Below are 57,671 nucleotides of genomic sequence, written 5' to 3'. Positions count from 1 at the left end.
GACCACGAATCCTGGGTTACCGTTTCCGAAGCGAATATCGACCGACCCGAAGCGGTCCAACGTGGCGCCACCGGCACCTTGTACGTGGTCAAAGTCAAAGCCGAAACGCCGTAGAAAACGTGACCGTTGGGCTAAACGAGGCCAATTGCTGGGCCATCGGCTCGGCACACATCGGCACACACATCGAAAAACGCAATTGCAAAGCGAATGCGTCGGCTGATGCAAGCCCCCGAACGCGAGCGTCGGTAACTTACGGTTCTTGGAAAGGTGTGTCGTGTCCGCTTCCTCTCTCCTCGAGGCAGCGCCGTGCGGTGCCGTGGGAGAGAGGAGAGATGGACATCGACGTTGAACGTCTTGAGAATCAATCTTTGCCGACGGGCAGCAATTGGACGGCGTCGGCGATGACATGGCCGTCGGTATCGAGGTTGCTAATTTCGATCTCGGCGGTGCCAACGGTGAAGTCAAACTTACCGATCGAACCGAACGCGCCATCACTCGGCCGCTTGCGTTGGTTCAAACTCACCGTGCTCTCGCCGCCGGCGTGCTTCACCTTCACAGGCACGTTGGTCGCCCGGTTAGGATTCGCGGTGTAGGCGATGCGGACTTCGTAGCGACCGGCCTTCTCGATCGTTACTTCAAAACGAGCCGATTGATGCCCTTTGTCGGAGTTGCCGTCATGGGCATAGCCCGCGGCGATATGCGGCCCGACCATATGGCTAGTCCCAACAAAGCCCGTCTTCTTGGCCTCCGAGTCATCAACCACGATGCCCTTTAGCGTGCTCGGGTCGACGGACACCGCTGAACTGCGAACCGGGCCGGTCCACTCCAGCACTTGTTGATCCTTGAGCAAACGTTCTCGCAGCTTTGCGTAGTCGATCTGCTGCACGGCAACGTTCGACTCGATCGCTTGCATCGCCGCGGTAGCGGAGGATTGACCGAGCACCATAAAGACGGGCTCCATCCGGATCGAACCGAATGCCATATGGCTGGCGCTGAGACAAACCGGAACGAGCAAGTTATTACATTGGTCCTGTTTGGGCGTCAGCGAACCGTAATCGATCGGGTAAGGCGAAAAGCCGCCGACTTGGACATCCCCTTCGTTGAGCACGTAGCCATCGTCCGTGAGGTAGCGTTGGACGTGATGAGAATCCATTGTGTAAGCGGCCAACGCGATGGGTTGTTCGGCAACCTCGCGACCTTGGCAATGGTGCTGAGTCATCACCGACTCGCCGATCATCCGCCGAGCTTCACGAATATAGAGTTGTTGTTGCCAACCGTCTTCGCGTTCAAATTCATCACGACACGTTCCCCACCGAGCGACCTCGTTGCGGATGTGATCGGGGACGCGTGAATGATTGGCCAACGTCCACATCAGACCTTGTTGATAGAGTCGGTGTGCGGCAACGATTTGGTCACGTTCCTCGTAACTCGCTTCGGGATAGTCGTAGTTCTGACCGATGAAGTCGGTCGAAAATCCAGTACGGTTGTTGGTGTCGGTTTTACGGTTGGGCATGCCGGAATTGATCCACGGCATCCCCCGCTCTCCCGCCTCGAAATTCCGCAGCATTAATTCGTACTGTGCCGCGTCGTAATGGTCGGGCTTAAAAAACGGGATGCGGTTTTCCGGATCGTCGGTCAAGCACATACGAAAACAATAAGCTTGAACACGGGCATCGCCGCTGCCTTCGGTCCCGGGTCCATCGCGGTCAATGCCGGGCAGTAAACCACTTTTCGCATCCCCCGCGATCACGTAGGGATCGACCCCAGGAAGCAATTGGTGATACTTGGCATAACGAGTCTGGACGCCGCTGAGCGTTTCTTTATAGCGGTCGTTGCTCTCTCGGCCGATGGTGTAGTCGACCCCAGCAGCCGCGAGCAAGTCGCCTTCGTAGGTGGCGTCAAGAAACATTCGGCCGCGATAGACATCGCCGCTTTCCATCGTGATCGCCACGATCCGCGGGCCGTCGAGCTGCACGCCGCGGGACGGTTGGCCCGGTTGGGATTGGCCGCCGCGATCGAGTCGCTGGTGGTAGACCACAGGGATTTCATGCTCACGTACCCAAGCTTGCATGATCGCCAGCGCGACGTGCGGTTCAAAGTTCCACATCGCCGTTTCTTGGGCGGAGCTGCGAGAGTGACCACTGGCAAAAAATTGCTCGCGCTCTTGCTGCCGCCAACTTGCTGGATTGTCATAGTGCTGGCGGATGCGGCGGTAGAATTCGTGAGCGATCCCACCGATCGCGGCTTTGTTTCCAATGTCGGTCGCTCCCAACCCACCGGTGGTTAGTCCGCCGATCCGACGCGACGGTTCAATCACCACCACCGTTCCGCCCATCCGCCGAACCTGGACCGCTGCGGCAATCCCGGCCGAGGTGCCGCCATAAACCACGACATCGTATGTGGAGGCTGCGGCCTTCGCTTGCGGCAACGCCACGGCGATCACCGTGCAACTCAGCAACATCAACGCTCGCATCACAGCACGGGGTAACACCGCGAGTGAAGGGGGAAGCAGGATCGGACGCATCAATCTTTCCTTTTTCATTCAGTTGAAAACTCATTAGGGGTGAATCCAAGCGGGGTAGTGTACCCCATCTTGATTCGGATCGCTCACCATTCTCGGTCTTTGGTAATCCGCCGCCCCCCCCCAACCAGGGATGGCATTTCCCAAAAAACGCTTGGTTGCGAGCGGCACTCCGCAGCGCGAATTCCGTTGTTTGATGGCGGGTGAATCGAGTCAGAAAACCATCCGAGCGGCCCGAGGCATCTTAGAACCGGCAAACTAATGCATGGCGAAAGGCTCGATTCCAACTATACTGGGCGGTTCGAACCGATTGGTCGCTCGCGCACCCCTCTTTGTGCCCGGTCACCACTCCCCGCCTCCTTCCCCATCTTTATTCGAGTCCTGTCGATGTTGACTGGCCGTTTGACCGCGATGCGTTACGCGTGGTTATTGACTTCCATTTTTGCGATTCACGCTGCAGAAAACGTTGCGGCCCAGGACGCTGATCTATCGCGGTTGGCCCATCCCGAGGTGGCTGAACGTCTAAGCTTGGATGATGCCCAGCGCGCTCAGATTCAGAACTTGCTCTTGAAGCGAGCCGAAGGACTTGCGGCCACCCAAGTGGACGCGGAAAAGAAAGCGGTCGAAACTGACTTTCGGCAACAAATCTTGGCGTTGCTTACCGACCAACAACGGGCACAATTCACAGCTTCGGCACCGACCGAAAGGCTGATGTTTCAGTTTCGCGAGATGAAATGGGACGATGTGCTGAATTGGTTCGCCGCGCAGCAGGATCTCACCCTGGTGATGGACCGCACGCCTGCGGGAACATTTACCTACAGCGATTCACGCTCCTATTCGGCGCGCGAAGGAATCGATCTGCTCAACAGCGTACTGATGACGCGTGGGTTCACGTTGGTGCGCCGTGAAAAGATGTTGGTCGTGATGGAGTTGAACGATTCGATCCCGTTGGAATTGCTGCCGCGAGTTTCCCAAGAGCAATTGGACGAACGCGGACGATTTGAAATTGTGAGCGTGCAATTTCCGTTAGCCGGACGTCCGATTGAAGCCGTTTTGCAAGAGGTAAAACCCTACTTGAGCGGTTACGGACGGGCGATTCCCTTGGCCCGGGGCAGCCAATTGTTGGTCGTTGAAACGGCGGGCAAAATGAAGACGATCAACGAATTGATTGCCGCAGTGCCGCTTCCCAAGCCGACACCCAAACCCGAGAAACCGGCTCCGCCCCCGAAGCCCGTCTTTGCCGCTTACCCCTTGGGCGACATGGACAGTGCGGCAGCGTTGGAGACGATCCTGAAGTTAATTCCTAGCGAGCAAATCACCGTCGACGCGAAGACCGGCGTGCTGAGTGCTTACGTGATCCCGGAGCAACAAACGGCGATCAAAACCGCAATCGATCAGATGCACGCCAGCCGATCGGGATTATCGGGCGCCGAGTCGGTCGCCTATCCCCTTTCCGGTATGCAGGGCGAACAAATTCAATCGCAACTGGCCCGCTTGGTGCCACGAGCGACGATCACGGTCACGTCCGACCGCATCCTCGTGACCGGCGCTAGCGAGGACCAGGCATTGATTCGTTCGGCAATGCAGGCGCTCGACATCAAACCGGTCACGGAAGAAAAATCGTTGCGGATCTATGAGGTGGCGCCGGCGGCGGTGGAACAAGTGGCGACCGCCCTACGCTCGTTTTTGCCCAACAGTATCGTAGCTACCAACCCGACGCTCGGACGTGTATTGGTCCGTGGCTCCGAAGGTGATCTGAAACTCGCTACCGAAGTCATCGAAATTTGGCAACAATCCGAGGCGACCGCGGGGTTGAAGCTACGCGCCTTTGCATTGGATCGTTCCGCCGACGCCGCTTGGCTCACAACTGTGCAACAAATTGTCCCCAACGCCAAGTCTTGGCTGGGCCCCGGGGGACGGCAATTGATGCTGTTGGGTGGAAACGAGGAAATCGCGGCAATCGAAAGCATTTTGCCTCAGTTGCTCACCGTGTTGCCGCCCCCCACAGTACGACAGATGCAAATCTATCGACTCAGCAAGAACCAGCGATCACGGCGAAGCAGTTTGACACAGCTTCCCACGGCGCTCGCCGATGTAACGTTGGTCGATGGCGAAAACAGCGACGAGTTACTGGTTTGGGCTAGCCCCGACCAACACGCCTCGTTTGCAAAGCTGCTCGAACAAATCGACCAACCTACTTCGACTCCCGAAATGACGGTGCCCCGATCCTATGCACTTGAGGTTCAAGATGTCGCCACCGTGACCCAGATTCTGACCGCGGAGTTCCCCGGCGCTCAATTGGCTATCAATCCCGACGGGGATGAGTTGACGGTACTGGCGACTGCGGAATTACAACCACAAATCGAAAAGCGAATTGAAGAGTTCAACGTCCAATTGCCAGGAAAACCCCAGCAAGTGTTGGAAAACTATGGAGTCAAAGGCATGCCGGTCGCAGCGTTACAGCTGGCGCTAACTCCGTTATTAGCGAATGCTCGAACAACGCTCGATAGCGACGGCAATCGTTTGTTGGTGTGGGCCGACAAACAAACTCACCAAGAATTGCGTCAGTTGGTCGAAGCCATCGGCACCGCGCCCGACGTGGCTCAACAGAAAGTGGTGATGGCATATGCCTTGAAGCACTCCACCGCGACAAACGTCAAATTGATTCTCGACGCGATTGTGCGAGACGCGTCGGTGGTGGCTGACGACAAATTGCGTCAATTGGTGGTCACGGGAACCCTCGAGACGCAGGCGACCGTGAAGGCGACGTTGGAACAGATCGATCGCGCGGGTGCCGATCGCCAACCCACCGAGATCCGTAGCTATGAAACCGAACAACTCAACGCCACAACCTTGCTACCTACGTTGCAAGCGATGTGGCCTGGGATGCAATTGACCGCGGACGCGACCGCCAACCGCGTCGTCGCCTCCGGCACCGAACAAGAGCAACAACAATTGCAAGCCGCCTTGAAGCAATTGCTGGCGGTCCCCGGTGACCAAGCCGAACTCGTCAAAACGTATCCGGTTCCGTTTGGTGAGATGACGACGCTGCCGGCGATTTTGATGCAATTGGCTCCGCAAGCCTTGATCAGCAGCGATCCGGTTTCACGGACGGTGACGGTCTGGGCGTCTGCGGATCAACAAACACGGGTCCAACAAGCCTTGGATGAGTTAGGGAAAAACGCCCAAAACGCGATGCAACCGGCGACTTACATCGTCAAACCGACCCAATTGGTCGCCGTCCAAAGTTCGCTACAAACGTTATTCCCCGCCATCGGCATCGCCGCCGACACGACGACCGGACAATTGATCGTCGTGGCCCAGGAAGAGACGCAAAAGCGAGTCGCGGCGGTGATCGAATTGTTGTCCAACGGGCCCAATGCGGAAGAGAACACGACCAAGGTGCTGCGGTTTGATCCCAAGCAAATTGATTTGGCCAATGTGTTGTCGGCGTTGCAATCGACGATTCCGCCCCAGGTTCGATTGGAATCCAATCCCGCCAACCATACGATCTTGGCGATCGGATCGCCCAGCGACTTGGCGCGGGTCGATGCGATGGTCGAGAAATTGGTCGAACAATTGCCGCCCGCCGAGACCTTGTCTTCCGTTGTCTATCCGTTGCAGCACGCCGATCCGACTTCGGCGTTAACGGTCTTAACTCGATTGATTCCGCAAGCCACGTTCGCTCAAGATGCCGTATCGAAAACCATTTCGGCCACGGCCACAAGCGAACATCATGTCGCGATCGCGGAATTCATTAAATCGTTTGACGTCCAGCGAACAAACTCGATGGAAACACAGGTGTATCGCTTCGAACGAGCCAATCCCGCTGGTTTAGCAGTGACGCTTCGCAGACTGATGCCGGACGCGACGTTCATGGGGGATGCCGCCCAGAAGGCGTTGGTGGCAACGGCACTACCGGAACAACACCAGCGGATTGCGACCATCGTCAAGGAGTACGACCTTCAGCGTGAAAATACGCAAACACGCGTGTTCACCGTCGGCAATGCGCGGGTGGTCACATTACGAAACGCGGTCCAAGAAATGGCCACGGAGGCGGTCGTCACCGCCGACCCTGGATCGAACAGTTTGATCGTGACCGCGACGGCCGAAGAGTTAGAGCAGATCGCGGAAATCATTGAACAGATTGAACATGGTGGCAGCGAACCTCGAACCACCGAATTCTATGCCGTCGTCGGTAGCCAGCCGTTGCCGTTGTCACGAGCATTGCAAGACAGTTTTCCCAAAGTCACCTTCGCCGCAGATGCCGTCAGCGGCGGGCTGTTTGCGACTGCGACCAAGCAGGATCACGCCGGCATCGCTCAAGTCATTGAAACCCTAAACACACAACCGACGCGACTGCCGACGCTCAAATCCTTTGTGCTCAAACATGCTCATCCCGAGGTCGTGGCCGACGCAATCAAAGAAGCACTAGGGCGGCGAACAAAAGCGGGGGTCAGCTTCAATCGTGAAACCAACAGCATCTTTGTGGTGGGGAGTCGCGATGATTTGCAAGTTGCCGAAATGCTTGTCGAACAGATCGATGTTGCCAAAACGACGGTCGATTCTCGCAAATTGAGAGTCTTTCCGCTGGGCGGCGCGGACGGAATCTCGGTCACCGACGCGATTGAAAACCTGTTCGACGAGGCGGCCGGGGCGGACGTCGACGTGCGTTACGATTCGTTAAACGAACAATTGTTTGTCGTGGGCGACGCTCAGCAAATTGCGATGGTCGAAGAGACGCTCAAGCAACTCGCCCCGCCCGAACGCCAACTCAAAATCATTGAGCTCGAGGCCACGGACCCACAATCGTTCAAGATGGCCGCCGACGCCTTGTTCGAGGACGAACCTTACAATTTGATGCCGACGATCACTGTCAGCAACGATCAGCAAACGGTGCTGGTTCGCGCCACCGCCCCGCAACTCAAAGCGATGGAAGAATTGCTGCAGCAAATGGGTGAATCCTTCACGTCGGTAACCGCCACCGGGGACAATGAAAATCTCAACGGCGGTGGCGGACGCCTGCGATTTGTTCCCGTCCATCGCAATTCCGAAACATTGCTCGAAGATTTGCGACGATTGTGGCCCGGGATCGGCGGCAATCCGATCGAAGTCATCCGGCCTGAAGGCAGCGTTTTGCCGCAGAAACCGAAATCCAATGCCCCACCGATCCAAGCCACACCGGCCGCCGAGGATCCCCGCGATCGGCGAGACGATTCCGCAGGGCCGAATTCAACGCCCAGCGACAACGGGACGCGATTGACGAGCACGCCGCAATCGGATGCAGAGGAACATGCCGCCGAAACCAAGCCTGAAACCAAACCGACCGCCCCCCAAAAAACGGCTGCCGCGGCCCCATCGACCACTTCGCCACCGGCAAACCCTTCGGTGGCTCCTATCGTCGTGGTGGTCGGGGATCAGCAATGGACCTTGGCTTCCGCGGATCGCCAGGCGTTGGACAAATTCCAGCGACTGCTCGGGACGCTGTTGAGTCCCCGGTTAGAGCCGTTTACGACGACCGGCAACTACTCGGTTTACCTACTGCGTCACGCTGGCGCCGACCAGGTGCAGGATTTGTTGACCGATCTATTTTCACCGCCTACCCAGGGGCGGCGATCACGGGCGGCGTCGTTCTCCGACGTGCTTCAACGCGTCAAGATCGTCGCGGACGCCCGCATTAACGCACTGATCGTCAGCGGTAACCGCAACGATCGTCGTACCGTCGAAGAGTTATTGGGGGTCCTCGATTCCGAGGAATTGCTCAATTCGCTACAGCAGATCACTCCCACCATGATCACGCTGCAAAATGCGAGTGCAGAGAACGTCGAACGAGTTTTGCGTGACGTGTACCGATCCCAACTGTCCGCCGGCGCCGGTCGACGTCCCGTCGCCATTCCTGAAGGCGTTTCGTTGGAAGTGGCCACGATGCTTCAGCAAATCAATGCGCAGGCCTCGGGGCCGTTGTTGACCGTCTCAGTGGATGAGGCTAGCAACTCACTCGTATTGCGTGCCCCCCCCGAGTTGACTGGCGAAATCCGCACTTTCATTGAGTCGCTCGACCAGCAGGCCAAAGATGCCCCCTCCCGAAGGGTAGATCTGATTCGTCTCCGCTCCACCAATACCGCAAGTATTGAGAAAGCTCTCCGGATTTTGATGGCTAAGTAATCGTGTTCCTCAAAGCCGGGATCGGCAACGCAGGTTGCCAAAATCGCCAAAGTTGACTTATCCGAGTATCGTTTATACGGTTCAGAGGAGCAGTTTTCGTTTCCCCGTAGATGCTAACAAGTTGACCTGTAACGATAATTCAAGTAGTTTCTGGGCTGTTCAAACTACGTAACCCATCCATTTCGACCCTACGTGCTCCGCACGTCCTCCCCACCTCAGCTGCTCACTCAGATTCTCCCAGCACTTCAATCCCACCCTTTGCCAGAGCGATCCACGGACGACTGAGTCCGGTTTCATCGCGGTCACCCCATCCAAGAGATGAAGACGCGGTTCGATCGATTCGGTTCTCCACCGCTGTTTCGGTTAGGCATTTGCTAACCCAATCCCCCAGCTCGCGGAGCGAGTTCCCACCTGTTTGCTAAGGAATGAACGATGATTGCTAATACTGTTGCGCTACATCCTCAGCTGGATTCGACCCAATTACGACAACTCGCCGACACATTGCGTGATGGCGATCCGTTGGAAACGCTAGTCGATCGATGGTCGTTCAATAACCGCCAAGAGTTATTGGCGGTCAGTGCAAGTTCCTTGGGTCTTGAGTGGCTCGATACGGACGAGGGCGATTTGCCTGCCGACGCCATGGAAGGGTTCCCGATGAAGTTGATTCATCGGCACGAGGTATTTCCGCTCGAGCGCGGCCCGGGCTGGATCAAATTAGCCATTAGCAATCCCTTTGACTTTGCCGCGGTCGATTCGGTCGCTTCGGCTCTGGAGGTCGAAGTGCGTCCCGTGGTGGCAACCGCCGAGACGGTCCAACGGCTGATCAAACGTAATCTGGGTGTCGGTTCAGAGACAATCGATGGCTTGATCGCGCTCCAACGTCAGGCGGGTGACGTCGAGATGCTCGAGGAGCTCGATGCGGATAGTTTGGAGGATGCCGAGGAAGCCCAGCAAGCATCCGTGGTGCGGTTGGTCAACGAAATTCTCAGCGAAGCGATTGAGGTGCGGGCCAGCGATATTCACGTGGAGTCCCAAGAGGCGGGATTAAAGCTTCGCTATCGCATCGACGGCGTGTTGCAAAAACAACCGACTCCACCGGAAATGAACCAGTTCCGCGCCGCCATCATCAGCCGCCTCAAAATCATGGCGAAGATGAACATTGCGGAGAAACGGATTCCTCAGGACGGTCGCATCAAGTTGCGGGTCGCCGGTCGCGAAGTCGATGTCCGTGTTTCGATCATCCCGATGCTACATGGCGAAGGGGTGGTGATGCGTGTGTTGGACAAATCGAATTTGAGTTTCTCGCTCAAGGGCGTCGGGATGCCCGACTCGGTGTACGAGAAGTTCCAGAAACTGATTCGGCTACCTCACGGCATCGTCTTGGTCACCGGGCCGACCGGTTCGGGAAAAACGACGACGCTCTACAGCGCGCTGAGCGAAATCAAATCCGAGGACAACAAAATTGTCACCACCGAAGATCCGATCGAGTACCAACTTGACGGGATCAACCAAATTCAAGTGCACACCAAGGTGGGATTGACCTTCGCCGCGTGTCTGCGGGCGATTTTGCGGCATGACCCCGACGTGGTTTTGATCGGTGAAATTCGCGATTTGGAAACCGCCGAAAACGCGACCCAAGCTTCGTTGACTGGACACATGGTGTTTAGCACCTTGCATACGAACGATTCAGCCGGCGCGTTCATGCGGCTGAACGACATGGGCGTCGAACCATTCCTGGTAGCCAATACGGTCGAAGGTGTTTTGGCTCAGCGGTTGGTCCGCGTGCTATGCGATGATTGCAAAGAACCGTATCGTCCCGACGTCGACGAATTGCCCGACGACTTTCCCGCCGAGGCGAGACTCGATCCGCGGCTACTAATGTACCGACCGGGCGGTTGCGAGAATTGCCGACGGACCGGCTATCGTGGTCGGATGGGCATCTATGAATTGTTGGTCACGAACGAAGAGGTGCGGCAACTGGCCTCGCAGGGCGCGAGCTCGGACTTGATCAAAAAAGCAGCCATGCAAAGCGGCATGGAAACATTGCGCATGGATGGTTGGAACAAGGCCCTTGCCGGCGTGACCACCATCGACGAAGTCCTCCGCGTTACGAAAGCGGATTAATTCGTTTGGGCGACTGAATCATGACTGACTTTACCTACACGGCCAAATCGGCGACTGGCGAGAAATGCTCCGGCAAAATTGCGGCGGCCAATCGCGCCGAAGCGATGCGACGCTTACGCGCTCAATCGCTGTTTCCGATGAGTCTGGTGGATCCCGAAGCGGTCAAGCCAAGTTGGACCACGATTTCGTTACCCGTTCGCGTGACCAAGGAGCAAACGGCCGACTTTTGTACGCAGCTCGCCGACCTGTTAACCAACGGCGTGCCGATGCTCGATTCGCTCAAGATCTTGGCCGAGGCGATGGAAAACCCACGTCTACAAGAAACCACACTGCGCATGCACGACGCGGTTTCCCAAGGCGATAGTTTGGATGAAGCGATGGCCCGCGAATCGACCATCTTCTCGGAGCTGACGCTGAGCATGGTCCGTGCGGGCCAGGAAGGGGCCTTTTTGGAAGAGGCGCTCCAGCGAACCGCCTTGTTCTTACGCAAACAAGACGAGATGCGTGGCAAGATCGTCGGCGCACTCACCTACCCCATCATCCTTGGCATCGTCGGCACCATTATCACCTCGCTGATGATTGTCTTTCTGGTGCCTAAGTTCCAACCTTTCTTTGATCGTTTGGAACAGAACGGTTCGGGGTTGCCGTTGATCACGGTGCTGTTGCTCGGCGCCAGTCACGTGATGATGCACTATGGCATTTTCTTGATCTTGGGGATGCTGGGGGTGGGACTTGGTATCCAACGTTTTTTGAACACCGAGACCGGTCGTCGGGGGCTCGATACCGTCAAACTAAAAACACCGATGCTAGGCTCGATCTTTCACGATGCGGCCGTCTCAAGAGCTTGTCGCGTGCTCGGCACGTTGCTTCGCAACGGGGTGCCGCTACTTAAATCATTGAAGATCAGCAGTGGTTCGACCGGCAATCGTTTGTTGGAAGAAGTCATGCTGAAATCCGCTGAAAATGTGACCGCCGGCGATTCGTTGTCGAAACCGTTGGCGGCCAGTGGACTGATTCCACCACAAATTATGGCCATGATTCGTGTGGCCGAGGAATCGAACACTTTGGACGAGGTGCTCGTCAAAATTGCCGATCGTATCGACAACCGTATCGAGAGACGGTTGGAGGTGTTGGTGAAAATGATCGAGCCCATGATGCTGATTTTGATTGGCAGCATGGTGATGTTCGTCATCGTAGGCGTACTGTTGCCCGTATTCGATCTGAATTCGTCCGTCGGATAACCTTTCAACTTCACAGACTAGGAGTCTTATTCATGCGTCACCGTTTCTCCCGTCACCGTTCGTTGCGTCGCGGCTTAACCCTGTTGGAATTGATGATCGTGTTGATCATCCTGGTCGGCTTGATGGCGATCGTCGGTCCACGCTTGCTGGGCTCGCAAAAGAAGGCCGATGTACGAACCACTCAAGCTCAGATTGGAAATCTCGGCTCGGCCCTTAAGATGTACGCCGTCGATATGAAGGTCTTTCCCACCACCGAGGAAGGCTTGGATTTGTTGATCAACGCCCCCGAAGATGAAGCCTTGGCCCGCAACTGGGACGGCCCTTATATCGAAGGAGGCAAGTTGCCACTCGATCCGTGGGGCAGTAGTTTTCAATACGAATATGGTCTCGGCGAAGGGGAAGAGGAACAATCCGCAGTGGACTTCCCACGCATCTTCTCACTCGGTCCCGATCGACAACCCGGCACCAGTGACGACGTCGGAAACCAACCCGCCGAAGGCGAAGAGGATTCGAGTTCGTCCTCAACCGAGGTTTAGGCTGAGTGCTTTGTCCACCGCCTGCCCCGCAGGACGCGAAACCCGCATCGCGTTTCGCGTCCGAGAACTCATCGCGATCCCGGCCAGCGTTTACGCTGCTCGAACTGGTGATCGTGCTGTTGGTGATGGTCGGGATCATGGCGGTGGTGTGGCCCAATTTACAGCGGCCACTGCGGCGAACCACGCTCGATGAGGCTGCCGAGATGCTGCGCGACGCGATCGACCAAAGTCGCTACCAAGCGTCCCTGAGCGGAACTCCCTATTTTGTCCAATTACGCCAGGGCAGAAGCGAGATCTACTCGGGAACCTTCGATAGTTTTATGGCTGCGGGGGACACGGGGTTCGCCCTGAACGACTCAGCCTCGGCGGTAGCTCCCGTCGCCACCTCGCAGAGCCGCAACGCTCCCTTGGCGACCCCGCCTCCGGCTGCCGTTCGGGCATGGCGATTGCCGACGACCGTGGTCGTGTCCCAAGTTCGCTGGACGCTCGCCGCCCCCAGCGATCCGCCATTCGATAGCGGACCGGGCGAGGGCGGACTTCCCAATGACAACAGGCTTGATCCACCGCAACGGCAAAGCGATTCGCTTCCCGGCACCTCCGGCGCGAGCCTTGGTGCGGAGGATCGCCAATGGTGGCTGCCACTTTCCGCAACGGGTCAAGGACGCGACGCGACGATCGAGCTTTACGATACCAGCATCCAGGAGACGCTCCGCGTTACCTATGCGTCGGTCACCGGTGCATTGGAGATCGCGCGATGATTCAATCGGTACGGTTTTCAACGTCGGTTCGGAATTCGAGAACCGGGTTTTCGCTACTCGAAGTCATGCTGGCGACCGCCCTCTTAGCGGCCAGCGCGATGGTGCTTAGCTCGCTGCTGGGGTTGGGTGCCAAGTTCGGTAGCCGAGCCGAGCAACTGACCGAGGCGATCTCACAAGCACAGTCGTTGATGGATGAGTTTGTGGCGTTGCCACCCCGCGATGCCGAACCCAACGAAGAGGTCAGCGGTGAGCTGGCGGGACCCCCGCCACGCGGGTATCGGATTCGCGTCACGCCGGTTTCACTCGGCGGTGGTGCCAATCGCTCTGGTTCGATCGCTTCGGTCGACGGCGCCGCGGCAGATGAAAATCGAGCGGGGCTTGTCCGCGTGACGGTCGAAATTCTCGCCACGCCGGTTGCAGCAAGCGGCGAGGGTACCACGCCGCTCTGTCGCATCTCACGCTTGGTCCGACAACGCCGTTTGACTAGCCCCCGCTTCGATTCGACCGGAGCTGCGATGACCGACTCCGATTCAATGTCGGGAGCGTTACCATGATTCGAGTGCCGGCCCTCAAGCCACGTGAGGCTTTTTCGCTGCTCGAGCTGATGCTCGCCCTGGCGCTGCTGGGTGCGTTGATGAGTGTGGCGTGGTCGTTGATGGGAACCTATCGTGATGCTGAAGAGCGAGGTTGGAAGGTAGCCCGTCGCACTCAGGTGATCCGTTCGGCGCGAAATTGGCTAGAGAACGACATTCAACACTTGGCGGCGACCGCGTTACCCGAGCGTTCGCTGCATCCCAGCCCGAGTGCGAGTATCGCGTCGACGACCGCTCGCTTGACGGGAAACACGCAAGGTTTCTCGGCCACGATCGTGCCGTCACTCGACCCCCTGCCCTTTCTCGAACGATTGATGTCGGATCCCGCAGCGGACGAATTCGAAGAGCCGATATTGAGTTCGACCTCGGCCGTTCCCGCAACACCAACCACGGCAACGCCATGGCCCGCCGAACGCCTCGAAATCGAATATCGCTTGTCGCCCTCGGCAAGCCCTTCGTCGTCTCAAGTGAATTCACCAAACGTTGCGGTGGGACTCGATACGCCCGATGTTCAATACACACTGATTCGTAGCGAGCTGAGTAGCCCAAACTCGATTTCCGGTTCCGATACGACATTGGGAAGTTCCGAAGCAACGTCGGCGGCTGATCGCTTGTTGACGGCTCAAGACCTGTATCGGCAAAACGAGGATCAACCGATTGCACGCGGAGTCCCGCTCAAGGAATCAAGACTCGAAGGATTGCTCGAATGCCAATTCCGATACTGTGACGGCCAATCGTGGAAGAGTTCGTGGAACAGCGACATCGATGGAGGATTGCCGACTGCGATTGCACTGAGTTTTAACTTTCCTGCGCGATCCGAGATGCGTCGCCCCGAGCCGCCAAGGCCATCGAGCGGTCCGTTTGAAGACGAATTGGACAACACGCAAGACGATTTGCAGCTCTCGTTTGCGGATTCCGCCTTGGCTACCGAACCGGTGGCCGAGGTATCCACCGCAGGCGAGGAAAGTCTGATGCAACGCGAAGGCCACGAGGTGACGATTGTGGTGCTCGTCGAGGCTCGTCCAATGTCGCGTCCCGCTTCCGCCCCGTTCTCGGGACCGTTTACGGGATCCTACGATGCACCGGGAGGTGACTTCTGATGTTGGCACGCAATCCAAATCACGGTGCTTGTAAACGACGCCGTGGCATGGCCCTGTTGGTCGTGATGGTGTTGACCATGTTGATCGCACTCGGCGCGTATCGCTATTCCTTTACCATGCAGAGTCAATATCGCGTGACTCGCGTTCATGAGGAACAAGTACAGGCGAAGTTAGCGGCGCTCAGTGGTCTCGAATTAGCCGCGTCGCTTTTGGAAACCTCCCCAACCCAGCGTGCCAACCGAGGCGGAGTGCAGTCCAATTCGCCGCTGTTTCAGCACGTGCCTGTCGAGGCTTCAGCAAACGAGTCCGAATCCACCGGGGACACCAACTTGTGGCACGTCAGTGTGGTGTCCCCAAGGAATCTCGCGTCGGATGCAAACGGAGGCGGCGTGGACTCGACCGCAGCAGGGGCCATCGGCGGCGACGCCGCGAACTCGCCATTGCGATTTGGTTTAGAGAACGAATCGGCCAAGCTTCACCTGCCCACTCTGTTGCAATGGGAACGACAGTTTCCCGGCCATGCTCGTGCGACGTTGATGCGGTTGCCCGGTGCCACCGCTGAGTTGATCGATGCTTGGCTGCGTCGGCTGGGAGTGGCCCGCCGAGACGGATCTGCGACCGGGGAGAGTCGCTTGCTCGATCGCTTGGAAAACGCCGCCCCCGCCGTCGACCAGCAAGCCAGCGCCGACGCGTTGCGGTTCCATTGGCTCGGCGGAGATCTCAACCAGAATTATCGACTCGATCCGCTGGAGCTACATTGGGCCGCACGCATGATGTCAGAGGGCGAATCCGCCGCCGGTTCATCCTCGCTCGGCGGGGGAGGATCGACGAGCGAGAGCCAGCTACCGTTAGCGTGGCAGAGGTATTTGACGTGGCACAGTGGCCAGCGAAACGAGAGCGCTGCGGGGGAGCCCCGGCTCTATTTGAACGAAGACAACTTAACAACGCTGCATCAAAGACTGCTTCAAGTCTGGCCATTGGAATGGGCGAACTATGTGATCGCCGTGCGGCAGTATGGTCTCGGGGGATCAAACACCCAGCCCACCGGGGACTCATCAAGTGACACCTCGGAGGTGTCCGGGACGAATTGGTCGCCCGATTTCAGCTTACCGGCAAAGTATTCGCTCGTCAGCGTCCTCGATTTGGTGGAAGCTCGCATCGAGGTGCCCGCAACGGAATCTACTACCGAGTCTGAATCTGCGGCCCGCGATGCATCGGGGAAAAAACAGACGCTCCCCAATCCCTTTACCAGTGACATCTCGACCAGCCGCGACTATCTTGGAAGGTTGTTGAATGAGTCGACGGTGGATCTCGCCCCGATCCTCGAGGGACGCGTTGACGTAACCGAAGCGCCCGTCGAAGTCTTGGCGGGTGTCCCTGGGATCGATCTCGCATTAGCACAAGCCATTGTCCGCCAGAGGCCTACGACCGAGGGTGCGACGGTTTCCAAGGCGAGCGAATCGATTGCCTGGATGCTCGAAGCCGGCTTGGTCGATCGGAGTCGGTTAAAACAACTCGAACCCTACCTGACGTCACGTAGCGACGTCTACTCGCTGCAAGCGGTGGGCTACCGGGACGCGGTCAGTCCGGTATGTCGCTGTACGGCAATCATCGATGCCCGCCAAATTCCTGCCCAAATCACAAACCCTCAATACTGGCATCCTTGGGACCGTGGTTTTTCCATCGAAACATTCTCGCTCACCCCAGTTGCCAATCCTTTATAGATCGCATCCTACCGTTGAGCAGCGGACCTTTTTTGAGAACCGCTCTGATTGAACCGCGAATCGCTCCGCATCGGCCTGCGATTCCAACGCCCTCCCCAAGATATTCCCACGCCCTCCATGATCACGCTCACGTGCCTGTGATTCCCTGAATTTGTAAACCGTATGAACGTCACCGACAAAATTTTCCAATTGCGCAAGCGCGGGACTCGGTCCAAGGCCAGCGGTCGAGTGGCGGTGGTCCATTGGGACCGCGAAACGATCGATTATTTAGTGGTCTCGCCCAAGACCAAACAACTATCGGCTCAAGATACCGGTCGGGTGGAACGCGGCGATCACGACAATCCCTTGCTGGCGTTGTCGGAGCACTTCGAAGAGCACTCGATTCGGGCTCAGGGGTTAATCGTGCTGCTCTCGCGCCCGATGCTCGATCAATTGATGTTGACGCTTCCCCCCGCCGAAGAGAGTGAAATCCCAGCGTTGGTAGCGGCCGAGGTTGAACAACAACTCGGTGAATCGGATGAAGCTCCGATCGTCGACTATCATTTGCTGCCCTCGCTCGTTGCCGAGGAAACGACGACGAGCAACCAAGTATTGGCGTTCTCGCTTTCGGCTGCGGCATTAGATCTTTTGCAAACACAGAGTAGCGAGGCGGGCTTTCGCTTGACCGCGATCGGGGCGCGAGATTTGTCCCCGCTGGGAATTTTGCGTCGACGGAAAATCTCGGATGACTCGTTAACCGTTTCGGTGCATCTGTACGCGAGCGAAGTCGAACTGGCGATCTGTCGCGGCGCAGAACCGATCTTCCTGCGATTGATTCGTGTCAGCGTTGAAGACCCTCAACGTGTGGCCGAACAAATTTGGATGGAGACCCAACGTTGTCTAACGCTTTTGCCATCGGAAACAGCCGGGTTACCGCAAGGCTGGTTCGTGTTCACCACATGCGAGGCCGCGTGGGCGGTCGCACAGGCTTTGGAAGATCGTGGTTTAGCAATGCAACCGGTCGATCCGCTGATCGGATGGGAGTTGAACGGCAAAGCCTCGATCGCATCATCGACCGATAAAGAAAAAGCAACCGCCACCTATGCATCGGCGGCCAACGCAGGCGCGGCTTGGGAATTCCTTAACGGGGTGCTGCCCGTCAATCTGTTGTCCCCCAAACGAGCGCCCGTCCCGCCCAATCCGTTGGTGCGGTGGGGAGCCATCGGCGCCGCAGCCGCCTGTTTAATCGGGTTGGGCGTCTACTTCATGCTGGCCGACCTACGGCAATTGAGCACCGAGGTCGCAAGCATGGAAAACGACTTGGCGGACTCGAAAAAACTGGCCGCCAAATTTCAAGAGAAAGCGGATCAAGTCACGTTTGTCGAAGGCTGGTTAACCGACCAAGTTGATTGGTTGTCCGAGTTAAACGAGTTGTCCCGTCGCTTGCCCGATGGCCAAAACGCCACCGTCCGGCGATTGACCGCATCGGCGAACGGCAAACAAGCGGTCATCGATCTCTCGGTCCAGGTTGCCGAACAAGGAAATATCTCGCAGCTCGAAGGTCAAATTCGCAGCGCCAAGTACGCTGCCACCAGCAAGCGAATCAGCCAAAACCCCGACTCCAAAGAGTATCCGTGGCAGTTTGAGACCCATGTCACCTTCGCTGTCGAACCAGCCGATCCAAGCGTTTACGTCGCCGCCCCGCAGGCTCCCGCCGAGCCGAGCAAAGTTGGCGCTGCGGAAGTTGCCACTGCGGAAGCCCCTGACGTAGAAGCTCCAAACGCGGAAGTTCCTGACGCGGTCATGGCCGAACCGAGCCAGCCTGACACTGCCGCGCCCGCGGACTCGGCCGGCCAGGACAAACCGGATGCAAATTCCGCTCCCCCGAAAAACGCCACCCCGAATAGCGTTCCCGTGAACAATGCTCCCCAGGAGGGATCCGAATGACTCCTCGCACCCAATGGCTCATGATTGCCGGTTTGGCCGTGATGGCGTTGTATTTTGGCGATGCCTTCTACCGTGGTTGGATCGAGCAGCCGAGCCAGCAATTGAACGCCCAATACGATGCGCTAAGCAGTAGCATTCGCGATACCAAGGATGAACAAGGAATCGCTCAAAAAATGGGCAAGCGGTTGACAACCTATGCCGCTCGCGCGCTTCCCTATGATCCGCAATTGGCGCGTTCGCTATATCAAGAATGGCTGTTAACGCTCGTCGACAAGCACGAGTTGCGTTCCGCTTCGGTTGATGCGGCCCAACCCGTCGTGATTGAATTGAGATCACGCACTAAAAAAGGCAAACGACATACGATCGGACATCGCATCGCCTATTCGCTCCGTGGCCAAGCTTCGTTAGCAAAATTCGCTGAGTTCATGACGGAGTTCCGAGAGGCTGGACATTTGCATAAGGTCCGCTCGCTCGCGCTCAATCCCACGGGCAAAGAGGGAACATTGGATATCAATCTCGCGATCGAAGTACTTAGCTTAGAGGCTTCGCCAAACAAGGACCAATTGAGCGATTGGCAATTAGCCGTCGACGCTCGACCGCCGCGCAGCGTCTCAGACGAACTCGTTAAACGCAACCTGTTCGCCCGCGGCTTTGCCAAGGCGCTCTACGATATCGAACTCAAAGCGATCACGTTTGATCGCCTCGGGACGGCGCAAGCGTGGTTTCGTGTCGATGGCCGAGGAACCACCAAGACCGTTTCACTGGGACAACAAGTCCCAATCGCGTTGCACGACATTTCCGTCGTTGAAATCCAATCAAACAAAGTATTGGTCAACGTTAACCAACAACCTCACTGGATAAGCTTGGGACAATCGATTGGCCAAGTCTGTTCCGTCCCGACCGAATCTTAGTACTGACGATAATGCGAAGAATAGACATGATCCATTGCATTCGAAATCGACGACGCGCGTCGTCCCGTTGTACTGCGACCGCATTGACGAGATCGCTGAACCCTTCGCTGATGACGGCGGCGCTGGTCATCCTCGGGCTATCCTGTGGCACAGCCCAGGCCCAACTATTCGGGAGCCGTACGCTCGGCTCACCGCTGAGAAGCGACAGTGGGGATCGGGCGCGCGGCGCGAGCGTTGATGGAACGAACTCGGGGATGTTGCAAGGAAGTGAACGATTCCTGAGAGGGAATCGATCACGCAACGACTTCGTTGGCTCGAGTCGTAGCGACCAAACGGGCTTTGTCGGTGCCGGTCAAGCGATTGGGGTGGGACGCGTGCAATCGGCCACCGAAGGGCTGCGGATCGATGCGGCCAACACCCAACGAATCAACCGACCGCTTCCAAGGCAACCCCGCAGAGGAATGTATTATCCACGCTTAGAAATCGCCTTTGACGTGTCCGACGACATTTCGCTGCGCACCGAGGTCGCTCCATCGCTGCGAATTCGCCAACGCGTTACCAAGGTAGCGGGGGACGGAATCGAGCTGACGCTGGCCGATCGAACGGCCGTCTTGCGCGGTACCGTCGAATCCCAGCACGACGCCGATTTGGCGGCACGGCTTTTGAGCTTCGAGCCGGGAATCGATCACATTCAAAATGAGCTGCAGGTGCGCCCCTAAGGCCGCGATCGAGCCCTATTGTTGCCCCAGCCGTGGCGGGTTTTCAATCCAGCGGCCTTTTCGAATGTCGATTTCATCCTCAGCATCCGTGTAATTCGCTTGGAACCGTTGTTGAGTCCTAGTGCGATGGTCTATCACCTGCGTTGTCAGGGGCGAGGTTTCTTGAGCATCGCGTAGTTTTTCAAGTGAATCGGCGCTGACCCCTTTGATCGTGTTGGCGTCCGCTGCGAGTCCTCCTAAATTGTTGCTTCCGCCGGAGACGCTGGCATCGGCGGGCATGGGACTCGCTTGGCTGCCATCGCGATCCCTTTGCAAATGGCGTTGAAAGCTCGGAGGCAGGTCGATGGTCTTGATCCCACGCGAAGACGAACTCGATTTCGCTTCGTCCTTGGATTCCTCCGACGACTCGGTATGACCGGCCAATTGAATGAGCGAGAAGTTGCCGCTTGCACGCTTGGCGAGCTCCGCTTCGGAGGTGACTTTCTTTTCGGGCACTCCCGGTAAAAGCTTGATCGTGGGCTCGGAAATCGTGGTTCCTCCCTCGCTGCCCTCAAAACGCGCAATCAGACTTAACTGCATTGGCGGACCGCCGACTTCACCCCACGGCAACCATACGCTGTAGGAAGGCCCCAGCGAAGTGCGACTCATGTGAGTGGCGAATTGCTCCGCGGTGAACACAAACTTGCGCAATGGGCGTTGATCATGCGGTTGTGTTTTATCCGCATCAAACACGTATACCGCTAAGCCGCCATCGATCTCGACCGGTTCGGTATTGTCTTTCTCGTAAAAGTAGATGCGACCACCAAAACCACGCACGCCGGGCTTGTTCGGTTGATGCAGAATCGTGTCCGACCAAACCGCTAAGACGCGTTCGGGTTGGACCGGTTCTGATTCCTTGCTCCACGGCCAGCGCAGTGCCGCAGTCTTCGGGGCAAATTGACAACCACCGACCAGCGATAAAAACAACACCCAAACCGGGGCCGCCACCCATGGCGAGTTACGAACAGAGATAGATTGCTTTGGGATCGTCATTAGCGGGAACCTGCCGAGTTTTCTTGTCCTGATAATCCGACGGGCGCGATTCCATTGGGTGCGCCCTGTTCGGATGCAAAATCGATCCACGAGGGTGTCGTCGAAGGAGAATGCGTTTGCTGAGTCGGGGTGCCCGCTTGGATGGCTCCCAGCGTTGGGCTGGCCCCGCTGGCTTCGTGTGATACGGGCTGTACCGGGGGTAGCGCGGTCGGAACCCAGGCGCGGCTTGACGCCCCCTTGGCGGTCGGATTGAGTTCAGTTTGAGACGTCAGCGGAGGAGCGATCGTGGGCTGGAAGGGCAATGCCTCATTGACGGTCGGCTCTGGCAACCCACGAGGATCGTCGTCGGGGTAGATCACATCCCAGTCGCTGCGATCGATCAATTCGGTGGTCAAATCGGCTGCCGGATAGACATCGCCGTGAATATTGAAAACGTCGGCCTCACACCAGCTCATTCTGGCAAATTCCGCTTGCTTCAACTGCTCCATGTCTCCCTGTGAACGGACGACATGGGGGGTCATGATGATCAACAACTCGGTGCGTTGCATGTCGAAATAATCGTAACTAAACAAGTGCTTCAATAGCGGAAGGTCGCCGAGCCACGGAACCTGGCGATGAATCGTGCGTGTGCTCCGCGAAATCAAACCTCCCAAAATGATCGTCTCACCATCGGCGGCGCTAACTGTCGCTTGAGCGGTAATGGTATCGATTCGTGGTGAGCGGATGACCGTCCCGTCAGCCGAGATCGAGACGGGAATCCCTTGGTCTTCCGGGCCCAACTTTGATTTCTCCGCATCGATTTCCATGACGACATTGTTGTCGGGACTGATTCGTGGAGTGACCCCAATTATCAAGCCGACATTTTCGAGTTCCACATTGTTCTGGGCACCGTTTTGATTGACGATCGAATTCACAATCCGGGGGACCCGCTGGCCAACTTGGATAAAGGCTTGTTGATTGTCGAGCGTTAAGACTTGCGGTCGACTAAGGATCTCCAAACGCTGTGTCTCTTGCAGAGCACGCAATAGGAAGCTGACGTTCTCGCTGCTAGCCGAAAGCACCAATCCGCCGAAGCCCGCTTGGTCGTTATTACGACCGACCGAAAAATTGGAAATACTCTGCCCACCAACACGTCCCGAATTAGCTAGCGAGTTCGACGAACCGCTGTTGCCAAGCGGCAGGGGCGAGTTGAAATCGAAGCCGGGCACATTAGTGGCCCCCACGATCTCTTGCACCGTCTCGGTGACCACACCGGCCGGAGTGGAGGTGTTCGTCGTGCTCGTCCGCGTCAACAGGTCTCCCAACAAACTGCGATCAAAGAGCACGGAGTCCTGTAAACCGAGTTCGACACCAAATTCGTCGGTGTCGCCCAACGTGATCTCAGCGATCATGACTTGGATCATCACCTGAGGTGGTTGTTCGTCGAGTTGCTCGATCAAACGGCTAACCTCTTCGTAGTAGCGTGGTGTGGCGCTAAGAATCAACTTGTTTTGCACCGGTTCGGGAACGACGACCACTTCCTTTTCGATTTGAGCGAACGGGTTGGTCGAAGCCGGTGATGCGTTTTCGACCTGGCGTTTGCTACGCAAGAATTCGTTGACCGCCAACGCGACGTCGACTGCGGGCGAGTTTTTGAGTTGATAAACGGTGCTTTTACGTTGCATCGTATCGCTCTCGTCGAGCCGGACAATCAAAGCTTCGACGATATTCAAATCGCCTTCGGAGCCGACCGCGATGATGTTATTGCCGCGACCATCGACGGTGAACCTCAGCGGGACCAACGACGCTTCATCACGGGCGGAGGACAACTGAGGCGATCCAGCCGTCCCGGGGTTTTGGCTCGGGATCAGCGACCGTAGCATCTCGACGAGATCACCGGCGTCGCCATTGTAAATGGGGAAAATCTTGATCTTGGCAACCATCCCCGGTTTGTCGAGCTGCTCAATCAATCGCTGCACGAGGTCCAAGTTTTCGGGCGCAGTCGAGACAATGATCGTGTTGTTGCGGTCGTTGACCGTGATCTTGCTGCTGCCAAGAATACCGCTCGTCGCTACCGGCTGACCATCCTTATCCAACAATTGCAGGCTCGACTGGTTGCCGGGGGCCGAAGCCGCTAAGGCCTGCTCCAACGTGCTGGCCACATCGGCGGCTAGACTGTGATGGATTTCGAAGACCCTCGCTTGTTGCATGGCGCCTCCACGCGGAACATCCAATCGCTGCAACAGCAACTGAATCTCTTGAAGGTCACGTGGTGAAGCGTGCACGATGATCGCGTTGCTTCGATTGTCAACCATCGTTTGGATCGCGGGCGATAATCCACCACGGTTCTGGAAAAAGCTTTGCAATTGAGGTTGAACGGCACTCGCCTGCGCATGACGCAATTGAATCACCGCGAACTGTGTATCTGGGCTGACCGGACGATCCAATTTTGTGATCAATTCCTTGATCACCGTCACTGCCTCGCCCCAACCAATGAGCAGCAATGAGTTTGGTTTGATCAGCGGCGTGACCGTAACCTTCCCTTGCCGAGTACGCAGCAACTCTTGCTGGGATTGGGAAATCAGCGTAGCCACCGACTCGACGTTCGTGTGATGCAGTGGCACGATCTCGATCTCAGGCTGAGAAAGCTCGCTGGCCTCGTCGAGCCGCTTGATGATCTCCGCTAGTTCCTCAAGTTGTTGGTCTCGCCCTCGCAGGATGATTGCATCGATCTCCGGCAGCATCTCGACTTGCACGCCTTCGAAAGGAGGAACCGGCAAACTGCCTTCATCCGCGGCGGCTGGAATTGCTTCGGTCGCGGGCGAGTTGGGATCACGATTCGCGTCCGCTGCCTGGGGCGCCGCTGTCTGGGGCGCCGCTGCTAATTGCGCCGGAATCCCTTGCCTCGTTCCATTGCCAGATAATTTGGGCAAGCGAAACGGACTCTTCGATCCAGCGTCCGGATCACGCGCTGCATGAATCAACGACGACCGGGCAAACGACGCTTGGCCATTTTCGTTTAAGGGCATTGCCTTGACCGGCACGCCCGAAGCCTGCAACGCAAGCATCGAACACAATCTCGCCAATTCGGTGGTCAAACTGGATGATCCATCCAGGACCACCCTCAGTTCGGTGGGCCGGAATTCGATCATCGCCTTCGCGGTATCCGTACGAAGCTCCATCCGACGTGCATTATTGGAATCGACCTGCATGCGTGCAGGAAAGATCGCGTGAAGTGAAGCCTGGATACTCTCCATCTGTGCTGGAGGCATGGTCACTTCGCGACGCCCACTTTCTGGAGCCAGCAGTGGTGATTGCGCGTGCGCAACGACGCTACTTTGCAGCAAAACCAGAGTCGCGGCGAGGATCGACCATAATTGACGGGTGTGCATCCGTGCTCCCATTCAAAACAATAAGTGAGCTCTAAGTTCAAAACATCAGCGTTTTGGGGCACACCCGCTTGTTGGGGCACACCGGTATCGCGGCGATGCTAGGAACCACATCAGATTGACGTCAAGGGCAAGGTAGGGGGCGGATCGCATGCATCGAGGCAATTCGCCGCTTTTGTCACCGCTTGACGCTCCGTCATCCAAATGTCCACCAACGAAGATCACGGTGTCGGCCCCCCAGACTCCGCATGAATGTGGCTTGCGGAGCACGCACCCCGCCAAGGTTGGCGATCCACGCGATGAGTTTCACGACAATTCGGGGTTGCTGGTTGAGTAACCCGAACGCATAAGTTTCAAACGTGCACAATCACCGCTTTCACCGACAAACCTTAACCCGAAGCGTTAGCGAGGGACCGAATCAAGATCAACACTCCTTCGTAATGCCTTGATGGCGTCGGCGATGCATTCCCGCAATGACTTCGTCTGCCCCAGAGGCAATCCACAAACCCGCCTGGTAATCGACAGCGACTCATTGCTACGTAGCGACTCATTAAACGTAGTGACTCCGCACCGCTCACCGGCTCAAGCCCGCCGCGACCAGCGCCACGATCGCGGCCCCCAACGCGATCATCCAAGTTCGATTAACCGGCGGAGGCTCCGAGTGCTCGAGGGCTACTTCAACGGCAGCTTCGTTTCCAGCGACACCGCGGTTGGATGGTGCCCCGCCAATGCTGGTGGCGAAGTCGCCCCCCCTCGGCGCAGTAACCTCCGCCGCCCCACCTTCAGAAACGTTGACGGCAGAAGCGTTGACGGCAGAAACATTCATCACCATGGGATCGGGCGGCGAGAATTCGAGTCCCAAATCGAGCTGCGGTATGGCGGAGCGACACGTTTCCGCGTCCATCAATCCAAGCCGCCTAATATCAAGCCGCAAATCAGCGATGGATGCGTAACCGCCTTGCCCAGGATTGGCGAGCAAGCGTTGAAGCAGGGACCCCGCGGCGTTTGAAAACGCATCGCTCATTTCGCCCTGCGCGTGTGTGGCGATGCAGCGGTTCGCCGGATCCGACTCGCCCGCATCACTCGCATCACTCGCATCCAGATCACGCCCCGTGACCATGAAATACAGCGTGCAGCCCAGCCCGTAAAAATCGTTTTGCTGACCTGGGACGCCCTCGGCGGAGCCAAGATCGGCTGACGCTGCTTCACCGCCATCGATTTGCGGCGAGCGACTCAGCCGAGCCGCTTCGGTTTGAATCAGCGTTGCGGTGCCATCCTCGCGAACCAGGATGTTTGCCGGTTGGATGCACCCCCGGCACTTTCCTTGATCGTGTAGCACGTCGAGGTCCGCAGCGAGTTGATCGACGACCGTAATCGCGTCCGCAATCGACAAGGTTCCTGCCGTTTCAATACACGCACGCAAGGTATCGCCCGCGTTCGGATCAACGTCGAGTGGAGGGCACGCCGCAGGGTGATCCGTCTTAAAGACGCCAGACTCACCGGTTAGATCTTCGCAATGGTCGTTATTCATGCGTAATTCCGTCGCGTCGCCGTTCCGGGCTCAGCCAAGTCATCGAAGTGGAGAAAAACGTAACGAGATCACGGGCCCCTCTAAAACAACAGGCACCCCTTGGTAGATTCGAGGTGATCGAAGCTAAGGGAAGTCAGAGCAAGGTTTCAAGGCGGCACCAATATCATGCACCGAAGTCGACCGAAAAGCGAGCATCCGACAGACGCTCATTTTTCAGATCCATCCGCCCTTTCCACCGAAGCCTTGGAGTATTATAAATTCCAGTGCGAAAGAGGTTAGTCCCGGAATCGCCTTTATGGCGAGATCGACACAGGATCGGACCAGTTCCCCGAGCCGTTATGACCCGACCAGGGAATTAAGGGTGCGATCCTAAATCTGGAAAAAGGTGTCGTTACATCTGCTTTTTCAACCGAAGCAAATCCGGTACACTCTTCAAAATCTTCAGGCGATGTAGCTCAGTCGGTTAGAGCGGAGTCTTCATAAGGCTTAGGTCAGCGGTTCGAGTCCGCTCATCGCTATTTACGTCTACGTAAATCTGGTCGCTAGACAAACCAGTTGTATACCGTGTGCCCCTTACCCACTCGAGTTCCCGGTAAGGGCTACCGGAAAACAGCACGGATAGCATTCGGCGTTTACAAAGTCTGCATCAGCGACTCCGCAAAGGTAGACCGAGCCCCTTTTTCCTGAGGGCCAGTGCGGCGAGTTTCGCACCGCCACCTTTCCTTTGCAGCATCCCCCCTACAAGTCTAGCGACGTTAGAAGCTGCGCACACGGCGGGGCATCTCGGCAATGCTACGGGCATCTCGGCAACGCTACGGGCAAATCAGCGACGAGCGTGGCAACCTGGCCAGGTTGCCACGAAATAGCCCCGGTCAATTACGATGTTTCTCGGAACCACGTCGCCAATCAACGCCCCCCAAGAATCCAAACCTGCACACCGCAACCTAGGCTTGGCTCGCAGTGTGTACACGCCCTGGCATCCACCAAGCTAGCCAATATCGCACCTCACTTCACCAAACCTCCGGCTTGAGTCACGAGCGAAGCCATCACAGTGCCGTGGGACATGCCCCAGTTTGCGCCGACCACTCGCCACGGGCAAAGAGGTGATGGTTGTCACCGGAGACCGGGACGACGAGGTGCCCCAGGAATAGGTGACCTTCCATAACGGGATGTCACCACAAGTGACGCCTGCAGAACCCCGAACGCAAGCCCTGACCCCGGCGCAGTCTACTCGCAATGTCACCAGAGCAGCCTTCTCGCGACTCCTCTCTTGATACGTCGCCTGCTGACGTGACCAACTCTTGCGTCAATCCCCTGTGCAAGCGAAACCCAGTGCAAGCGAAACACGATTCAACGCAATCCGTCTACGTTCACGCTTCACTGCAAACGACTTACATCATCAGCTGATAGCAAGTCCAAATGTCACATCGTTCATCGACTGCGGCATGGCACGGGCATGATGAAACACGAAACCGCTCGCACCGCTTGCTGAAAATGCCCCGTCGGCCATCGCCAAACGGACAAACTCTTCTCGCTGGGGACACTCGACCAAACTCATCCCAGCCTATCCTTGCTCCGGAAAAGAGCGAGTATGATTACAGCAAAAAACGCCCCCGATGCGTTCGACCTGTACAGAGAAACGGCTCTACGAGTTACCTAAGAATGATCTAAGATAGAACATTAGCTTGGCCGCAGTCACGAGAGGCTCAAGGCAAGGCCTAAAAGAAATGGGCCTAGAAGAAATGGTTCAGCCAGCGCCGTCGAACACATTGCCGAATCCAGGAGGTCACCCATAGTGGCGGCCCGTGAAAACCTACCCGAGAATCCGCAACTCGATGCCCCGGCATCAGCGGATGTGATCGCATCCTACTTGGAATCAGTTGATTCGGGGCGTCCCCACTCCCATTCTGACATCGCCGATTCACACCCAGAACTTTGGGAGCAGTTTTTGCGGTTTCTTCAGCATTCCGCCGCCGCGGAAGCACTGGCAAATACAGATAGCGATCCAGCGAACTCTTCAACACCCCATGGAGTCAGTCGCGTCCCCGAAGGATCGAGCTATGGAAACTATCGCGTCTTGCGAACCTTGGGCGCCGGCGGAATGGGCGTCGTCTATGTTGCAGCAGATCCCCACTCTGGACAACTGGTTGCGGTCAAGGTGTTGCGGCACACGGCGGACCAACATCGATCGTCGAGCGAAAGGTTTCGACGCGAGATCCACGCGGTCGCCTCACTCAAACACGACCATATCGTGCCATTGGTGGCGTCCGGAATCGAAACCGAAACCACTTACTTGGCGATGCAACTGATCGATGGCGTCCCGTTGACCGAAGTCATTGCGTGCTGCAAAGCACGGCTCAACTCACCAAACGCCGAGACGGAAATTACCGAAGACACCATCGCATTGACTCCGGTCACCGCGACAACACCGGGACAGTGTTTTGATCATCTGACCGGCAATGGAGACGACTTTACCGGCATTGCGTTGCTGATCGCGACGATCGCCGACGCACTGCACGTGGCTCATCGGTCAGGGATCGTTCACCGCGATGTCAAGCCGTCCAATATCCTACTCGATGCGAATGGCAAGGCTTGGCTGACTGATTTCGGGCTCGCCGGATTTGCGGAAGAGCATACGGCGCTGACCGCGACCAACGAAATTATCGGCACGCCAACGTACATGAGCCCTGAGCAGGCGACCGCTTCAGGAAACTCGCTCGATCCACGATCGGATGTATACAGTCTGGGGGCAACACTCTACGAGTTAGCGACACTGCAGAGGCCCTTTGCAGGAAATCGACATCAGATCCTGTTTAGCGTGATGCAAGGAAGTGTAGCGGCCCCGCGGGCGATTCGAGCTGACATTCCCACCGACCTGGAGGCGATCATCGTCAAAGCGATGGCCCTGTCGCCTCAAACGCGATACCCGTCGCCCGCCGAAATGGCGGAGGATCTTCGACGGTTTGCGTCCGGCAACTTGGTCCAAGCCAAAATGCCCGGATGGTCCGCACGAGCGCACCGCTGGATCGAACGCAATCCGCTAGTCGCACTCGTGTCGCTCCTAGGCATCATCGCAACGATCGTCGCTGCGTTCGCAGTTCAAGCAGTCAACTCGAGAACACTCTTGACGGTGAACCGAAAACTGGAGAGCACAAACCAGAGCCTCTCGGACTCCAACAAATCCCTCACCGCACGTGAAAAACAACTGCAACAACAGCTGTTCGTTTCCGATATGTCCTTGGCATTCAAAGCCTACCAGGAACTGAATACTCCCATCGTCCGCCAGGTGCTTGACCAGCATCGCGTGCAGTCGCATGACCAGGAGCGACATGGAATCGCTTGGCACCTACTTGATGGATTGACACAAACATCCGAAGCAATTGAGTTAACCAAGCACAGGGGCGCTGCTACGGAGTTGGCCATTCTACCCGACAACCAAACGGCCATTTCAGTGGGACACGACGGTCAAGTTCATCGATTTGATCTGCGTGCTCAACCGCAGGTGCAAGTGATAGCGATCGGCGGGGAGCTTGATGCGGTAGCGATCTCGCCGGACGGCGAGTCACTTTTCACTGGAATGAACATCCCCCTGGGCTTGAACCTCACTCAGCGGTATGGCATTCCCTCGGGTGATTTGCTGACTCAGTGGATGAGCTTACGCAATTGCGTCGAATCCACCGCCGTGTCACCCGATGGCGCACTCTTCGCATCAGCAGATCGTTACAACAAGGTCCAGGTACGCAGTGCTGACGGAACCATTGTCGATCAATTCATCACAAATTCACGAAACGAGTCTCTCGCGTTTTTTAACGGCAACGATCAAATCGCAGCGATCTTCCGGGATTCAAGCGGCAACGATTCTTTAAAACTCAGGGACCTAAACACGAAACAAACAACCGAGCTCACATTCGCCTTTGATCCCAAGACTTTCGCGTGCTCGGCGCCCCGTTCGACCGATACAATGCTCTCATTCGTTGTCGCTGGCACTGACAAGATCGAGGTGCTGCAATGGCCGAGGGAAAAACGATTACTGGATGAACAGCGGGTCGTGGGCCGGATTCGCTGTGTCGACATTAGCTCGGATGGCGAAACCGTCGTCGCGGGTTGTGACGAGGGCACTATTCTCGTGTGGCGAAAAAGCGAAGGCGATTTTAACCCAACGCCGCGGGTAATTTACGCGAGCGAACAACGTATCAATAGCGTCAAATGCGTGAGCGAACTCGAAAGCAAGCATCTTGGCAAGTCGGCAAAGTCAGGCGGCATTCTGACTGCCTGTGAAAATGGACGCGTTCAACTTTGGCCGCTGCCGCCGGACAATCCCCGGTCCCTATTGGACTCGTCGACGTCGAGTCCGGCAAACCACGGAACATCGAGCTGGTCGGCGAGGCACGACGCGGATTCCTTTTTCATTCGCTTCGAGGACGGATCGATTGGGGTGCTCGACTCTTCATTAAACCTGAATCGCATCCCAGGACTGCCAATAGACAAGCTTGGCAAGCTAATCTCCGCCGACGATGGAGAACACGTCATCGTTGCGACGCCCGCCGAACTGGTCCGCATCGAGGTTCAGACCGGTGAAATCAAAAACCGAGTGAATAAACCCGATCCCAACCAAAGCTGCACCGACATGTTGGTCATCGCAGACAAGTTGTTCGTGCTTTTCGACGACCACTTGATCGTCTGCAACGCAACAAATCTCGATCAGTTAAGCCACCACCCCCTTCCCGACGACCACGCCAATCGACTCGTTCAAGTTCCCCATGAAGACAAAGTCGATGTGGTCACACGAGCGCATATTCACCAGCTTGAACAGGGCCACTTGTCAACGATCGCGACCGCCCCAACCGTGGCGGAGAACTACGTGAGCCTTACGTTCAGCGACTCGGGTGACTTGCATGCGATTGCGATGATGAATGGCACCGTTCGAGTCGGCACCGTTCGAGTCGGCACCGTTCGAGTCGGCACCGATGACAAAGCCTCACCGCCGATCGTGCTTCGCGGCCATCGCAAGGAGATACTGGCTTGTGTCTTTATGGACAACGACAGGACGCTAGCCACAACCTCACTCGATGGCACCCTACGATTCTGGAATTTAGCCACCGGGCGTGAACTAGGCTCCCTGGCCGTTCCGAATCCCAAATCCCCCGCCACTGCCCTGCACTATTTCCGTGAATCAGCGACGTTGGTTACCATGCACATCAAAGACGGGGTGCAACTTTGGACGACCTCGCCTCTCGACTAACGGTTACCAAAACGGCGTGAGCCTCGTGCGCAACGGCCCGTTGCAATCTCGCGTTTTCCCGGCTCAACGTAAATCTTTCCGTATCCTTCAACCTCCGCCGCAACTCCCTTAACGACATTCGCACCCCGGTTCCGGTTGGCTTGTGAAGCAAATGGCTTAGGCCCCGCAGCGCGAATGGATCAGGCCCAATACGGCTGGCCCCAACCTCGGCTTCTGTAGTCGGTGAGTGAAATTTCATCGGTTGATTGCTTCGGCGACAGCCCTCGCCGGTGCTGTTGAAGTCAGGGCTTGTTTGCTCGGTTGCGCTCCTCACAGCGTACGACGCAGAATAACGTTTCGACCGGCAATACGCATCTGGCAACTCGCATCGCATTGCTATGGGTGAGTGATTGCCAGCGTTTGCGGGAAATGACGTGCATGGGATGCTTGGGGCTGTTTGACTCGGCTGCAAAATTGAGCTTGTGCCGGCCGACGAACCCTCGGTAGGTTTGCCAGCATGGGATTTTTCGGTTTCAAATTGCATCCGCTTGCGCGCAGGGTGGTGGTATTCTTGCTGCTGGTCGTTGCCGGATGCGCTGGCCGCGAGTCCATGCCGACGCTCCCGACGCAGAATCCGCCTCCATTTTCGCAGAGTGGCGAGTTAACGGTTCCCGATCGGTGGTGGAGCGAGTTCAAGGATCCCGCACTCAATGAACAAATCAATCAGGCGCTCGAGAGCAGTTTTACGCTCGCTGCGGCTCGACAACGGCTCCGCGCCGCAAGGGCGGTGGCCCGCCGAGAAGCCTCTAACTTGTTTCCTGATGTCAACGGCGTCGCCGATATTGGCAGCGGTTTTGGCCCCGGTCCCGATCTTCAAAATTATGTTTGGGGATTTGAGGCAGCGTATCCGCTAGATCTTTGGGGCCAGATTGAATCGCGCGTCGAGGCCGAACGATTGCGAGCGTCCGCCACGCGAGAGGATTATCGCGCGGTCGCATTGACGCTCTCTGCGGAGATCACGCGGACCTGGTTTTCGTTGATTGAAGCCCAGGCTCAACTCGGCTTGCTCGACGAACAAATCCGAACCAATCGGACCGGGCTTCTGCTGCAAGAGTCACGATTTGGTCTGGGATTGATTCGCAGCCCCGATGTGCTCCGCCAACGCCAATTGGTGGAAGCGACACAGGAACAGGCGGTCGTGGCAAAGGCACGCATCGAGGTGCTCGAGCATCAATTGGCCGTGTTGGTCGGCCAGATGCCGCAATCGGCTCAATACGCCCCCGGTACCACGTTGCCCAAATTGCCACCGCTGCCGGCAACGGGATTGTCTTCTGATTTGTTGCAGCGCCGGCCCGATGTGCGACGCGACTATTTGGCGTTTGTAGCGTCCGATCGCGATCTCGCGGCTGCGATCAGCGACCAATACCCTCGCCTCAGCTTGACCGGTTCGCTGTTGAACGTTGCTGATCGTCCCGAGACGATTTTTCGCGATTGGTTTGTTTCCATCGGCGGCCAATTGATCGCTCCCCTCATCGACGGGGGGCAACGAAAGGCTGAGGTCGCCCGTACCTCGGCGGTGGTGCATGAGCTCTTTAATCAATATGGTCAAACCATGTTGATCGCCTTCCGCGAAGTCGAAGACAGCTTGACCCGTGAACGGTACCAGCTCGAACGTCTGGGACACTTGGAAAAACAATTGGCATTGGCTCGCCAAGCGGCCGACCAACTGCGTGAACAATATCTGCTGGAGCCCGACACGGACTACCTCGCTGTGCTGACGGCAATTACCGCCCAACAACGTTTGCAGCGCGAAGTGCTTTCCGCTCAACTAGAATTAAGACTCATCCGGGTGGCGCTCTACCTTGCGCTGGCCGGTAGCTTTGACCCTCAGCCTCAAGCCGCCCTCGAACCAGCCTTCACCGTGCAACAGCCCGCCAACGCCAACCCCACCGAGATCAATCTTTCGGAGACATTGGATTCCGATGGATTCGATCTGGACGACATCGATTCCCAATACTTCGATCCCAAACCCGACGAACCGGAAACGGATGGTCTAATCAATGTCGCTCCGAACTTTGTCGATTCGGGTTTTATGTTTCTAGAGACCAGCAACGATGAGTGAATCCCAACTGCCCCCCAAATGGCGTTGGCTTAGCATCATCGGGACGTCGATTGCTTGCTTGGCCATCTTGTCCGCTGCGGCCGCGGCAATTGTGGTCATCAATCGGACCGAGCCCACCGCAAAGCAGATCAACGCCACCCGCAAGTCCGCTGCGTTAGTCGAAACCATGACCGTCGAGCGTGGGACATTCTCGCCCACGTTGCGCGTGCTCGGGACGGTGCAGCCGGCCCAGGAAATCGTGCTTAGCCCCCGAGTCAGCGGCCAAGTGGTCGAGGTATCGCCGCAATTTATCCCCGGTGGGAGAGTCAGCAAAGGCGATCTGCTACTACGCATCGATCCCGCCGACTTTGAAAACGCGTTGTCGATCCAGGAAAGCGAGTTGGAACAAGTCGAAGCTTCTCTGAAGATCGAAGAAGGTCGACAGAGCCTAGCCGCAAAAGAGCTGAAGTTGCTCGAAGGCACCATCGATGATACGAACCGCGAATTGGTACTACGGGCACCCCAGATTGCTTCGATTCGTGCGGAAGTCAATGCGGCGAAAGCGGCGGTAGAAAGGGCGAAGTTGGACTTGGCTCGGTCGAGTATCTTTGCGCCGTTTGACGCCCAAGTCATCTCTCGATCGGTCAACGTTGGCTCGCAAGTTTCACCTAGCGATGAACTTGCTCAGCTAGTCGGTATCGATGAATACTGGATCTCCGCCGCGCTCCCGGTCCGCTCTCTGCGCTGGGTTCAATTTCCGACGTCGGATCAACCGGGATCCAGCGTGACGCTTCGGAATCCCGATGCTTGGCCCGTAGGCACCGAGAAGCAAGCTCGCATTGCGCGCATGATCGGCACCGTTGATGAAAGAACGCGGTTGGCACAAGTGTTAGTCACCGTCGCGGATCCTTTGGGCGAAGCAACCGACACACCGCCGCTGATTCTCCAATCGTTGATCGAGGTCCAAATCGAAGGGCGAGCGATTGAGAACGCGGTGCGTTTACAGCGTCGTTACGTTCGCGAGGGCGATACCGTCTGGGTGATGAAAGAGGGACAATTGCAAATTTGCGAGACCGACGTGCTTTTTCGAGATGCCGAATATGCATATATCGGCGAAGGACTGCAAAGCGGTGACGAGGTTGTGATCACCACATTGGCGACCGTGGCCGAAGGCGTTGGTCTTCGCAAAATAAACGAAGTCCCTGATGCTGACTCGAGCCACGACGAAGAAAACGAGGCAATCAGCGGCGAAATCAGCGAGGACGCCGCGAAGTGAGCACCAACGAACCGACGCCGAATTTGCAACGCGGTCCCATCGCTTGGATGGCCCGTAATTCAATCGCTGCAAACTTGCTAATGATCATCTTGCTTGGCGGCGGGTTGTGGTCAGCCGCCGTGATGCAAAAGGAAGTCTTTCCGCAATTCCAACTCGATGTCGTGGAGGTCTACGTCGGTTATCCCGGTGCCGCTCCATCGGAAGTGGAACAGGGGATTTTACGGCCCATCGAGGAAGCCGTCCGCGGCGTCGAAGGGATCCGTGAAATTACCAGCCGGGCTCGCGAGGGCCGCGGAGAAGTGCTGATCGAAATCGTGGCCGGATCGCAACGCATGAAAGCCTATCAGGATATTGATCAGGCGATCAGTCGCATCCGTACGTTTCCCGAGCAGATCGAGCAACCCGAAGTTCGCCTGCAGTCGCAACAACAAGAAGTCATGCAAGTTGCGTTGTATGGCCCCGTCGACGTTTGGTCCCTTCGCAAGCTCGCCGAGCAACTACGCGACACGTTGCAGTCCAATGATCAGATCACGCAAGTCGAATTGCGGCGGGTGCCCAAATACGTGACGCACGTCGAGATACCGCGTCAGCGATTGCGACAATACGGGCTGACCCTGCCGGAGGTCGCCGATACCATCCGCACCGCGAGTCGCGATGTGGCCGCAGGTTCCATCCAGACCACGGCGGGCGAAATTTTGCTTCGAGTCAAGGCGCGTAAGCAGTGGGCCGAAGAATTCGCCGGGATCGAGATCGTTTCGGGCCGCTCCGGTCCCTCGGTGACGCTTGGCGATATTGCCACGATCCGCGACGGTTTTGAGGAAGTCGGCTTTCATTCGCAGTTCAGCCAAACGCCCTCGGTCGAACTCGATGTGTTTCGTGTCGGTTCGCAATCGCCGATCGATGTAGCGCACGCGGTCGAAGCAACGATGCTTGAATTCGAAACGGTGCTGCCGCCGGGGGTGAAATGGCGGATTGACAGCAACAATGCCGATGAATTTCGCCGGCGACTTTACTTGGTCTTGGAAAATGCACTCGTCGCCGTCGGCATCGTCCTGCTGATCCTCGCTATGTTTCTGGAATTCCGCTTGGCGTTCTGGGTGATGATGGGCATGGCCGTCTCGTTCATCGGCGGGATCTTGTTGCTTCCTGTCTTCGACGTCAGCATTAACATGATCTCGCTGTTCGGCTTTCTCGTCGTGTTGGGGATCGTGGTCGACGACGCTGTTGTTGTTGGCGAAAACGTTTATGAAAAACGACAGACCAGTGGGGATAACGAACTCGCCGCAATCGAGGGAACTCGCGAAGTCGCTGGCCCAGTAACGTTCAGCATCCTCACCAATATCGTCGCCTTCGTGCCGTTGATGTTTATCCCAGGGGAAACCGGAAAATTCTGGGCTCCGTTGCCGGTGGTCGTGATCCTTGTGCTGTCACTATCGCTGGTCGAGTCGCTGTTCATCCTGCCGGCGCACTTGGCTCATGTACGAAAGGCGGGCAAGCGTCGCCACGGTTTAGGAGCCCGGCTTCATCACTTGCAACAACGGTTTAGCCAATCGTTCAACCGGATCGTCGAATTTGCCTTTGGTCCGATCCTGAAATTTTGCCTGCGGTTCCGTTACGTCACTGCGTGCACGGCACTCAGCTTACTACTGGTCATCGTCGGTTACGCCACCAGCGCGCACATGGGCATGATCCTGATGCCTACGGTGTCTGCGGATGAAATCGAAGCCGGCGTTCGCATGCCTGTTGGCACAACGCAAGACCAAGCGGCCGAGATTGCAGACGCCGTCACCAAAGCTAGCTTGCGAATGTTCGACGAGCACAATCTTTATGAAGTTGCCGAAGGCATCAAGACAAATGTGCGCGGCCAAGATTTTATCGATGTGGAAATCGTGCTGAAGCCACCCGACGAACGTGACATGACGGCCGACGAAGTCATTGAATTATGGCGAGACTCGATCGGTGATCTGCCCGGTGTCAATCAAGTAACTTTCGAGGCCGAGAGTGGCCCCGGTGGCCATCGTCAAGATATCAGCATCGACCTCAGCCATAGCGACATCGACGTATTGGAGAAGGCGTCTCAGGCGTTCCTCCAGCGCGTCAAGCTTTACTCCAACGCCCGCGATATCGGTGACAACTACAACAAAGGCAAGGCTCAGTACGACTTCCGGCTTCGCCCCGAAGGACGCGCCCTGGGGCTAACCGACGAAGAACTCGGCGAACAATTGCGTGGGGCCTTCTTTGGCTCGTTGGCGCTGCGGCTGTTACGCGGCACCAACGAAATCGAGGTTCGTGTTAAGCTGCCCGAAGAGCAACGAGAGGATATTTACCACTTAGAAGACTTGATCATCCGCACGCCATCGGGCGCCGAAGTGCCCTTGTTGGATGTCGCAGAGGTTGAGAAGGACGTGGCGTTCTCGTCGATCAACCGACGTGACGGCCGCCGAGTCATCAATGTCTCGATGGATGTTGAACCCAAGCGGGCGGTCACGCAAGTGATTGATGCGTTGCGGAACAAGGAACTGCCGAGCTTGCGAGAAGACTTCCCCGGCATCACGTGGACCTTCGAAGGAAGCGATGCCGAGATGCGTCGTGCGACCGCCTCGCTTTGGGGTTCCTTTGGACTCGCGTTGGCCGTGATCTATTCGCTGTTGGCGATCGCGTTTCGCGGCTACATCCAGCCCTTGATTGTATTGGTGGCGATTCCGTTTGGGATCGTTGGCGCTGTTTTAGGGCATATCGTGTTGGGGTATGACCTGTCGTTGGTCAGCTTTATGGGGGTGATTGCGCTTTCGGGCGTCGTCATCAATGATTCCTTGATCATGATTGACTATGCGAATCGACGCCGCAGCGAATGTTCTGCGATGGAAGCGATCACTCAAGCCGGATTGCGTCGTTTCCGGCCGATCATGTTAACCACGTTGACCACATTCGGTGGGTTGATGCCTTTGATTTTCGAAAAATCGCTGCAAGCACAATACATCATTCCGATGGCAATCTCGCTGGGCTTCGGAATCTTGTTCTCAACCGCGATTATCCTGGTGCTGGTCCCCTGCCTGTACCTGATTCTCGAAGACATCCAATCGCTGCTTTCCAAATCGTCGTAACACGAATCTCTCCGCAGGTCACCGGAGACGTGATGACACGTGCATGTCACCATCCATCTCCCCATCCATCTTCACGGTGACGTCGGCGAGCGAAGCCAGCTTAGTTGCTCCGCGCCCAAGCATCGGGCGGGTGGTCGTGTCCCGTTGCACGGTTTCGGATGGATCGTTTTCGGCATCCAACCGAACGCAAGGTCCTGCGAGCCCCCGAGCGAATTTCCTTCTGCTTCAGCCCTAGCCTCAGGGCGATCGCAATGCCCTTCATCGGTCGTGGTGAAACGAGTCCGCGTGCCTTTTTCTTTGCCCGCAGATAAGAACAGACCGAAATCGGTGTTTAACCGGCGACTCAAACCATTTCCCGCCTCAGCTCCGCTACAACCGTCAAAGTCTGCGACAAGCTGTAGCGTTTAGGCAACAAACTACGTTGATTTCTTGCATCATGCCCCCAATCGGCGTGCTAGGGTTCGCTGGACAAAGTGTGTCCGGAATGAATCCAAACATCACGTAGGCCGATGAACCACACCCAATCACGAAGCGAGCAGCCTCGCCGACGGAACTTGCCTTTGGGCCGAGTTCTGTTTGTGTCGGCGTTGTTGATCTTCGCGGTGGCGAGTGGATGCAGCCGCCTGCGTTTGCCGGCGGTCGATCCAACCGGATCCTGTCTGTTTGCTCCGCTGCCGACGACCACCACGCTCGCCTTGCCCGGTTCCGGTGGGGAGAGCTGCCTCTGTTTCAACTGTTTGCGTGGCTTAGGATCTTGCATCAAGAACCCCAAATTTGTGTTTCCTACCCCTGCGTTTCCGGAACCCGCTACGCCTCCGGCGTGCCCTCCCTCGGCAGCTCCCGCAGCACCCGCTGGTCCCATCGCCGGCGGACTCTGCAAAGGGGACGGCACCTGCGTGCCCAGCAGCCCGTGTAATGGGTCGTGCCAAACCGGTCCTCCCGCGGTCTTGTTCGGTGACGAAATCACCAACACGCGCCCCCACTGCTTGCCCGATCGCGGCAAACGGGGATGCATTTTATTATCGCCACAAAAAATCGTTGCTCCCGTGGGCGGCGAAGTCATTCTGATGTCCGGTATTTGCGGTACCGATGGTTATCTGCAGATGAACGAGACCTTGGAGTGGATGCTGACGCCCGATAGCGTCGGCACGTTCATTCAAGTGGGAGATGATGATCCAGGATTGATGCATCGATTGGCAGTCAAAAAGCCACGCCCTGAGAAACATGATCCCTCCTACGCTCGCGGCTTGACCAGTTCCAAGCGGATGTTGATCACACGCGGTAACCTTGATCGCAAGGACGACGTCCAGCTCGAAAAGGGGCAAACGTGGATCTCGATCAGCAGCCCCAGCGAAGGCACCAGCCGTGTGACCGTGCTGGCACCCGAAAGCGAATGCTGGGATCAACGCAAAGCAACGGCAACGATCTATTGGATCGATGCACGTTGGCAATTCCCAGGCTCGCAAATCGTGCCTGCGGGAACGCCCGTTTCCTTGACCACTCGGGTCACACGTGCCGAAGGCAGTTTGCCGGCGCGTGGATGGAAGGTGCGTTACGAAGTCCAACAACCCGAAATCGCAACGTTTGCGGGTACCAACGGTTCGTCGGTCGTGGAAGCGATCGTCGATGAGAACGGCAACGCTAACGCGGAATTACTTCCCGTTGCGGGTACCAGCGGCACCGTCACGGTCGACATGCAAGTCATTCGACCGGGTGGCGATTCGGATAATATGCCGACGATGACGCTCGGTCGCGGACAAACCTTTGTCACCTGGAGTTCACCCCAGTTGGCGATCCGCGCGGGCGCTCCGTCGCTGGCTAGTTTTGACGTTCCCTATGAAGTCGTCGCCAACGTTTCCAACCCCGGTGACCAACCCGCCAACAACGTCCGCGTTTCGATCGAGTTTCCGCCCGGAACACGTGCGGTCAGCGCCGATACGTTTGCCCAGGTGTTGCCCAACGGCGTGGTTTGGGAAATCGGCACGATTCCCCCTAAAACCCAATTGGACCTGTTTATGAATGTGACGTCTCAGTCGCCCGTTCAAATGACATTCCAAGCACGCGGTGAAGCGGGATTGTTCGCCGAGGACACCGTCCGGGTCGATGTCTTCCGTCCGTCGCTAGCGATCACGGCACAAGCCGAACGCGAGCGTTACGAAGCGGGACAAGAAGTCACGTTCAACATCGATGTCAAAAACACCGGCGATCGACCGTTAACGAATGTCAAACTCAAGGCGTTCGGCGATTCCTACATGGTTCATCCCGAACGACGCACTCGCGAACTCGTAAACGAATTGACCGACGGCCCACTGCAACCCGGTGAGACGTGGCCCACCACCATCACCTTCATTCCGACCGAATCGGGTCGCCGCTGCGTCCAATTCGAAGCCACCTCCGATGGTGGGCAACGTGCTGTGAGTGAATCATGTGTGACAGTGATCAATCCCGTCCCCGCCGCTCCCACATTGACCGCGTCGGTGGAGAGTCGCGATCGCATTGCCACAGGAGAGTCGTTCTTCATTCGCACCTACTTGAACAATTCCGGCTCGACACCGATCCAAGACACACGTGTGACGTTGGAATACGACCCACAGTTACAATTGCTACAAGCGACCGAAGGCGCTTCGGAACCGCGTGCAGGCCAGAATCTGATTCAATGGGACGTGCCCACGATCCAACCGGGTCAACGTGCGGTGTTGGAAGGTCAATTCCGCGCGATGGCGACGAATCCGCAATCACGCGTTCGCGTCTCGGCGGTCAGCCGCGATGGCACTTCGGCCGATGCCGAACACGTCTTCGCGATCGTCGCAGGTGCACCTCCCGCCACCGTGCCGTCGGGTCCGATTGCACCGCCTTTGCCTCCCGCCACCCCGGCTCCGAGTATCCCAGGCGGTCCAGGCCAATTGCCACCGTCGCCGGACTCCGGGCCCGTCGCCCCACCGCTACCATCGGGAAGTGCGAAATCCGATCGCGTCCAAGTGGAGATTTTCGGTCGCGACAATCCGGTCCGCGTGGGCGAACCGATCCGCTACACCCTGCGTGTTACGAACGATTCAGACCAAAACGACGGCGAAGTGAGTGTCCGTTTCAATTTGCCCCCAGGGGTGACGGTTGAACGGGTCACGCAGCGGCTCAGTCCCACCGGTGGCGAATTCGAGGTCAGTGCAGGTGCCATTTATCTAGCCGATATCCGCTCCATGCGTCCCAATGAGACGGTGGAGTACGATATCGTGATGAACAGCAATCAACCGCAAACGTTCGAGTTGAACGTCGAATCGGTCAGCCGTCGTGGTCCCGGCGGAACCGATAGCGTGCAAACCGAAGTGATTCAATAATGCGATTCGTCCGCTGGAGCGTTCCTGCGCGCAGCGAGACGACCTACCACGTGCTTTGATGTCCGCTTCCAAAAAACCGCTGCACGGGTCAAGCGAATTCTTGCGAACGAGCCGAGAATGACATGCGATGCAGCACGGTTGTTGGGTTCATGCCGTCTCGGTGCAGCTACGACGTTTGAAGCACATTGTAAGCGTTACACGCGTTTGTCCTGGTGCGCCGACGCTCGCTGGATTGTTGCACTCTCCGCAGCCACACGACGATAAATAACATTAGCCTCGCAGATCTCCTCGGGTCTGCTTGCTGCATCCCGAGTGAACCCTCCTCGGTTCGTTGTCTTGGATGACGAAACAGATGTCGGTGAGTCAAAGAATGTCGACGCATATCCGTCTTGAATGATGCACCTTGCGGTGTCCTCCCAATACCGCAGTGTGTGTCATGGTATGCGTCGACATTCTCACGGCGAAGCTACACAGTTCCCTCTCCCTTCCCAATGCGCCAAGCATCCCCCTTCCCGGAGGCACCATGGCCAAGAAAGACACTTTCCGCGTTGTGACACGCGGACGCGACGGTTCGTTGTTGATCCATGATTACCCGACGAGTGACCCGCTGTTGAAGATGCACACCCAGATTGGTACCGATGATTGCAGTACCGATCTGGACCTTCGCGGAATGCCCGTTTTCCGAGGCCTGATTGGTCCGATGCCCGAAGGCAAATCGGTCGTGCGCTATGAAACGCCCGACGTCTTCGAAGCGATGACCAAAGAGTGGGCCAGCGCCAAGCCGCGACGCAGAACCCGTCGTTCGGCTAAAGAGATCGCAGCGGCGGCGGCGGCCGCGTCGTAGTCAATGCGAAGTAAAATGACACTGCGAGTCCATGTTCCCAGACGCCCGACAAACGTCTGGGAACACTCGGAGGCTAGAGCGCTGCGAATATTGATGTAGCTACCGTCGCCAAACGGTCGACCACGTTGGGGCGATCGCAGCTACGGCTACACACGGTGGGCGGCTTTCAACACCGCTCCGGTAAGGCTTTCGTTGCTGCGCATCAACTCTGCGGGCGTTCCCGTTGCGACCACGCTTCCGCCTGCACTAGCAGCACCGGGGCCAAGATCAATGATGTAATCGGCGGCCTGCATCAGCATCGCGTTGTGCTCAACGACGATTAGCGAATGCCCGTCGGCAATCAACGCATCAAAACAATCGACCAAACGAACGATGTCGGCGAAATGCAACCCGGTGGTCGGTTCATCCAAGATAAACAACGTTCGTCGCCGCGAAGCCGCAGCGAGAAACGCAGCCAGTTTCAAACGTTGTCCCTCCCCACTCGAAAGCGTCGGTCCGGGTTGCCCAAGTTTGATGTAGTCGAGCCCCACATCGATCATTCGCTGCAAACGCGATTGCACTTTTTCTTCACCGCGAAAAAAAGCAACCGCTTCGCGCACACTCATCTCTAACACGTCGGCGATCGTGCGATCACGATAGCGGATTTTCAGTATTTCATCGCGATAACGTGTGCCTTGGCAACTCGGACAGCGCATCGTTACGTCGGCTAAAAACTGCATATCGATTTCGAGCACCCCAGCGCCCTCACATTCGGCGCATTGGCCTTTGGCGTTGTTGAAACTAAAGTGCCCGGCAATCAGATTCCGCGTCCTTGCATCGACGGTGGCGGCGAATACCTTGCGAATCGCATCAAACGCTTTGACGTAAGTCACCGGACAGCTTCGCGCGCTTTTGCTGATTGGAGATTGATCGATCAACATGCAATCATCGATTTGACCGAGCCCTGTGATCGATTGATATGGCAAGGTCGCGGTACGACCGGATGCTTTGCGAGTCTGAATGGCTCCGTAAAAAGTGTCTTGGACGAGCGAACTTTTTCCGCTGCCCGAAACCCCCGTGACCAGACACAACACACCTAAGGGAAAATCGACATCAATCTTCTGCAGGTTATGTCCGCTCGCTCCGGTCAAAGTAATCATGCCGCGTGGGGTGCGGACTTGGCGATCTCGCAAAGTCCATCCGCGCTGACCAGTTAAAAATTGGCCCGTCAAACTCTTCTTGCTGGCCAACAGCGCTTTGGTCGTCCCTTGGAACATCACCTTGCCGCCCGATTTTCCAGCGGTGGGCCCGATCTCGAGTACTTCGTCGGCAATTCGGATCATGGTCTCGTCATGTTCGACTACGATCACGGTATTTCCACGGTCGCGCAGCCCGAGGATCGCGCCAACGAGTTGCTCGACATCCGAGGGATGCAAACCTGCGGTTGGTTCGTCGAGCACATACAGCATATTGACCAAACTGCTACCCAACGCCGACGTCAGAGCCACTCGCTGTGTCTCGCCGCCGGAGAGCGTACGAAGCGTGCGATCGAGTTGCAGATAGCCGAGCCCCACCGTTTGTAAATAACCGATCCGGTCCCGAATCTGTGTCAGCGGTTCGGAGGCGATTTTGGTTTCACGTTCCCCCAATTTGAGCTTGGCAAAAAATAACTCGGCCTCATCCGCCTGCATTGACAACACCTCCGCAACATTCTTGTCGCCGACGCGATAGGACATCGCCAATGGATTGAAACGCTTGCCTAGGCAAGTCGGGCAGGGACGGTAACTGCGAAACCGCGACGCAAAGACGCGAATATGCATCTTGTACTTCTTGCGGTCCAACCAGGCAAAGAAACCGTCCAGGCCACCGAACTCTCGGTCAGGAACTCCGCCCACGATCAACTTTAAATGCTTTTTCGTTAACTTGCTAAACGGAATGTCGGTGGGAATGTCATAGTCGGCGGCTAATTCCAGCAGTTCATCGAGCTCATGACGGTACGCGGGCGTATTCCACGCCGCGATCGCCCCTTCGGCGAGTGAGAGCGATTTGTCGGGCACGACCAAGTCCATGTCGACGTCCACCACATCGCCAAAGCCTTCGCACGTCGGACAGGCCCCCAGCGGATTGTTGAAGTTAAACAATCGAGGCACCGGATCGGGATAATCGAGATCACAAGCATCACAGCGTCGATCGCGGCTGATCGTGCGTCGCACCCATTTTCGCGAATCAATTTCCACCGCGTTGACGCTGACATCGTCAGCCCCCTGCTCCTCCGCTTCGGAAAAGATTACCGCACGGCCGTGGCCTTCACCCATCGCGTTTTCCAACGATTCGGTTAAACGACTCAGCTCCGCGTCGGCCGCCACTCGGTCCACGACCACAAAGCACTCGATTCCGTTGCGCCCCACTTTCTTTGCCAAGGCGAGCCGGTCCGAGTCCGACAGGTGAAATGTGTGCTGGTCTACAACCAGTCGCAAGTAGCCTTCTTGTTGTAGCCCCAACAAAATTTCGCTGGCTGATTTTCGATCCGGCAACCAGATGGGAAAGGTGATCATCGCCCGCCCACGATCAACGTTGCGAAGCATTTCTTCGGCGACAACCGCGGGATCGTCGCTGCGAACGGGCCGCCCACAACCGTAGCAAAACAGCGTCGCCGCTTTGGCAAACAACAACCGCAAATGATCGGCAATTTCAGTCGTCGTCCCCACGGTACTACGATTCGTTTTTGAGCCTCCGCTGCGAGTCACCGCAATCGCAGGCGGGATACCGTCGATCGAGTCGCAGTCGGGCTTATCCAAGCGAGCAAGAAATTGGCGAGTGTAGGCCGAGAAGCTCTCGATATAAGAACGTTGCCCTTCGGCATACAGCGTGTCGATGGCCAGCGAGGTTTTGCCGCTTCCGGAAACACCACAAAACGCAATCAGTTTTCCACGAGGAATATCGACGTCGATGTTTTGCAAGTTATGAACGCGGCAACCGCGAACTGAAATGAATTCGGTGCTCAAGTTGTCTTTCCGTTTTGTTTAGTTCCACCAGCGGCAATGGCACAGGCGGTAGCCACGGCAATCACACGCGTGTGCCGTGAGTCTGATAAACTCAAATCCATCGTGACGTGATGTTGGAGAATGGTTGGCAAACCGTGAAGTGATTTGTGCATGATGCCTGGCACCTCCAAATTTTTAGCGAGTTGGCGAAGGATCGCGTAGCCCTTACGATAGGGAGTTTACGACCACACCGCCGCTTGCGAACCTCTGTGATCCACACTGACCATTTGCGAAAGTTCCCGATGAGTGTCAATCCGATTGATTTAGAAGAGTATGGAATTCATGTTTCGGACGTGATTCGCAACGCGACCCCGGCGCGTTTATACGAATACGCGATTATCGACGAGCACGCGGCAATTTCAGCATCGGGTGCACTTGCCACTCGCAGCGGCGACAAGACCGGTCGCAGTCCGAAAGACAAACGCATTGTTGAAGAAGAGGAATCTCGCGACGACATTTGGTGGGGCGATGTCAATATCCAGCTGAACGATCGTTCCTTTTCGATCAACCGCCAACGTGCCATCGATTACTTGAACACGCGTTCGCGGATCTTTGTTTTCGATGGGTTCGCCGGCTGGGATCCCGATTACCAATTAAAGATCCGCGTGATTGCCGAGAGCGCTTACCACGCTTTATTCATGCACAACATGTTGATTCGTCCGACGGCCGAGGAACTGCAGGCATTTGACGCACCGGACATCACGATTTTTAATTCGGGCTCGTTTCCGGCGAATCCTTACACCTCTCAAATGACGAGCACCACGAGTGTCGATTTGTCGTTCAATCGTGGCGAGTTCGTGATTCTAGGTACTCAATACGCTGGCGAAATGAAGAAGGGCGTGTTCACGGTAATGAACTATTTGATGCCCAAGCGAGACGTATTGAGCATGCATTGCAGTGCCAACGAATCGATGGACGGCCGTGTTTCTCTCTTCTTTGGCTTGTCGGGCACAGGCAAAACGACCCTTTCAACCGACCCCCACCGCCGATTGATTGGCGACGACGAACATTGTTGGACCTCCTCGGGCGTCTTCAATATCGAAGGAGGCTGTTACGCGAAAGTGATCCATTTGAGCGAAGAAAGTGAGCCCGAGATTTACCAAGCGATCCGCTACGGCAGCGTGCTTGAGAATGTTGTCTTCGACGAAGCCACGCATGAAGTGAATTATGACGACGCCTCGATCACCGAGAACACTCGCGTCGCTTATCCGATCGACTATATCGACAACGCAAAAATCCCTTGTATCGGAGGTCATCCCGAGAACATTATCTTTTTGACCTGTGATGCCTTTGGTGTCTTACCTCCCGTGGCAAAGTTAACGCCCGAACAAGCGATGTACCACTTCATCAGTGGCTATACCGCGAAAGTGGCCGGCACCGAAATGAATGTGAACGAGCCAACGGCGACCTTCAGCGCTTGTTTTGGAGCGGCGTTCTTGGTTTGGCATCCGGCGAAATACGCTGAATTGTTAGCCGATCGCATTCGCCAACACGACAGCCACGTTTGGTTGGTGAACACCGGCTGGGCGGGGGGACCGTACGGCGTTGGCAAACGGATGAGTATCAAGCACACCCGCGGGATCATCGATGCGATCCATGACGGGACGTTAGCGACCGCAAACACAAAAACGGATCCGATCTTCCGTTTCGAAGTCCCCGAGACGTGTGGCGAGGTGCCGAGCGAAGTGCTGTGGCCCGAGGACACTTGGGAAAACCCTACCGAATACAAGCATCATGCGAGACGCTTGGCGGATCTGTTCCACGAAAACTTTCAAAAGTTTGCACGCGGAGCAAGTGACGCGATTCGCAATGCCGGGCCATCGTAAACGTGGCACGGCAGCCCTAGGCTCGGTTTTGCTCCAATTCGGTTTCTAAATCCGATTGTTTTTTTCGGAGCGGCCAACGCTCCGTCAAGACTACAATAAAGCGAGAGCCCAACGCAGTCACTCGCGCATACCGACCGCCATGAAACCGAAAAAAAAGAAAGCGATTTGCAAATGGGATCGCAGCGAAATCGAGGCTTCCCTGCCGCTGCTGATCGCGCAAGCACGGACTGCGAATTACGTTTGCAAGAAATGCGGGCGAACCGCTGCCGAGCGATCGCTACTCTGCAAACCGGTCGCCGAGAAAGACTTCAAGTGAATCTCGCCTCGATGATTTGTCGCCTGCGACGCTGGCTCAAACGACACCAAGGGGCATCCGTTCTGCGGAGCCCCATGCCCACTTACTAAAAAGTAAGACCCGACAAATCACTAACGATATTGTTCGTGGCAAGCGTCACAACTTTGCGTGACCGCGCCAACCTGAGCTCCGATTTCAAAGTTGTTGGAATCAATCGCGTTGACGATCGCGGTGGCTGCATTGGACATTTGGTTACTGAGCGTGACGTAGTCATCGTCCTCTGAATCATCGAGTCCTTCTTGAGTGAGCACCTTGCCAATGACCGCCAATAATTGAGCATTACGACGAATGGCGTCGGCGTTTTCCTGAGTCGATTTCTTATCGCGACTGGCTTGTTTCAGCTTGTCTTGTAACAACTCGGCGTAGGTCATCAACGGAACACGGTCAACGATCATCGACCAATCGTTCTCAGGCTCGGCATCGCGACTCGCCAATCCGCTGCCGGCAACCAGGTCTTGCAAGTCAGCCTTACGCAACTTCGCTTCGTTGTAGACTTGAGCCGATCCCGCCTTGCAATTGAATGCGGTTCGGGCGATCAAGTCGCGTGCCGCCGCGGCTTGGTCTTTCCAACGCACGTCGCCTGAGTAGTCGTTGATGATCGCAAACAAGGTCGCCAGAATCGACAAATCGGTTCGCGCTTCGACGTAGCCTCCGCCATTGAACGCTCCTGGCGTCGAGATCACTCCATCGTAATGAAGTTTGACTCGCTTGATTTCGTCTTCGATCGAGATCGGCGTGATTAACTTTGCCCATCCAGCAGCTCCCGTCGCTTGGTCTCCCTCCCCATCCCCGCTCGCTGGCTCGGCCGAGGCTGCGGCAACCGCCGCGACGGATGCTTTGCGAATCGTCGCCAGCGTCGGCCGCGAGTCTCGAAACGCTTCATCGAGTGAGCCAAAAAAGACGCCTTGCGTCTCTCGATCGCTGAACGTCGGTTTGGGAGCGCGTTGCTCTTGTCCGATCCCAGTGAGCGGTAGCGAGATCAGGCACGAGGCCAAAAGTGCACTGCGAAGAAACGTGGGGGGCAGCATGGGGTTGATTCACGCGAGAGAAACGAGATTACCAATCGTGTCCATTGTAACCAGAAGTGCGAAACCGCGGACAGGGTTCAACGGAGGCACTTCAGCGGCCAATCGATGGCCCGTCTCATCCCACACGTCGTGCAAACACCCACCATTCGGTCGCCAGAATCGCCAGCATGCCAATTAACAACCAACGCCAATACTCTTGGCGTTTCTCGACACCCCCAGTCGCTCCTGCGACCGATTCGTAGCCAAGCTCGATGCCTTCGGCTGCCGCGATCGTACTCTCGCTACGGCTAAACAAATTGACCGCAAAGCTATCGATGACGCGGTCCCCCGACCGCACGCGGTAATTGCCGACCCCATCGGTGTTGACAATTTCGACCACGCCAGCGGGGCCGACGGAAATCGCCTTCGGTTGATCCCCCAATCGCTCCACCTCGACGTTGCTCATCGCGCTTTCGACTCGCAAGCGAACGGTATCCCCAGGCGTGTACGACGGAGCCCCGCTGACTTCAGCGGCACCCGCCAAATATCGAAGCACGTTCAACACAAATACAGGCCAGGAACGTTCGGCGTACCAATTGGTGTTCGTTTGGGTCGCGCCATCATCGTCCTCATGCACCAGTTCAAAACCGAGTACTAAATCTTGGAATCCGTCACGCGGAGCCACCATCAACATCGGTCCAATATCAGCCCCCAACAGTTCCGTGCTGCCGGGAGGGCCCGAGAGCGATCGACCTTTGAAAATCAACAGTGAAAACAATTCCAAATAACGCATGATCGGATGGGTGCGGTCCATGTCAATTAGCGCCACGCCGGAAGGTTCGGATTTCCAGCTCCACGCAGCGTGGGAGGTGCCATCGGCATTTCCAAGTTGATGCGTCGGCAACGCCCCGATCATGAAGGTGTTCGTCGATGGCATCGTCTCGGGGGCACAGCGATCGAAGATAATCAAATCATCCTTACCCGACTCGGACCGTTGTTTGTACGTGTCCGAACTCAAGAACTCCGGTGGGACAAATTCGGATTGACAAATCTTCGCGGCCTTGGAAGTCGCAAGCGCCATTTCCAATGGCGTGTTGCCTGGCGTAACCACCAACACCGAGACCGATCGCATGGGTCGAAGCGCCGTATAGCCCACATTGTCAAGCTGCAAGTCATCCTCGATATCGAGTGAAAGCTTCAACGAGACTGCATCCTCGCTTTCAATCGCAAATGACAATCCGGCTTGTTCTCCGATCGGCAAATCGACATGAGTCGCATCGAGTAACTCGCCGTCGAGCGTTAAAGTGGCATTCGCTGACGCAGCACGAGTGCCAAGATTGATCACCGTTGCAAAGACCTGGACTTGCTCGGGCCTTTCGACGTTACGTTCCGCCGAGAACGCGGTGATTGCAAGATTCGTGACCTCGCCGCTGCCAACGGGAATGTAAATCGGTGTTAAATTCCCCAAGTCAAATTCAGTGACCGTTTGGAATCCACCATCGCTGTAGAGTAACAAATCCGCGGGCATCGCATCGGCGACCTGAACATCGTTAACATCTCCCGCCTGGCTGGTACGGCGTGGGTTCGCCAAACCGTCCGCAGCCTTCAACGCGCCGAGCACATCGGTCGGGCGGTTGGTCACCTCGGCTCGCGAGAGTGCGTCACCCAACCGGTTTCGATCGGAAGTGAACGATTGCAAAACCTCGGCGCGATCGCTGAACGAGACCAACATCGCGGTTTCGTCATCGCTCATCGCCTGAATTCGCTCGGACACCAAGCGTTTGGCTCTCTCGAAACGATTTGCGTCTCCCTCGACATCCGTCGCTTGCATACTGGCCGAGGTATCGATCAACAACACCAAGCGGCCCTGGCTTGATGCTTCACCACGAATCCCGGGACGCAATAATGCCAACGCGGCGAGCAGCACGATCAATAATTGCAAAAACAGCAACACACTGCGGCGAAGTCGCTGCAGCAAACTATTCACATGCAAATCCTCGATCGTCCGTTTCCAAAGAAACGTACTGGGAACCTCAACCGTTTCCCGCCGTAGTTTCAGGAAATACAGCAAGAGAATGCCGAGTGGAATCAGCGAAAACAAAGCCCAATGGAGTGGCGACAGCGTCGAAATCCAACTCATCGCACCACCCCACGCTCACGAAGATACCGAGTCACGATCGTTTCCACCGGAGTGTCGGTGCGAACGGGAATGTAAACGATCGATCGCTTGGAACAAAACTGCTTTACCTCCGAAATGAACGACTCAACCGTCTCTTTGTAGCGATGAAGAACATGGGCGTTGAGGGTGATTTCGGCTTCATCACGGTCTTCCACATCGATCAATTTCCGATCGCCGCGAAGCGGAGGGTCGATTTCTTCAGGCGATAAAATGTGCATCACAAAAACATCCATCCGCCGCCCGATCAACATCCGCAGCGCCGATTCGTAGCCATCCTTGTCCATCAAATCGGTCAACAACACCGCTACTCCAGTACCGGAAGCTCGCAAGGAAAAATCCTTCACCCCCTGGTAAAGCGAAACGTTGTGCCCGCTTTGCACGGAATCGAGATAAGCGAGCATCTTCCAAAGGCTGGCGCGGCCTCGCAGCACCGGGGCTCGGCGACCTTCGGGTCCAAGTACCGACACACTCACACGGTCGGCGCGGCACAAACCGACGTAACCGAGCGCCGCAGCCATTTGTTTGGCGACACGAAGCTTCGTTGGGTCGCCAAAATTCATCGACTCACTTGCATCGATCAGCGAAAAGAAATGCAAGTCTTCTTCTTCGAGAAACAGCTTTAAAAACAGTTGGTCCAATCGAGCATAGAGATTCCAATCGATCAGCCGCAGGTCGTCTCCGGCAACGTAATGACGAAAGTCGGCAAACTCGACGCTTTGACCTTTGCGTCGACTGCGGCGTTCGCCTTTCATTCGTCCGCGAAAAACTTTTCGAGAGACCAATTCGAGGCGTTCGAGGCGGCCGAGCAATTCTGGGCTTAGCAGAGGATCCGTTGCAGTCGCGGGCATGGATGTTCATCGTGAGCGGTGATAAGCGATGGAAGCTCCATTTATACACCAAGCGGTCTGCAACCGGTGGGGGCTACAGGCGAACGGTTACGGCACGCCCCCAAAGGTTCTGGTGAAACAAGCGGCTGGCAAGCCGGCGAGCGTGACTCGCCGTGACGTTCTCTCGGACGTGCCCCCCCCTCTCAGACGTGATTGCTGCAAAGGGGAGCTCGCTGATGGGGGCATCGCGAACGTGGATCGTGGGCTCGTCAACGGGGTGAGCAGTTGGAGAGAGCGAAAAACGAGCACAAAGATTGTCCGCGTGAAGTTCCCCTCGGCGAAAAACGCGAACGGATCATTTCGCAACCGGCTTGTTGGATTGGCGACGACTTGCGACCATGTGTGCCGGCGGCAGTTCGCGTACCGCAAATCGCGATGGGGCCCAGTTCGCGCTGGGACCGTAGTCCAGACTACGAAATCACCTCCCAACCCACCTAAATCACCAATTTTCATGTCCGAATCGACAAACGCTCCGACGAGCAACGACTCCGACGAACCCTGCGCCATTGTGTTGGCCGCAGGCAAGGGGACTCGAATGAAGAGTGCCCTGCCCAAGGTTCTCTGTCAGGTGGTCGACCGTGCGATGATTCATTTTGTGCTCGACGCCCTTGAAAAAGCGGGCGTGAAGCGTCAAATCATCGTGGTCGGTTACGAGGCCGACGCCGTCAAAAAAGAGCTTTCCACCCGTGGCGGCAATATCGAGTATGCCCTCCAGGAAGAGCAACTCGGCACCGGACATGCGGTGCAAATCTGTCGCTCGGCGTTAGTGAATCAAACCGGCCCGACGATCGTCGTAGCGGGAGATTCACCACTAATCCAGGCCACTAGCCTGAAGAAATGTCTCGATCATTTTCGCGAAACCAAGCCTGCATTGTTGCTGGGGACGCTCGAAAAAGACAATCCCGAGGGCTTGGGACGGATCGTCCGCGATGCTTCGGGCGCGTTCACCGGCATCGTGGAACACAAAGACGCCAGCGATGCGGAATTGAAGATCAACGAAGTCAACATGAGCACGTATTTTTTCAATACGCCCGACTTGCTTGACGCCTTAACCAAACTGAGCAATGACAACGCTCAAAACGAGTACTATTTAACGGACACCGCCAAGCTGCTTTGCCAAGCGGGGCGGCCCGTCGAAGCGATCCCAGTTCTACAGCCCTGTGAATCGCTTTCGATCAATAACACCGATGAGCTGAAACAAGTCGATGAAACGATGCGATCGATGGGGTATGCGTAAGCTGTTATGCGTGAATTGAAAATCTTCAGCGGGCGATCCAATCGCGATCTGACCAGCAAAATTTGCAAACACCTGCACCTTGAACCGGCAAAGATTTCGCTGGGTAAATTCCCTGACGGCGAAAACTTCTGCAAATTGGACGAGGACGTCCGAGGACGTGACGTCTTTTTGGTCCAGCCGACTTCGCCACCGGTTAACGACAATTTGTTCGAATTGTTGGTGATGATCGACTGCTGCAAACGTGCGAGTGCGGAACGGATCACCGCGGTGATCCCTTACTTTGGATACGCCCGGCAAGACCGCAAAGACGAAGGCCGCGTGCCGATCACCGCCAAACTTGTCGCCAACATGATCGCCCGTGCCGGTGCGGACCGCGTCTTAACGATGGACTTGCATGCCGCTCAGATCCAAGGCTTCTTCGATGTTCCGGTCGATCACTTGTACGCTGCTCCGGTGTTGAATGAACATTTCTTGGCCCGCGGCATGAAGCAAGAAGACATCGTCGTGATTAGTCCCGACGAAGGAAGCATTAAACGTGCTGTCGGCCATGGAAAACGACTCGGCGGAACGCTCGCAATCGTCGACAAACGCCGAACCAATGCCTTGGAAGTACGTCAAAGCACCATCATCGGCGGCCCCGTCGAAGGCAAGATCGCATTGCTTTTCGACGATATGATCAGCACCGCGGGGTCGATTTGTGGAGCCGCTCGATTAGTGCATGAAGCGGGGGCAAAAGAAATCCACATCGCGTGTACGCACGGCATTTTGTGTGGACCGGCGATCGAGCGTTTGCGTGACGCGCCAATTGATTCGATCACGGTGACCGATTCCATCCCAGTTCCCGCCGAAAAACAATTGCCCAATATGGTTCAATTGAGCGTTGCTCCGCTGTTAGCCGAAGCGATCAAGCGGATTCACCACGATCAATCGATCAGCGAATTGTTCCGCGAACCCTAAGCGTCGCGGAGACGCGTTGAAACCAGCCTGCCATCGATCACTCCGCCTCCCACAACTCCGCCGGCCCCGACTCCGCCGGCCCTGCCGCAGCTCCGCCGGCGTGAAAGGCGCAGATCCCTCCGCGTTGATAGCGTGGAGACGTGCGAGGTGCTAGCACAAAAATCCCTTGTGGCTGCTCTTTCCCGGGGGAGGCTAATTTAGTTACGGTCACACTTGATGCTCTGTTCGTTGTAGCGAGTGCCCTCTCGTGCTGCACGGATCATGTTTCACGCGCGAAAGTGTTTCCCATGCCTCTTCCTGCCCACGCGAAAATGCGATCCAAGCTGTCGATGTTTGGCGGCGCCGACGCAGACGAACTCGCTCCCTTCCGCACCACCAGTTTGATGTGGATGTCGGGAATTGCATTATTAATCGTCCCCATGCTGACCCTTGTCGATATCCCGGTGGGCCGCTGGTTGGCAGAGAATCAACCGTCCAAAGAAGTCGCGAGTCTGTTGGAATTGACGGGCTATTTTTCCCATGCCACGGGAATTTTCTTAATCCTGCTTTGCATCCTGTTGATGGCTCCCCGCCGACGTCGCTATGTCACCCGGCTGGCGGTGCTGGCGATGGGTGCGGGAGCAGTATCAACGCTTGCCAAGGGGTTTGTGCTGCGAGAGCGACCAAGCCGAATCAACCTCGATATCGCAACGTACGACAAAGCATGGCATTGGGTTTTTGATTGGTCACTCGACCAAGTGGCAAACTTCGACGCCGGAACACGAGCGTTCCCGAGCTCGAACATGGCGGTCGCCGCCGCGTTCGCGATCGGTTTGGCGGCGGTGCTGCCGCGAGGCCGTTGGGTGTTTGCAATCATGCTGCTCGGTACCATGATACAGCGAATCTATTCGGGGGCTCATTTCATCAGCGACGTTTTTGGTGGCGCTGCATTCGGCCTGATCTGGGCATATGTTTGCTTTCACCCCAAACTGTTGGGAAGCTTGTTTGACCGAATGGAATCCGAACGTCGACCTAGGCGACCGTTGTTTGAAGAAAAGTTTCCCGACGTAAACGAAATCCGCCCAACCGAAAACAAAGATCGAATGGCAGCGTAATCCGCTAGCCGTCAAGGCTTACGACAATGACACGACTTTTCGCCGGCACTCCCTTTGATATTCCCCCCACGTGTGATCGATGCGGTGAATTGGTGGAAGCCTGCCAATGCCCTCCGCCAGCTCATCAGTACCTCCCGGCAGATAAGCAAACAGCCAAGGTTTTTACCGAGAAACGGAAGAACAAGCGGGTGATGACGATCGTCAAAAACCTGCAACCCGAGGAAACCGATCTGCCGAAACTTCTCTCGGAGCTAAAATCGACCATCGGCGCGGGGGGATCGCTGCAAGCAGACCAGATCGAAATCCAAGGCGACCATCTTGCCCGGGTGCAAACAAAATTGAAATCGATCGGCTATCGAGTGCGCTGAGATCGAACGCCAAAACCGCTTTGCGTTGCTGGCCCGGGTGATGTTACAGATCAAATGATTCTCGATTGCATGCGGCCTGGTCAAAGCCAGAGGCGATCACGACGTGCGTTCACCGATCAAATCTACAGATCGACAGGCGGTCAAACGCTCCGTCAAGTTTGGCCTCGCGTTCCTTGACGCCAATCCAGGACGACAACGCGCATTGGCCAGTCAAAATGAATGGATCTCAATGCCTCTAGCGTTTGCTAGGCTTTGGCTCCGCATCCGCAGCGCCACATATCGTTTCACTAGCAGGCTGTTTTAATGTTTTAATGATTCACAGCCTCTCAGCGATAGGACGCCTTTTCTTTATGCTAGTGACGCGAACTTTTTCGTTCGCATGCACACTTTAGCGGCCGAGCGTCATCTCTACGCTGCCGTGCGTTCGGCGTTTTGCCCCGCCTGTTCTAGCCAGCGGACCATCCCTTTAAGATCCTTGTTCCAACCTTCGCTGACGCGTCGAGCGCAGAACGTATGGAACATCAAATCGATCGTTTCGCTGAGCATTCGGATTGCATCGATTCGCTCGTCGACTTCGAAATCCGCGTCTTCATCGACATGAATTTTGGCGCCACTGATCCCGAACGTTTCCGCCTGTAACACGAGATCAAATTGTTGGCCATTTCGAATCACCGTCATGCCCGATTTTCGTGGCAATTTCCCAGAACGCACCGCATGCATCGCCTCGGGAAGCTTGACGGGACTTTCATGCGAGATCGTCTCTTTACCCGATTCACCGAGCGGGCACTCCAGCGTCAACGTCTTGGTCAACATCACGGTGACTTCAGACTCGTCGGGCAAAGCGAACGTATCGGTATCATTTTCGAGACGCCACCACAGCCACAGCAAAAACTCATTGCCTAGAAAGTCGGGAGCCTTGGAGTGCGGATTAGCCCAAGCCAAATCACCATGGGGAACCGCAGGCACAAAGTTGGCTGGGGTTAAATCATCAACTTCCGCATACATGTCGTTCTCGATTGCCCACGCTTGTGCGATCGACCCCGAACTGATGTGTTTCAGTTCGACATTGAAGACGCGTTCGAGCAAATCGGCGCAATGACCGCTGGCAGTGCCTGCCGAACCACCGAAGTACAACGTTTCCTGCCCATAATCCCAAAGCAGAGGGAATTGCTGCATTTTGCGGTACTTGCCTGAAGCCGCTTCGACTTCACAACGTTGCTCAACCGCTTCCTTGGCCTCTTTACGTCCAGCCTTCGAAACGACGCCACTCGGACTGTCCTTAGCCAATGCCAATAGTTCCATTTGCAACCAAGCTTTTCGGATCGCCGATGGAATTTGGTTTGTATCGATCCGAACGCTACAATGCAACGCTTCGCTTAGGACGTTCTTACTGGCGTCAAATTCTTGGTCAAAAAGGTGAGCACCGCCTAAAAAACCAACATGGATATTTTCAGCTGCCGCTGTCTGAACCGTGCCGGCCACGTTTTGCGTGAGCAATTCGATCTGCTCGTCGCCAAACTCCGCAGACTCAAATCCACTGACACTGAATCTCTCGAATGCAAGGCTGCCGCCGAGGAATGGCATAAACAATCTCATGTTGAATGGAAAGCGATCGGATAGGTGTGCTCAAAAACGTATCGACCACATTTGCGAAAGAATTTGCCAGGGAGCGAGGAAGTCGTATGATGCGACCACGTGACATGATCCCATCTGTTAGACTTTGGTGGACCATACGGCACAGTTTACCCAGCTGCACAATGTTCCCAGCTGCCTAATGCCCCGCATCAGCTCAGCTCAGCTCAGCCAAACGCGAATGTCAGGGCCTGGCCAAACCGGGGTCAACGCCACCCCACCTCCCGCCCACAGAACTCACGACGCAATGTGGGATGGGCAAACAGCGTGTGACTGACACCGCACTAAGCTGGCACGTTTTCGAGAACACTAAATTCAATGCCCGGCTCCATCGCCGGAGGATCGGAGTACCCCCATCGTGGCAACGGCTTCCTCACTCAACACGGACACGACGGCTCCCGGGTTGTTAGTGGAAGACAATATGTTGGTGCAACAATCACTCCGCCACGCATTGAATATCTTGGGATTCCCGTCCAAGGTCGCCCAAGACGGAATCGAAGCGATGGAGATGCTGCGAAGCGAACCGTTCAGCTTTGTGTTGATGGACGTTCAAATGCCAGGCAAGGGTGGCATCGACGTCCTGCTCGAACTTCGTCAATTAGATTGTCCGAACACGCAAGTCCCCGTCGTGATCATGAGTGGAAATGAGTCCGAGAGCGTGATTGCGTTCCGATCGGGCGCTAATGAATTTTTGACCAAGCCCATTTCCGTCAAATTGCTAGCCGAGACGATCCAACGTTTGAAAGACGGGAAAAACTCGCATGGCAAAGACAGCTCGAACTAACGCAACCACAAGGACAAACCACCGAACCTGAGGGACAGAGCATCATTTCGGGGGTTGACTTTGGACGGGGCCAGGGGAACCATTCTCTTAGCGGAGATTGGACGGTTCCTTCAACTCTGGCGAGGTGCAAGATGGGGCGTTTGTCACGCTGCGAAGTCTTCGATCCTGGCGAAATCGCGATCGCTCACGTTC

36 protein-coding genes and 1 tRNA gene (1 of these 37 only partly in view) are annotated in these 57,671 nt (G+C 56.4%); 27 read left to right on the top strand and 10 right to left on the bottom strand.

Features of this window, described 5'->3' with window-relative positions; all coding sequences use genetic code 11:
* A protein-coding gene (locus Pla52o_RS25080) for a GDSL-type esterase/lipase family protein (protein ID WP_197169514.1) crosses the window boundary here: on the top strand, positions 1-114 show its 3' portion. The gene continues 1,803 nt to the left of window position 1, outside the view; the window shows 114 of its 1,917 coding nt (coding positions 1,804-1,917); its start codon lies off the left edge, out of view; its stop codon occupies positions 112-114.
* 247 nt (positions 115-361) lie between these two features.
* On the opposite strand, the gene Pla52o_RS25075 is transcribed toward Pla52o_RS25080, so the two are convergent.
* Entirely contained in the window at positions 362-2,542 is a 2,181-nt protein-coding gene (locus Pla52o_RS25075; RefSeq protein ID WP_231612646.1) for an FAD-dependent oxidoreductase, read from the bottom strand.
* A 112-nt stretch (positions 2,543-2,654) separates the two neighbouring features.
* Here Pla52o_RS25075 and Pla52o_RS27745 point away from each other — a divergent pair, with 112 nt between their 5' ends.
* The 12 genes from Pla52o_RS27745 (at position 2,655) to Pla52o_RS25025 (ending at position 20,318) form a co-directional block, all read left to right on the top strand.
* Complete coding sequence (locus tag Pla52o_RS27745; RefSeq protein WP_261343364.1) at positions 2,655-2,783, top strand: hypothetical protein; 129 nt, start codon at positions 2,655-2,657, stop codon at positions 2,781-2,783.
* A 125-nt stretch (positions 2,784-2,908) separates the two neighbouring features.
* Positions 2,909-8,686, top strand: a complete 5,778-nt coding sequence (locus tag Pla52o_RS25070; protein WP_197169513.1) for a secretin N-terminal domain-containing protein — start codon at positions 2,909-2,911, stop codon at positions 8,684-8,686.
* Between the two features lie 432 nt (positions 8,687-9,118).
* Entirely contained in the window at positions 9,119-10,810 is a 1,692-nt protein-coding gene (locus tag Pla52o_RS25065; RefSeq protein ID WP_146597383.1) for a GspE/PulE family protein, read from the top strand.
* Between the two features lie 20 nt (positions 10,811-10,830).
* Positions 10,831-12,051, top strand: coding sequence for a type II secretion system F family protein (locus tag Pla52o_RS25060; protein WP_146597382.1), 1,221 nt, complete (start codon positions 10,831-10,833; stop codon positions 12,049-12,051).
* Between the two features lie 32 nt (positions 12,052-12,083).
* Complete coding sequence (gene gspG / locus Pla52o_RS25055) at positions 12,084-12,587, top strand: type II secretion system major pseudopilin GspG (protein ID WP_146597381.1); 504 nt, start codon at positions 12,084-12,086, stop codon at positions 12,585-12,587.
* Positions 12,588-12,592: 5 nt separating this feature from the next.
* The gene (locus tag Pla52o_RS27210; RefSeq protein ID WP_197169512.1) at positions 12,593-13,345 is read left to right on the top strand and encodes a hypothetical protein; all 753 of its coding nucleotides are present in this window, start codon (positions 12,593-12,595) and stop codon (positions 13,343-13,345) included.
* A complete protein-coding gene (locus tag Pla52o_RS25050; RefSeq protein WP_197169511.1) occupies positions 13,342-13,899 on the top strand; it encodes a type IV pilus modification PilV family protein in 558 nt (185 codons plus the stop codon). The genes Pla52o_RS27210 and Pla52o_RS25050 overlap by 4 nt, the downstream gene beginning before the upstream one ends.
* A complete protein-coding gene (locus tag Pla52o_RS25045) occupies positions 13,896-15,038 on the top strand; it encodes a prepilin-type N-terminal cleavage/methylation domain-containing protein (RefSeq protein WP_146597379.1) in 1,143 nt (380 codons plus the stop codon). The genes Pla52o_RS25050 and Pla52o_RS25045 overlap by 4 nt, the downstream gene beginning before the upstream one ends.
* Positions 15,038-16,762 carry a general secretion pathway protein GspK gene (locus Pla52o_RS25040; RefSeq protein ID WP_146597378.1) on the top strand — a complete coding sequence of 575 codons (1,725 nt, stop codon included), beginning with the start codon at positions 15,038-15,040 and terminating at the stop codon, positions 16,760-16,762. The genes Pla52o_RS25045 and Pla52o_RS25040 overlap by 1 nt, the downstream gene beginning before the upstream one ends.
* A 162-nt stretch (positions 16,763-16,924) precedes the next feature.
* Complete coding sequence (locus Pla52o_RS25035; RefSeq protein WP_146597377.1) at positions 16,925-18,688, top strand: hypothetical protein; 1,764 nt, start codon at positions 16,925-16,927, stop codon at positions 18,686-18,688.
* Positions 18,685-19,599: a hypothetical protein gene (locus Pla52o_RS25030; RefSeq protein ID WP_146597376.1), complete on the top strand. Its 915-nt coding sequence runs from the start codon at positions 18,685-18,687 to the stop codon at positions 19,597-19,599. Before Pla52o_RS25035 ends, Pla52o_RS25030 begins: the two co-directional genes overlap by 4 nt.
* Before the next feature lie 26 nt (positions 19,600-19,625).
* On the top strand, positions 19,626-20,318 hold the full coding sequence (locus Pla52o_RS25025) for a BON domain-containing protein (RefSeq protein WP_146597375.1): 693 nt from the start codon (positions 19,626-19,628) through the stop codon (positions 20,316-20,318).
* Between the two features lie 15 nt (positions 20,319-20,333).
* Here Pla52o_RS25025 and Pla52o_RS25020 read toward each other — a convergent pair whose 3' ends face one another.
* The 3 genes from Pla52o_RS25020 to Pla52o_RS25010 all read right to left on the bottom strand — a co-directional run bounded on the left by Pla52o_RS25020 (position 20,334) and on the right by Pla52o_RS25010 (position 26,249).
* Positions 20,334-21,350: a hypothetical protein gene (locus Pla52o_RS25020; RefSeq protein WP_146597374.1), complete on the bottom strand. Its 1,017-nt coding sequence runs from the start codon at positions 21,348-21,350 to the stop codon at positions 20,334-20,336.
* Entirely contained in the window at positions 21,350-24,721 is a 3,372-nt protein-coding gene (locus tag Pla52o_RS25015; protein ID WP_197169510.1) for a secretin N-terminal domain-containing protein, read from the bottom strand. Before Pla52o_RS25015 ends, Pla52o_RS25020 begins: the two co-directional genes overlap by 1 nt.
* 571 nt (positions 24,722-25,292) lie before the next feature.
* A complete protein-coding gene (locus Pla52o_RS25010; protein WP_146597372.1) occupies positions 25,293-26,249 on the bottom strand; it encodes a hypothetical protein in 957 nt (318 codons plus the stop codon).
* Between the two features lie 444 nt (positions 26,250-26,693).
* On the opposite strand from Pla52o_RS25010, the gene Pla52o_RS25005 reads away from it, so the two are divergent.
* Positions 26,694-26,767 (top strand) — tRNA-Met (locus Pla52o_RS25005).
* Between the two features lie 881 nt (positions 26,768-27,648).
* On the opposite strand, the gene Pla52o_RS27205 is transcribed toward Pla52o_RS25005, so the two are convergent.
* The gene (locus tag Pla52o_RS27205) at positions 27,649-27,807 is read right to left on the bottom strand and encodes a hypothetical protein (RefSeq protein ID WP_197169509.1); all 159 of its coding nucleotides are present in this window, start codon (positions 27,805-27,807) and stop codon (positions 27,649-27,651) included.
* Positions 27,808-28,044: 237 nt separating this feature from the next.
* Between Pla52o_RS27205 and Pla52o_RS25000 the strand changes: the two genes are divergently transcribed.
* From Pla52o_RS25000 to Pla52o_RS24975, 6 genes are all read left to right on the top strand, one after another.
* Positions 28,045-31,491: a WD40 repeat domain-containing serine/threonine-protein kinase gene (locus Pla52o_RS25000; protein WP_146597371.1), complete on the top strand. Its 3,447-nt coding sequence runs from the start codon at positions 28,045-28,047 to the stop codon at positions 31,489-31,491.
* Positions 31,492-31,987: 496 nt separating this feature from the next.
* Positions 31,988-33,592: a TolC family protein gene (locus Pla52o_RS24995; RefSeq protein ID WP_146597370.1), complete on the top strand. Its 1,605-nt coding sequence runs from the start codon at positions 31,988-31,990 to the stop codon at positions 33,590-33,592.
* Positions 33,585-34,847, top strand: a complete 1,263-nt coding sequence (locus Pla52o_RS24990) for an efflux RND transporter periplasmic adaptor subunit (protein WP_146597369.1) — start codon at positions 33,585-33,587, stop codon at positions 34,845-34,847. The genes Pla52o_RS24995 and Pla52o_RS24990 overlap by 8 nt, the downstream gene beginning before the upstream one ends.
* 47 nt (positions 34,848-34,894) lie before the next feature.
* Complete coding sequence (locus Pla52o_RS24985) at positions 34,895-37,951, top strand: efflux RND transporter permease subunit (protein WP_146597405.1); 3,057 nt, start codon at positions 34,895-34,897, stop codon at positions 37,949-37,951.
* A 509-nt stretch (positions 37,952-38,460) separates the two neighbouring features.
* A complete protein-coding gene (locus Pla52o_RS24980; RefSeq protein WP_146597368.1) occupies positions 38,461-41,286 on the top strand; it encodes a DUF11 domain-containing protein in 2,826 nt (941 codons plus the stop codon).
* A gap of 523 nt (positions 41,287-41,809) precedes the next feature.
* Positions 41,810-42,130: a hypothetical protein gene (locus Pla52o_RS24975; RefSeq protein ID WP_146597367.1), complete on the top strand. Its 321-nt coding sequence runs from the start codon at positions 41,810-41,812 to the stop codon at positions 42,128-42,130.
* 146 nt (positions 42,131-42,276) lie between these two features.
* On the opposite strand, the gene uvrA is transcribed toward Pla52o_RS24975, so the two are convergent.
* The gene (uvrA, locus tag Pla52o_RS24970) at positions 42,277-45,114 is read right to left on the bottom strand and encodes an excinuclease ABC subunit UvrA (protein WP_146597366.1); all 2,838 of its coding nucleotides are present in this window, start codon (positions 45,112-45,114) and stop codon (positions 42,277-42,279) included.
* Positions 45,115-45,395: 281 nt separating this feature from the next.
* Between uvrA and pckA the strand changes: the two genes are divergently transcribed.
* Together pckA and Pla52o_RS27200 are read left to right on the top strand one after the other, a co-directional pair.
* Entirely contained in the window at positions 45,396-46,979 is a 1,584-nt protein-coding gene (pckA, locus tag Pla52o_RS24965) for a phosphoenolpyruvate carboxykinase (ATP) (protein ID WP_146597365.1), read from the top strand.
* Between the two features lie 139 nt (positions 46,980-47,118).
* Entirely contained in the window at positions 47,119-47,295 is a 177-nt protein-coding gene (locus tag Pla52o_RS27200) for a hypothetical protein (RefSeq protein ID WP_197169508.1), read from the top strand.
* Between the two features lie 110 nt (positions 47,296-47,405).
* Here the strand turns inward: Pla52o_RS27200 and Pla52o_RS24960 are convergent, their stop codons facing one another.
* The 3 genes from Pla52o_RS24960 to Pla52o_RS24950 all read right to left on the bottom strand — a co-directional run bounded on the left by Pla52o_RS24960 (position 47,406) and on the right by Pla52o_RS24950 (position 51,368).
* The gene (locus Pla52o_RS24960) at positions 47,406-48,362 is read right to left on the bottom strand and encodes a cytochrome c (RefSeq protein ID WP_146597364.1); all 957 of its coding nucleotides are present in this window, start codon (positions 48,360-48,362) and stop codon (positions 47,406-47,408) included.
* A 115-nt stretch (positions 48,363-48,477) separates the two neighbouring features.
* Positions 48,478-50,481 (bottom strand): vWA domain-containing protein, encoded by a 2,004-nt coding sequence (locus Pla52o_RS24955; RefSeq protein WP_146597363.1) that lies wholly within the window; start codon positions 50,479-50,481, stop codon positions 48,478-48,480.
* The gene (locus tag Pla52o_RS24950; protein WP_146597362.1) at positions 50,478-51,368 is read right to left on the bottom strand and encodes a DUF58 domain-containing protein; all 891 of its coding nucleotides are present in this window, start codon (positions 51,366-51,368) and stop codon (positions 50,478-50,480) included. The genes Pla52o_RS24955 and Pla52o_RS24950 overlap by 4 nt, the downstream gene beginning before the upstream one ends.
* A 490-nt stretch (positions 51,369-51,858) precedes the next feature.
* Between Pla52o_RS24950 and Pla52o_RS24945 the strand changes: the two genes are divergently transcribed.
* The 4 genes from Pla52o_RS24945 (at position 51,859) to Pla52o_RS24930 (ending at position 55,063) form a co-directional block, all read left to right on the top strand.
* Positions 51,859-52,644: a sugar phosphate nucleotidyltransferase gene (locus tag Pla52o_RS24945; protein ID WP_146597361.1), complete on the top strand. Its 786-nt coding sequence runs from the start codon at positions 51,859-51,861 to the stop codon at positions 52,642-52,644.
* A 6-nt stretch (positions 52,645-52,650) separates the two neighbouring features.
* Positions 52,651-53,601 (top strand): ribose-phosphate diphosphokinase, encoded by a 951-nt coding sequence (locus Pla52o_RS24940; RefSeq protein WP_146597360.1) that lies wholly within the window; start codon positions 52,651-52,653, stop codon positions 53,599-53,601.
* Between the two features lie 287 nt (positions 53,602-53,888).
* The gene (locus Pla52o_RS24935; protein WP_146597359.1) at positions 53,889-54,695 is read left to right on the top strand and encodes a phosphatase PAP2 family protein; all 807 of its coding nucleotides are present in this window, start codon (positions 53,889-53,891) and stop codon (positions 54,693-54,695) included.
* Positions 54,696-54,721: 26 nt separating this feature from the next.
* Complete coding sequence (locus tag Pla52o_RS24930) at positions 54,722-55,063, top strand: translation initiation factor (protein ID WP_146597358.1); 342 nt, start codon at positions 54,722-54,724, stop codon at positions 55,061-55,063.
* Positions 55,064-55,471: 408 nt separating this feature from the next.
* Here the strand turns inward: Pla52o_RS24930 and Pla52o_RS24925 are convergent, their stop codons facing one another.
* Entirely contained in the window at positions 55,472-56,647 is a 1,176-nt protein-coding gene (locus tag Pla52o_RS24925) for a hypothetical protein (RefSeq protein WP_146597357.1), read from the bottom strand.
* 406 nt (positions 56,648-57,053) lie between these two features.
* Between Pla52o_RS24925 and Pla52o_RS24920 the strand changes: the two genes are divergently transcribed.
* Entirely contained in the window at positions 57,054-57,479 is a 426-nt protein-coding gene (locus tag Pla52o_RS24920; protein ID WP_146597356.1) for a response regulator, read from the top strand.
* The last annotated feature ends 192 nt before the right edge of the window (positions 57,480-57,671 follow it).

It is taken from the genome of Novipirellula galeiformis, assembly GCF_007860095.1.
In the GTDB taxonomy this organism is placed as follows: Bacteria; Planctomycetota; Planctomycetia; order Pirellulales; family Pirellulaceae; genus Novipirellula; species Novipirellula galeiformis.
The sequence above is the reverse complement of the archived record's forward strand: the minus strand, read 5'-3'. Positions and strand labels throughout refer to the sequence as shown.

What these genes read in the sequence shown, in the direction of transcription:
- Pla52o_RS25075 (WP_231612646.1), bottom strand. Translation starts at nt 2,542, where the DNA reads ATGAAAAAGGAAAGATTGATGCGTCCGATCCTGCTTCCCCCTTCACTC.
- Pla52o_RS27745 (WP_261343364.1), top strand. Translation starts at nt 2,655, where the DNA reads ATGGCATTTCCCAAAAAACGCTTGGTTGCGAGCGGCACTCCGCAGCGC.
- Pla52o_RS25070 (WP_197169513.1), top strand. Translation starts at nt 2,909, where the DNA reads ATGTTGACTGGCCGTTTGACCGCGATGCGTTACGCGTGGTTATTGACT.
- Pla52o_RS25065 (WP_146597383.1), top strand. Translation starts at nt 9,119, where the DNA reads ATGATTGCTAATACTGTTGCGCTACATCCTCAGCTGGATTCGACCCAA.
- Pla52o_RS25060 (WP_146597382.1), top strand. Translation starts at nt 10,831, where the DNA reads ATGACTGACTTTACCTACACGGCCAAATCGGCGACTGGCGAGAAATGC.
- gspG (WP_146597381.1), top strand. Translation starts at nt 12,084, where the DNA reads ATGCGTCACCGTTTCTCCCGTCACCGTTCGTTGCGTCGCGGCTTAACC.
- Pla52o_RS25050 (WP_197169511.1), top strand. Translation starts at nt 13,342, where the DNA reads ATGATTCAATCGGTACGGTTTTCAACGTCGGTTCGGAATTCGAGAACC.
- Pla52o_RS25045 (WP_146597379.1), top strand. Translation starts at nt 13,896, where the DNA reads ATGATTCGAGTGCCGGCCCTCAAGCCACGTGAGGCTTTTTCGCTGCTC.
- Pla52o_RS25040 (WP_146597378.1), top strand. Translation starts at nt 15,038, where the DNA reads ATGTTGGCACGCAATCCAAATCACGGTGCTTGTAAACGACGCCGTGGC.
- Pla52o_RS25035 (WP_146597377.1), top strand. Translation starts at nt 16,925, where the DNA reads ATGAACGTCACCGACAAAATTTTCCAATTGCGCAAGCGCGGGACTCGG.
- Pla52o_RS25030 (WP_146597376.1), top strand. Translation starts at nt 18,685, where the DNA reads ATGACTCCTCGCACCCAATGGCTCATGATTGCCGGTTTGGCCGTGATG.
- Pla52o_RS25025 (WP_146597375.1), top strand. Translation starts at nt 19,626, where the DNA reads ATGATCCATTGCATTCGAAATCGACGACGCGCGTCGTCCCGTTGTACT.
- Pla52o_RS25020 (WP_146597374.1), bottom strand. Translation starts at nt 21,350, where the DNA reads ATGACGATCCCAAAGCAATCTATCTCTGTTCGTAACTCGCCATGGGTG.
- Pla52o_RS25015 (WP_197169510.1), bottom strand. Translation starts at nt 24,721, where the DNA reads ATGCACACCCGTCAATTATGGTCGATCCTCGCCGCGACTCTGGTTTTG.
- Pla52o_RS25010 (WP_146597372.1), bottom strand. Translation starts at nt 26,249, where the DNA reads ATGAATAACGACCATTGCGAAGATCTAACCGGTGAGTCTGGCGTCTTT.
- Pla52o_RS27205 (WP_197169509.1), bottom strand. Translation starts at nt 27,807, where the DNA reads ATGAGTTTGGTCGAGTGTCCCCAGCGAGAAGAGTTTGTCCGTTTGGCG.
- Pla52o_RS24995 (WP_146597370.1), top strand. Translation starts at nt 31,988, where the DNA reads ATGGGATTTTTCGGTTTCAAATTGCATCCGCTTGCGCGCAGGGTGGTG.
- Pla52o_RS24990 (WP_146597369.1), top strand. Translation starts at nt 33,585, where the DNA reads ATGAGTGAATCCCAACTGCCCCCCAAATGGCGTTGGCTTAGCATCATC.
- Pla52o_RS24985 (WP_146597405.1), top strand. Translation starts at nt 34,895, where the DNA reads ATGGCCCGTAATTCAATCGCTGCAAACTTGCTAATGATCATCTTGCTT.
- Pla52o_RS24980 (WP_146597368.1), top strand. Translation starts at nt 38,461, where the DNA reads ATGAACCACACCCAATCACGAAGCGAGCAGCCTCGCCGACGGAACTTG.
- Pla52o_RS24975 (WP_146597367.1), top strand. Translation starts at nt 41,810, where the DNA reads ATGGCCAAGAAAGACACTTTCCGCGTTGTGACACGCGGACGCGACGGT.
- pckA (WP_146597365.1), top strand. Translation starts at nt 45,396, where the DNA reads ATGAGTGTCAATCCGATTGATTTAGAAGAGTATGGAATTCATGTTTCG.
- Pla52o_RS27200 (WP_197169508.1), top strand. Translation starts at nt 47,119, where the DNA reads ATGAAACCGAAAAAAAAGAAAGCGATTTGCAAATGGGATCGCAGCGAA.
- Pla52o_RS24960 (WP_146597364.1), bottom strand. Translation starts at nt 48,362, where the DNA reads ATGCTGCCCCCCACGTTTCTTCGCAGTGCACTTTTGGCCTCGTGCCTG.
- Pla52o_RS24955 (WP_146597363.1), bottom strand. Translation starts at nt 50,481, where the DNA reads ATGAGTTGGATTTCGACGCTGTCGCCACTCCATTGGGCTTTGTTTTCG.
- Pla52o_RS24950 (WP_146597362.1), bottom strand. Translation starts at nt 51,368, where the DNA reads ATGCCCGCGACTGCAACGGATCCTCTGCTAAGCCCAGAATTGCTCGGC.
- Pla52o_RS24945 (WP_146597361.1), top strand. Translation starts at nt 51,859, where the DNA reads ATGTCCGAATCGACAAACGCTCCGACGAGCAACGACTCCGACGAACCC.
- Pla52o_RS24940 (WP_146597360.1), top strand. Translation starts at nt 52,651, where the DNA reads ATGCGTGAATTGAAAATCTTCAGCGGGCGATCCAATCGCGATCTGACC.
- Pla52o_RS24935 (WP_146597359.1), top strand. Translation starts at nt 53,889, where the DNA reads ATGCCTCTTCCTGCCCACGCGAAAATGCGATCCAAGCTGTCGATGTTT.
- Pla52o_RS24930 (WP_146597358.1), top strand. Translation starts at nt 54,722, where the DNA reads ATGACACGACTTTTCGCCGGCACTCCCTTTGATATTCCCCCCACGTGT.
- Pla52o_RS24925 (WP_146597357.1), bottom strand. Translation starts at nt 56,647, where the DNA reads ATGCCATTCCTCGGCGGCAGCCTTGCATTCGAGAGATTCAGTGTCAGT.